Consider the following 56,592-nt stretch of genomic DNA (forward strand, 5'->3'; position numbering starts at 1 on the left):
CGGCGTTCTCGTGCCCCAAGGTGTAGGGCAGCCGCGGGTTCATCGCCGCGGCCCACTGCCCCTCGATGATGTGCAGGTCGGTGCGGCAGACACCGGCACCGCCGACGCGCACGATCACATCCAGCGGTCCGGACAGGCGAGGCTCCGGCACCTCCTCGACGACGGGCTGCTTGTGGTAATCGTGCAGGCGTACGGCCTTCATTGGCTCTCCTCGCGGGTGACGATGGTGGAAGGATCAGGGCAGCGGAACGGGTTTTCCGGTCGTCGTGACCGACCGCGACGACCGCCGGGACGTGGTGGCCGCGAAGACCGCGACCGCGGCCACGACCAGGGGAGCCACGAGCAGCCCGAACAGGGATCGTGGCGACCACGAGTGGTCGAGCAGCAAACCGGCCAGCGCCGGCGCCGTCAGGGCACCGACCCGGCCCACGGCCATCGCCCACCCGACGCCCGTGGCACGCACGGAAGTGGGGTACATGCCGGGCGCGAGCGCGTTGAGCCCGTTGCCGCTGGCGTTGATGAACATCCCGACCGCGACCGCGGCGGCCAGCGCGGCGGCGATCGCACTGAGGAACAGGCTCATCGCGAGGAACGACACTCCCGCGGCCAGGAAGCACAACACGGTCAGCACGCGCAGCGACACCTTGAGCGCGAGCGCACTGAACAGCAGGGTGCCCGCTATACCACCGAGATTGAGCAGGAGACCCGCATTGGTGCCTTCACCCGCCGAAAAACCGCTCTGCTGCAACAGAAGTGGTGTCCAGCTCGCGGCGAAGTAGAACCCGGCCATCATGACGAAGTAGGACAGCCAAAGCAGGACGGTGCGCACCGCGTCGCTGGTCAGCAACCGCGTCACCCGCACCCGGACTTCGCCGGGATCCGGCTCGGGCAGGATGTCGACACCCTGCAACCGCATCCGGGCCAGCAGCGCGTTGACCCTGCTCAGCGCCCCCTGCGGCCGGCGGGTGATCAGGTAGTCCAGCGATTCCGGCATTGCCACGGCCACCGCGAGCACCATGATCAATGTGAGCGCCGCGCCGACGAAGAAGGTGCCGCGCCAGCCGTATTGGGCGAGCACGAGTGTCGCGACCGCGCCGCCCAGCACCCCGCCGATCGGCAGTCCCGTGCCGTAGAGCGCGATCATCGTGCCACGCAGGCGCCGCGGCGAGTACTCGGTGATGACCACGGGCAGGCCCGCCACCATTCCCCCGATCCCGAGGCCGGTCCAGGCGCGAGCTCCGGCGAGCATCGCGAAACCGTTGCTGAAGCCGGCCACCGTCATCCCGATGGTGCACATGATCAGGCAGATCAAGGTGAGCGGCCGCCTGCCGATGCGGTCGGCCAACGGGGCCAGCACCGCCGAGCCGACCGCCATCCCCACGAGCCCGCTGCTGAGCAGCACGCCCACCTGCGAGTCCGACAGGGACCAGTCGTGCGCCACGCCCGGCGCCGCGAACGACATCACCAGGACGTCGAAGCCCTCGACGAGGTTGATGACGAGGCAGAGCACGACAACGGTGACCTGGAACCGGCTCATTCCGGAGCGGTCGATCGCATCACGAACCGACATGGCTGTCCTCCTTATTGGCGATACGCGGTGGCATCGATCTCGACCAGCAGGTCCGCACGCACGAGGCCCGCGACGATCAGCAGCGTGTTCGGCGGGTATCCCCCGCCGGGGTAGTGCGCGGCGAAGTATTCGTCGCGAGCGGCATAGAAATCGCTGACGTCGTCGCGGGTGGTCAGGTAGCTGACGAACCGGACGACGTCGCCCAATGAGGCACCCTGCGATTCGAGGATGATACGGATGTTCTCGTAGGCACGAATCGTCTGAGTCGCCACGTCCGGCCCCGCGACGGAATTGTCTTCGACGATTCCACATTGGCCCGCGACGCAAATCATCTCTCCCGCGCGTGCCACATGTGAATAAGCGCTGAATGGCGTCCCGATCCCAGCCGGGTTTTCATAGGTGGGCAAGGGTGCCCCCGGCGAGTACTCGATCGAAGGCCAGCGACAGTTCGCCGCTCTCCCCGGCTTGCCGGGACCGCCAGGCGACGTGTCCGTCGGGGCGCACGAGGGCGGTGCCCTCCCGGCCGATGGACACTGGCCCGAGCAGGTGCGGCAGTCGTTTGACCTGCAGGGGAAAGGCGGCCGCCGCAGCCAGATCCTTGCCGGCCTGCTCCCACGCCTCCGCCTCCGGTCCGCAGACGAGCACGAAGGCGGTGTCGAACCAGTCGATGCTCGACTCGGTCTTCTCGACGTCGATCCAGAAATGCGGGAACCGCGCCCCGGGGCGGTCGGTCGGCCAGTAGTGCTCCGAATCGTACGGCGGTATCAGGGATCCGTCGTCGACAATGGCGCCGTTCGCGTAGATGTATCCCAGGGTGTGGCCGTCGCTGTGCAGCTGCTTGTTCTGCTCGACGAGCAGTTCTCGCCAGCGCTCCGGTTCTTTTTCGCGATTGCGGAACGCGACGGTCATTTTGTCCAGCCGCTGCTGGTTGCGCACGGCGAAGTCCGTATTGGACTGTGCGACCGGGCGACGTTCCGACTCGTAGGTGTCGAGCAGGGCGTCATCGGCCGCGCCGGAGAGCACCGACACGATCTTCCAGGCGAGATTGTGCACGTCCTGGACCCCGGAGTTCAGGCCATTGCCGCCGGCCGTGGGAAACCGGTGGGCGGCGTCCCCGGCGAGGAACACCCTTCCCGCCCGGAACCGCTGCGCGACCTGGGCGCTCATCCGCCACGTCATCACATTGATCCGCTCGACCTCCAGATCGGGCAGCTCCCACTGCTCGCGCACCATTTCGATCAGGCGCTCCTCCGACAGCGGCTCCTCGCCCTCCCGCAGCTTCTGCACCGCGAGCCACCGGTCCCCGTCCGGGCCGGTGGTCAGCACGTTCACCTCGGGCAGGCTGGGGTCGGGCGGCCGGACCAGGAACCCGATCGCGCTCCGCACGTGCGGCAGGTGCCCCAGGTCGGCGCGGTAGTAGTGGTTCGCCATCAGCTCCAGGGTTTCCGGGCCGTCCATCACGATCCCGACTGCGTCGCGCACCGCGCTGTTCGCCCCATCGCACCCGACCAGGTACTGCGCGCGGACCTCGAACTCCTCCCCGCCGGACACCCACCGCACCCGCGCCGTCACGCCACCGGCGTCCTGGGCGATCGACACGAGTTCGGCGGACCGGCGCACCTGTGCCCGTGGCCGGGTCGCCAGCGCGTCGTCGAGGGCTTCCTCCACCGCGTCCTGAGGGACGATCGACCGGGGCGCCGGGGTGTGCAGGCTCGGCGCGGGATCGGTGTACGCCACGAGGGGTCCATTGAGGCTCTCGCACCAGCAGGCCACGTCCGCCTCCTGCGCCAGGCCGGCCCGGCGCACCCGGTCTTCGATTCCCCACAGCCGGAACAGCTCCATCGTCCGGGGGTGGCACCCTCGCGCCTTCGGATGCGTGGTCGTGGCGGGCCGCCGTTCGACGAGCAGGCTTTCCACGCCGAACCGGTCCAGCAGCACGGCCAGGCTCATGCCGACCGGGCCGCCGCCCACAATGAGCACGGGAACCTCGACCATCAGGACCTTCCTTTCAGCACAGGTGGCGGCCGAAACCGTGGTGGCGCAAGGGAAGTCGCCGGGTCCGTGACCGCAGCAAGAACGGTGCGGCACAACCACCCCGGCGGTCGAGAGGGGTGTGCAAAATTTACACAGCGAAAAGGGGTTTCCAGCGGGTCTGTGGTTACGATGAGCGCTCGGCGGCGATGCGGAGGTGCGATGGAGCCGACGAAGACCCGGCTCGCGTGGGAGCGGTTCCAATCCGGCGCGCACGCCCCGATCCGGCCGGAGATCGGCGCTTCGTGGCGCCGCTCCCGCAGCAGCGGCGTCGATCCGGACCGGCTCGACCTGACGCACAGCGAGGTCGACCTCAAGTCACCGTTCGTCCGCACCGCCGCGCCGGTGCTGCTGGGCATGGCCGACCTGCTGACCGGCAGTTCCACCTCGCTGGCGCTCTCCGCGACGGACGGCACCGTGACCTGGCGCTGGGAGTCCGAACGCACCCTCACCCGCGACCTGGACCGGATCGAGTTCGAGCCCGGTTCCCAGGTCGCGGAGCAGAGCGCCGGCACCAACGGCATCGGGATCGCCGCGACGACGCACCGGCCCTCGCTCGTGATCGGCGCCGAACACTACAAACAGCTCTGGCACCCGTGGGCCTGCGTCGCCGCACCGGTCATCCATCCGATCACCCGGCGCGTCGCGGGAATGGTGAACGTCGCGTGCCGCGCCGAGGACGCGAACAGCCTGCTGCTCGTCGCCGTCCGGGCCCTGGTCGACGGAGTGGCCGGCGCGTTGCGCGACGCCGCGACCGCACGCCAGCGGCGGATGCTCGACGCGCACCTGTCGTTCCGGTCGGCGTCGACGGCGCCGGTCGTCACCATCGACCGCCGGACGATGATCATCGAAGACGACGCCGCGGAACTGGGCCTGGACAGGGCGGCCCTGTGGGCCGCGGTGGTGGAGGCGGGCCCGTCGGCCACCGAGATCGTGCTGGCCGGCAGTCTGCGGGCGCGCTTCTATCCGGTCACTCGTGGCCGGCTCGACGATGGTGTCGTGCTCGTGCTCACACGCGGTTCGACCTCCGAATCGGGGACGAGCGCGCCAGGTCCCGGTTTCGCCGGCGGACTCGGCCCGCTGGAGCAGGCCGAGCTGCGGGTGATCACCGACACGCTCGCCCAATGTGATGGGAACAAGTCGGAAGCCGCCGCTCGCCTCGGTATTTCCCGCGGCACGCTCTATCAGCGACTACGCCGCTACCACCAGGTATGACCACCCGATGGCCCCGCGGCGTCACGTCATCGCGGCGATGACCTGATCGGCCGCGACCCGGAGGGCCGCTACGTGCTTTTTTTCGATCGCGGCGCTCCAGCGTGCCTCCGGGGCGGCCACGCTGAGGCCGCCGACCAGACCGCGGACAGGGTGGACCAGGGCGATGCCGACCGAGCACACTCCGGGCTCCGTCTCGCCACGGTTGCGACCATGGCCGCGGGCCCGGGCGCCGGCGAGTTCGGCGAGCAGCGCGTCAAGATTCGTCACGGTGCGAGAGGTTTGCGCGGCGAGTTCCCCGCCGGGATAGAGCTTGCGGATCTGCTGATCGGTGGCCGTGGCGAGCATGGCCTTGCCGATACTGGTGGCGTGCGCGGGCCGGGTTTGGCCGACCCGGCCGGTCACCCGAAGTGTGGAGGCGCTCTCGATCACGTCGAGATAGTGAACGTCGGTGCGCACGAGCTTTCCGAGGTGCACGGTCTCGCCGCACTCCTGCGCGAGCAGGGTGAGCACGGGGCGGACGACGCGCATCAGGTCCAGGCTCTGGCCGGCGGCGCGGCCGATCTCGGCGAACGTCGGTCCCGGGTGGTAGCTGCGGGTGGCCGGGTCCTGCACCGCGAAGCCCCGGTAGACGAGCATCGCGAGGAGCCGGTGTGCGGTCGACTGTCCGATCTCCAAGTGGGCCCGCACATCGGACAGCTTCACTTCGCGTCGCTCGGCGAGTAAACGGATCAGCTGAAGTGTCCGGTCGACCGACTCGATGGGGTATCGCGGCACCGGCCCAGCGCCATCGTCTGTCCGCACTTGCCGAGCCTAGCCCACGGACTGCCACTCCTTGGCGATCCGCTCGGCGGTGGAGGTGATCTGGGCGACCCATTCGGGCAGGTGATCGCGCCGGTAGCGCACCGTGGGCATAGCGATGGAGATCGCGGCGGTGACCGCTCCCGGCCGGCCGCGCACCGCACAGCCGATGGCCGTCACCCCGACCTCGGTCTTCTGATCGTTCACCGCGAAACCCTGCCGGCGCACCCGTCTCAGGTCTCGCACCAGTGCATCAAGATCGATCGAGTCATCCGGATCCGGATAGAGCGCAAGGACGTCCTCTTCGTCCATTGTGGCCAGTACGCTTCGACCGCCGGACGCGAGATGCGCTGGGAGTAGCCGCCCCTCACGGTCTCCCACCCGCAGGACCTGATCGCATTCCACCGATGCCGCGAACCTGACCTGATCTCCCACGACCACCTGCAGGTTGCTGGTCTCGCCGGTGCGCGCGGTGAGACTTTGCAGGTGTGGCAACGCGATCCGGCGCAGATCGGCGAGCGGCTCCCCGAAAACCGGTCGCCGGAGGATGGGCCCGGCGCAGTACCTGCGGTCGGCGTCCTGTTCGGCGAAGTCGCGGTACACCAGCATCGCCAGCAGCCGGTGCGCCGTCGACCGGGCGACACCGAGCCGCTGCGCCGCCTCGGTGACCCGGAGTGGCCCCTCCTGCTGCAGGAGTGTCGCCAAATGCAGCGCGTGGTCGACGGAGTCGATGCCATACGCCGGCTTGTTCTTCATAGCAGAACTATATCTGCCGACTGGCAGAAATAGCCGTAGCGTTCCGCACTGACCTTCACCGGAGAAGGAGGAGCCTCGATGTCGAGCCCGTCCCCCGTGCATTCATTGGCCGCGCCGCCCGCCCGGGCCCGAGCACGATCAGCCGTGCTCGGCACGCTGGGCAATGTGATGGAGTGGTACGACTTCACCGTTTATGGATTCCTGGCGGCGGCTATCGGCGCCAATTTCTTCCCCGGGCACGACCCGGCCGCTGCTCTTCTCGCCAGTTTCGCGGTTTTCGCGGTCGGTTTCGTCGCGAGGCCTGTCGGTGCACTGGTGCTCGGGCCCGTGGCCGATCGCCGTGGCCGGAAATTCGTCATGCTGCTGTCAATGCTGTTGATGGCAGCCGGATCGCTCGTCATCGGGCTGAGTCCGACCCACGCGGCCATCGGCACCGCCGCACCCGCGCTCATCCTGGTCGGACGCCTGCTGCAGGGGTTCTCGGCCGGCGGAGAGTTCGGGAGCGCGGCGGTCTTTCTGACGGAGTGGGCGAGCCCCGGCCGCCGCGGGTTCTTCGGCAGCTTCCATCAGGTCGGCACGTACGGTGGTCTGCTGCTCGGCCTGTTCGTCGTAGCGACCCTGACGTCCGTGGCGGGACCCGCCGACGTCAAGGCCTGGGCCTGGCGCGTGCCGTTCCTGCTCGGCGCGCTGCTCGCCATCGTAGTCCTGATTCTGCGCCGCAGGGTCGGCGAGACGCCGGAGTTCGAGCGCCTCGGGGGTGCCGGGGAGGCGCCGGCCGGGAGCCGGACGAGGCCGGTCAAGGGTTTCTTCCTCGCGATGGGCATCGTCGCCCTCTGGGCGGTGACCTCGTTCGTCACCATCAACTACATGCCGACGTTCGCGACCACGTTCGCCCATATCTCCCCGACCACGGCGCTGTGGGCGACCGCCGTCGGCTGCATCGTCGCCGTCGCGCTGATCCCGGTCGCCGGTCACCTGTCGGACAGGATCGGCCGCAAGCCGCTCATTGTGGGCGCCGCGCTGAGCTTCATCGTGCTCCCTGTCCCGCTGCTGTGGCTGGTGGTCACCGCGCCGTCGTTCGGGACGCTCGTCCTGGCGCAGATCGTCTTCGCCCTTCCCACCAGTGCCATCGCCGGCGCCGGGACGGCGACGATCAGCGAACTGTTCGGCACCCGCAATAGGGGCGCGCTGGTGTCGATCGCCTCGGCGATCTCGGTAGCGGCCTTCGGTGGTTCCGGCGGCTATGCGGCCACCCTTCTGGTCCAGACCACCGGGCTCACGATCTCGCCCGCGTTCTACATCGCCGCCGTCGCGATCATCACCCTGATCGCGGGTCTGGCGCTGCCACGCATCGGTACCCGCACGGACCGGTAGCCGGAGTGATTGTCCGGCGCTCCCTGGGGAGCGCCGGACAATCAGCTCACCAAGGCTTGGCGTCCGCGTCCGGTCGGGTCCATACGCCCGCCTCGGCGAGGAGGTCCAGGACCGCGGAGAAGCCGCGTAGCTCGGCCGGGCTCCAGAGTGGGAAGTTGATCAGGATGTTCCGCGTGCCGATGTCCCCGGTGAGCCGGATCAGTCGCTCGGCGACCTGCTCCGGGGTCCCGACGAGCTGGAGCATGGCCTCCCCACTTCCAAGCGCCCGAACTGCCTTGTCCTCGCCCAGTTTGTCGAACATCGCCCGAGCGGTCTCGATCGAACCGAGGATGTCCCCGGCGATCTCCCAGGCCGCCTGCGGATTGAGCGACTCCAGCAGCCGGGCGTACTCCTCCTCCGCCTCACCCTCACCGTCCCGGACCAGGGCGATCGCGAACGGGGTGACCGACACATCGCGCCCGTTGCCCGCGGTGAGAGCGCCCAGCCGGTCACCAACCGAACGGAGCGCGTCCTCGTCCTTGGCGAGCGTCACGAGCTCGTCACACCAGGTCGCCGCGAACGCGGTGCCGGCCTCGGAAGCGCCCGCGCTGACCAGCCGCGGGCGCGGCGTGCTGGCCGGGCGAGGCGCCTTGATCCGGCCCTTCGCACGGTAGTAGCGCCCATCGTGGTCGATCGGCTCGTGCTCGGCCCACAGCCGCTGGACCACGTCCACGAACTCGGCGGCCATGGCGTAGCGCTCGTCGTGCTCGACGAACTCCTCGCCGAACAACGCCGCTTCCGCGTCGCTGAACCCGGTCACGACGTTCCACCCCCAGCGTCCGGAACTGAACGCGTCGAGCGTCGCGCCCATCCGGGCGACGTGGGCGGGCTTGTGGTGCGTCGTGTGGAACGTGGAGATCACCCCGATCCGCTGGGTCACCGCGAAGATGCCCATCGCGAGCAGCGGAGCGTGGAAGGCCGGCGATTGGTGTCCGGCGAGCTCGGCGGCCCGCTGGTGACCGGACCAGTTGTCGGCGATGAACAGCGAGTCGAAGCCGACCTCCTCCGCGGTCGTGGCCAGCTCGAGCAGGTTGTCCCGGTTGAGCCGCGGTGTGCGCCGGGCGGCCTCGTCGGACCAGACGTGATTGGTCTGGCCCGCGGGGAAGAAGTAGCCGATCGATAGCCGGTCGGCAGCCGGTTGTGCCATGGGGGTGGCTCCTCTCCAGAGCGGGTCGTCAGTCGGACGACTGGGTGAAGACGCGGGAGAACTCGTGGGCGTCCTCGGGCGAGTTCATGACCTCGATGAGGGTCGGCTTCGGGCTCACGAAGGCCTTGTCGAGCGCCTTGCGGAGTTCGGCCGGGGTGGCGACCCGGTGGCTGTCGAGTCCGAGGCTGGCGGCGAAGCCGGCGTGGTCGATGGCGGGCTGGTCGAAGGTCCAGCCCATCACCGACTCCGCGTCGACCAGCGGTGACTTCACCACCGTGGCCAGCGCGCCGATGTCGCGCCAGCCGCCGTTGTTGAGGATGACGAACACGACCGGGACCTCGAATTGCGCCGCGGCGTAGATCGCGGTGGACGAGAACATGAAGCCGCCGTCGCCGAGTACGGCCACCACCCGGCGGTCCGGGCGGGCCAGCTGGATGCCGATGGACGCGGGACCGCCCCAGCCCTGGGCGCTGGCCTTGCCGGAGATACCGAAGAACGTGCTGGTGTCGGCGATAGGGAGCAGGTCTTCGACGAACGGCTCGCCCGAGGCGCAATGGTTGACCACGATCGTGCCCTCGGGCATGGACTCCTGGATCTCGGTGACGATCCGCCCGATGGCCAGCTCGTCGTCGTCGAACCGGATGGCGCGTACCTCGGCGTTGTGGGCGTCCCGCGCGCGGTGGAGTTCCTGAGCCGTGGCAAGCCGGGCATCGCGACGGGCGGCGGGCACCGGGCCGAGTTCGCGCAGGACCGCTTCGAGCGTGGGCCGTGGTGTGCCGAGCACAGCCAGATCGGGCCGGATCTGCCGGGTCAGCATCATCGGGTCGGGGCTGAGCACGACGACGGTCGCGTCGCCGAAGCCGACGGGCCGGGTCAGCCCCGACTCGGTCAGCTCCACCCCGAGGAGCAGCACGAGATCGGATTCGTCGACGAGGGCACGGTTCGCGCTCAGCTTGCCCGCGAACTGCGGGTGCACCGTGGGGAAGCCGAGGTCGGCGATCTTGTCCTCACTGACGACGGTGGCGCCGAGCGTTTCGGCCAGCGCCACCGCCGCGCCCACTGCGCCGTAGCGCTCGACCTCGCTGCCTGCCACGAGCAGCGGGCGCTCGCTCGTGCGCAGGAGCTCGGCCAGCCGGGCGAGCGCCTCGGGTGCGGCGGTGAAGTCCGCGAGCACCTCGGTCCGACGGACTGGCGCGGTGTCCATTGTGTGCTCCAGCCACACGTCCATCGGGAACGCGAGGTGGACCGGGCCGTACGGCGGGGTGTTGGCGATCTGGAAGGCCCGCTCGACCAGTTCCGGGATCCGCTCGGCCGACGGGATTTCGCAGCTCCACTTGGTGAACTGCTCGCTCATCTCGGTCACCGCGCGCGGCACGGCGGCGTACTGGTCACGCCCGGCGAGGCCGCGGCTGGACGTGGTGCTGGTGAACACCAGCGGCACGCTGTCCGCCCACGCCGTGGTCAGCGCCATCATCCCGAGCCCGGTGCCCGAGGCGTGGTACACGTTCACGAACGCGGCCGACCGGTTGGCCCGCGCGTACCCGGCGGCGATCAGCCCCAGGTTCGTCTCGTTGAGCGCGGAGATGTAGCGCACCTCGTCGCGATGCCGGTAGAAGGCCTCGGCCAGCGGGAACAGGCCGAGCCCGACGATGTTGAAGGCGTCCTTGACGCCCATCCGCACGAGCGTGCGGACCAGCAGCTCCGCCCCATCGACCTCGACTGGTTCCATGCCCGATCCTTCCTCGTTCACGTCTGTCGTCAAAGCTCGTCCGCCACCCCGTGGTAGCGGTCCCAGAAGGCCATCCGTGCCGGATCCGGCACGTGGTCCCCGACGTCCGGCTCCACGTCCCACGCCATGACCGGCAAGGCGCCATCGCCGAGTGCGGGCCAGGCGCCGGGGTCACCATCGCGAGCGAAGTCGACCCAGGCATGCATCAGCGCCGCGGAGAGCGCCCGATCCTCATCGGTCCAGTCCCATTTCCACGCGTCGAACGTGCCGAAGACATAGGGCACTTCCCCGCCGTGGAACGCGCCCGCGAAATCACGTTCGACGAGATCGGCATCGGACGGAATGGGTGGCCTGCGCAGGAATCGGTAGTACCAGGCGGGTGCGCTCAGCCGGCTGCTCTGGATCCGGGCGGCGGTCCACGTGGACCAGACGAAGACCTGGTCGGCGATCAGGTCCCAGCTCGCCTGGCGGGCCTGCTCGTCGGTGGCGGCCGGGTACAGCGCCAGGACCTCCGCGGCGCGCTCGCCGAACGTTTCCCCGACGTAGTCCCGGTAGGCGCCGAGCGTATCGAGATAGGGCAGCCCGGAGGCCTCGTTGCCCGCGTTGCCCGCGATCATCGGCACGTCCGCGACCTCGCCCGCGAGGAAGGCCGAAAGTGGGTCGCGGGGCAGCACGTGACCGTCGATCACCGGGTAGCCGGAGTCGAAGATGTGCAGACTGATGGTCGCACCGGGGAACAGGGCGAACGACCACGGCCCCTCGGTCCTGGGCAGCGGCGCGGCCATGATCTGCTCCGCGGGCAGCCCGCGCATCTCCTCGATCGACGACACTCCGAGCAGCCGGGCAACCTCGACCCCGGCCTGCTCCCCCGCCGCCAACGTAGACGGGTTCGCCGGATGACCGAAGCCGTCGAGCGCGGGCGCGACCCCGGGTGCGCTCTGCGCGATCACCTTGTGGAAAAGCCCGGCGCTGAGCGGGGAACAGCGCAGATTGTGCACGCTGTGCCCGCCGGCCGAAACCCCGAACAGGGTCACGTTCTCAGCGTCACCACCGAACGCGGCGACGTTGCGCTGAACCCATTGCAGGGCCGCGATCTGGTCCATCAGACCGTAGTTGCCGGACCCCCCGTAACCGGACTCCGCGGTGAGATCGGGATGGGCCAGAAAACCGAGACGGCCGAGACGGTGGTTGACCGAGACGACGGTGACGCCCTCCGCCGCGAGCGCCGCGCCGTCGTACATCGGGTTGCCGGCTGAGCCGAGCTGGTAGGCGCCGAAGTGCAGCCATACCATCACCGGCCGGCCGGTCTGTCCCTCCGGACCGGTCCAGACGTTGAGGTACAAGCAATCCTCGCTGAACCGGGTCTCGCCGCCGTAGTAGAGCGAGTTGGCCGGCGGCGGGAACTGCTGGCTCGCGGGTCCGAACTCCTGCGCGGCGCGGCGGCCCGTCCAGGGCTCGGCCGGTTGCGGCGGGCGCCAGCGCAGCGCGCCGACCGGCGGCGCCGCGTACGGGACGCCGAGAAACGCGCGCACACCGCTGGGCTTGGGGAGACCTTCAAGGTCACCGGTCTCGACCGTGACTACAGGGGTGGTCTCGATGTTCACCACGAGAAGCTCCGCTCGCTCGGCGGGACCCAGATCCCGGCGTCCCGGCAGTGGTCGAGCACGGAGCGGAAGCGACGGACCTCGCCGGGGTTCCAGAGCGGGAAGTTGATCAGGATGTTGGCGGTCGAGGTCTGCTTCTTCAGCTCGACCAGCTGTCCGGCGACCTGCTCGGCGTCGCCGAACAGCTTGAGGATGCCGCGGCCGCTCCCCCACGCCTTCGCGGCCTCCTGGGGCTCCTCACCCGCGAGCGCCTCTTTGATCGATTCGACTCCGCCGAGGATGTCGGCGGCGAGTTCCATCGTGGCGTGCACGTTCAGGGTCCGGGTGAGTCGCTCGTACTCCTCCTCGGCCTCGCCCTCGCCGTCGCGGACGATCGCGATGGCGAACGGCGCGGTGGTCACGGTCCGGCCGCTCGCCGCCAGCAGGTTCTCCAGCCGGTCATCGACGGCCCGGATCTTCTCGACCGTGTTTCCGGCGACGACCAACTGGTCGCAGTGGTTCGCGGCGAAGGCCATGCCCGCGGCCGAGGCACCGGCGCTGACCAGCAGCGGGGTCGGCTGCTGCACCGGCCGCGGCGCCTTGATCCGGCCCTCGGCGGTGAAGTACCGCCCGCGATGCTCGATCGGGTCGTCCTCGGTCCAGAACCGCTTGACCACGTCGACGAACTCCGCGGCGACGGCGTAGCGGTCGTCATGGGCGGCCATCCCCGCTTCGCCGAAGAGCCGGGCCTCGGCGTCGCCGAAGCCGGTGACGACGTTCCAGCCCCACCGGCCCCCGCTGAACGCGTCCAAGGTGGCGCCCATCCGGGCGACGTGGGCGGGCTTGTGATGGCTCGTGTGCACCGTCGTGATCACCCCGAGGTGCTCGGTGACGGCGAAGAGTCCCATGGCCAAGAGCGGTGCCTGGAACTTCGGCGACTGATGGCCGTACCGCTCGGCGACCCGCTGGTGCCCCGACCACGTGTCGGCGATGAACACCGAGTCGAAGCCGGCGTCCTCGGCCGCCCGGGCCATCTCGAGGAACACGTTCCGGTCCAGCTTCGGGGTGGCCGCGGCCGCCTCGTCGGACCAGATGTGGTCGGTCTGGCCGGTCGGGAAGAAGTAGGAGAAGCTCAGCAGGTTCGGGTCGGGCACGCGTGTTTTCACATGAACGTCCTTGTTCAGCGGGGTGGAGGTGAAGCCCCGGTCAGGGCAACTGCCGGACCAGGTAGTCCCAAGCGGTGTGCACCGCGGCGTCGTTGTAGATGTGCTCGCGCTTGATCAGCGCCTCGTCGTCATTGGTCCAGACCGGCTCACCGCGATAGGCGATGGTCCGGAGCATCTGTTCGGCGGCGGTCTCCAGCAGCAACGCCGCGAAGGTCGCCGTCTGCAGATCCGGCCCCACCGTCACGAGCCCGTGGTTCACCAGGAACACCGCGGACCCGTCGCCGAGCGTCTTGGCCACGGACCGGCCGAGCTCCGGGGTGATGATCAGGTCCGTGGTCTCGGTGAAGCGCGGCACGCTGGGCGGGACGAAGTACGTCGCCGCGTGGCTGACCGGGCGCAGCTCGACGCCCGCCGCGGCGAGCGCGACCGCGTGCGGGGAATGGGCGTGCACGACGCCGCCGACGTCCGGCCGCGCGAGCATGATCTCGGTGTGGATCGGGAACTCCAGGTGTCGCGGTCCCTCGCCTGCCAGCACCTCCCCCTCGGGCGAGACGAGGTGCACGCGGTCCGGGGTGACCTCGGCGAGGCCGAGGCCGCTCTGCTTGATCCACACCCCGCGGCCGTCGGAGTCGCGGGCGGAGGCGTGGCCCCAGATGAAGTCGCCCTGATCGGCCTGGCCGAGGATGCGCGACGCGAGCGAAACGAGCCCGCGGATGTCTTCTGTAATCGGCATGCTGTCCCTCAGTACGAGATGTTGATCGATTTGAGCTCGGTGTAGCTGAGGAGTTCTTCGAGACTCTCCTCGCGCCCCAATCCGGAGGCCTTGACGCCGCCATAGGGGACGTTGGGGAAGTGCTTGGACGAGTCGTTCACCCAGGTGAAACCGGCTTCGAGCTCCCGGGCCATGCGCAGCGCCCTGCTGATGTCGCGGGTCCACACGGCCGCGGTCAGGCCGTAGGTGGAGTCGTTGGCGATCCGGACCGCGTCCTCCTCCGTCTCGAACGGCAGGACGGAGAGCACCGGTCCGAAGATCTCCTCGCGAGCGACGGTGTGGTCCTCGCGCACGCCGGTCAGGACGGTGGGGGCGATGAAGAGGCCGCGCGCGAACTCCGGACCTTCGGGGTGCCCGCCACCGGTGACCACGTGGGCTCCCTCGCGGCGAGCGGTGTCGAGGTAGCCCAGCACCTTGTCGTACTGCGCCCGGCTGATCATCGTGCCCTGCGCCGAGGCCGGGTCCAGGGGATCGCCGAGGCGGTGGTCTCGCAGGCGCGCCGCGATCCGCTCGACGAGCTCGTCGTGCACGGACCGCTGCACCAGCAACCGGGAGTTCGACCCGCAGGACTGGCCGGACCAGGTGAAGTTCATGCCGCGGATCGCGGCGTCGGCCGCCTGGTCGAGATCGGCGTCGGCGAACACGACCATGGCGTTCTTGCCGCCGAGTTCGAGGCTGACCTGCTTGATCCCGGACTCGGCCGCGGCGCGCTGGATCGCCATGCCGGTGCGCTCGGAGCCGATGAAGCCGATCCGGCGCACGTCCGGATGGCGAACCAGGCGGTCCGGGACGGCCGGACCGTCCCCGACGACGACGCCCAGCACGCCGGGCGGGAAGACATCCCGCAGCAGCTCGCCGAGGCGCAGCGCCGAGAGCGGCGCCACCTCGGGCGGCTTGAGGATCGTCGGGTTCCCCGCCACCAGCGGCGCGAAGATCTTGCCGGCGAACATCAGCGGGTGGTTGAACGGCACGATGCGCACCACCACCCCGACCGGCTCGCGCACGGTGAGGTGCAGCCCGGCGCTGGCCGGGATGGTGTCGCCCTTCATCTCCAGTGCGAGACCCGCGAACAACCGGGCCTGCGCCAGCGTGATCTGGACGTCGAGCTTCGAGTTGGCCAGCGGCGATCCCGCGTCGATCGTGTCGAGGACGGCTAGTTCGTCACCGTGTTCCTCGATGATCTGGGCCGCTTTCGACACGGCGGCCGCGCGTTGTGGCGCGGGTGTGAGCCGCCACTCCCGGCGTGCCCGTGCGGCGGCGGCCACGGCGGCGTCGGCATCGGACACGGTGGCGTCGGGGACCGTGGCGATCGGCTCGCCGAGGTACGGGCTGATCCGCTGGTAGGTCCGGCCGCCCTCGGCCGCCCGCAACTCACCGTCGATCAGGAGATGCCAGGGCCGATCGCGGACCGCGAGATGCCCCGCGTGCGTTCCCGTGTCCGGCAAGGCCTCCGTTGGCACTCCCGCGGCGTTCATCGCCTGGCTCCTTCGTCGTGGGTCGGTTCGGCCTGGTAGACGGGCGGAACCGCTTGCTTGAGACTCATGGCTCCGGAGACGAACCGACAAGATGATTCTTCACAGAAGAACGTTTCCGTCTGCTGGGCGGACTGTGCTTAGACATAACTTCCGCCGCCCCAAAGGAGCAGACCGTGCCCCAGATCGAACCCCCGGTCGACCCGGACATCCCGGTCATCGACGCCCACCACCACTTGTTCGACTGGGCCGACGACGCGCTGGCCGCCCTCTGGGCTCGACGCAGTCTCCTCGCCGGCGACTACGCCGGCCTTGTCACCGATGGGCACAACGTGATCGCGTCCGTGGCGGTCGAGTCACACGCCGGGTACCGGGCGTCCGGCCCCGAGCACCTGCGCCCGGTCGGGCAGACGGAGTTCATGAACGGCCAGGCGGCGACGGCCGGCGCGGTGCGGGTCGCGGCCGGGATCATCGGTTGGGCCGACCTCAGACTCGGCGCGGCCGTGCGCGAGGTCCTCGAAGCTCATCTCGTGGCGGCCCCGCGGCGCTTCAAAGGCATCCGCTACAACGCTTTGTGGGACGAGGACCCGTCCGTCGTCGGCGCACTGTTCGATCACCCGCCGCACCTATATGGCGACAAAACCTTCCGCGCCGGGTTCGCCGAGATCGCCCCATTCGGCCTGGTCTTCGACGCCTTCGTCCTGGCCCCGCAACTGCCCGACGTCACCGCGCTCGCTCGCGCCTTCCCCGAGACACCGATCGTCCTCAACCACCTCGGCAATCCGCTCGGGGTCGGGCGCCACGCGGGGCGGATGACCGAGGAGTTCCCGGCCTGGCGCAAGGCCATGACCGATCTCGCCACCTGCCCGAACGTCGTCGTCAAGATGGGCGGCCTCGGCACGTTTCTGTCCGGCTCCCCGTCCTTCCGTGCCGATCCCCCGGTCGGGTCCGAAGTCCTCGCTGGGGAGTGGCGGCCCTATACCGAGGAGACCATCGCCCTCTTCGGCGCCGACAGGGTGATGTTCGAGAGCAACCTGCCCACAGATGGGTGCGGTTCCTTCCGCATTGTCTGCAATGCCTATCAGCGCATCGTCGAACATTGCTCCGACGACGAGCGGCGAGCCATTTTCGCCGGCACCGCGACCGCGGTCTATCGGCTGGACCTCGAAGAGGTCTGAGATAGCTCGATGCCGACCGAGTCCAGCGGAATTGGTTCGAACATTGGGGGTTCGTCCCCGGGAACCAGCGCGGTCGGACCGTAAAGCCAGTCGATGAACGACATGTCATCGGCGTCGCGTGCACGCAGGATCACATTGCGCTGGCGCCGGGGCAAACCGTCGAGATGCCACAGCTTCCCCCAGGAGCGGGCCGTGAACACCACCCGGCGGCAATGCTCGGGGCGCACGTTTTGATAGGCGCTCAATGCGCCGTCCCAGTCGACTCCGCCGGTCTGTCGTGACCGGGCGACGTGCTGAGCGAGCACCCAGCCGTCCTCGATCGCCATGACCGCGCCCTGCGCCAGGTACTGCAGAGGCGGGTGTGCGGCGTCGCCGAGCAGCGCGATGCGGCCGTCGACCCAGGTCATGATCGGGTCCCGGTCGAACATCCGCCACCAGCGATCGCGCCACATCAGCGGGATGCCCGCCTGGACCTCGTCGCAGGTGGCGAGGAACGCGGCGTCGAGCTCGTCGGGGGTACCCCAGTTCTCATCGCCGGCAAGCGCTTTCGGTGACTCGAAAACCGCGACCTGGTTGAGGATTTCGCCGCCGCGCAACCCGTATCGCACGAAATGGCAACGTGGTCCTATGTGGACGGACACCTCGTCCAGGTTCACCTCCCGATCGACCTCCGCGATCGGGATCGCGCCCCGGTAGGCGACGTAGGCGGAGTTGACCGGTTCATCCCGGACCAGCCACTGCCGGGCGACCGAGTGCAGGCCATCGGCGGCGACGACCACCTCCGCCTCCTCGACCCGGCCGTCGGCAAGCGTCACCCGCGCGCCGTTCGCCGTGTTCTCGTAGCTCGTGACCCGCTGCTCGGTGCGGAGGTCGACGCCGAGATCCCGGCAGGCGCGCAGGAAGATCGCATGCAGGTCGCTGCGGTGGATCACGACATAGGGAGCGCCGTAGCGGCGCGCGAGGTCGCGGAGGTCGAGCCGGGTCAGCTCGGTGCCGTCGACGGCGTCGCGCATCACCATGCTGGCGGGCAGCACGCCGTTGGCCTTCACCTCGTCCAGCAGGCCGTACTCGTGGAGGATCCGGGTGCCGTTCGGGGCGATCTGCAGACCGGCGCCCACTTCGCCGAACTCCGATGCCTGCTCCAGCACGCGCACCCGCAGTCCCTGGCGCGCCAACGCGTAGGCGGCGCTCAACCCTCCGATGCCGCCTCCGACGACGAGCACGTGCACCGTGCCCGCGCCGGAGCTGCTCGGTTCACTCATTTTCGTGCTCCTCGTGTCGATACCGGCTCACAGCCACGCCGCCAGTCGTGGGGCGGGCGAGCCGTCGGCGGCCGTGACCCCGTGCGGGCGACCGGTGAGGTAGGCCGTGATGCCGGCGAGTGGGCCGCTGACCGCGATCGGTGTTCCCTCGCCCGCAAGGTGCCAGCGGTCGCCCGTGTCGGTGGCGGTGAGGGTGAGTGCCTGGCCGGGCACGGTGCCGCGTTTGCCGACCACGTCGTCGGAGAGTGCGGTCAGAAACCCGGCAGGCAGGTCGGTGAAGCCGATGCCGGCGGCCAGGTCGACGGCGTGCACGCAGACCTCCCTGGCGCGCAGCCACGGCACCTCGGTCGCCGGTACCGTCCGGCCCTGGGCCGTCACCACCTCGGTGCGCCATTGGGATGCCCGCAGGCCGGCCATGGCGGTGGCGAGCCGCTCGGCGGACTCGCGCAGCCAGCCACTCAATGCGTGCGCGGGGCGGTGCGCTCCCGCCTCGATATCGGCTGCCCGCTGGTCCGGGGAGGAGTACATCGGCGTCCGCTCCCCGGTGGCCGCCCAATGCGTGAGGTTGCCCAGCGCGTCGGCATTCCCCGCGATGTGCGCGATCAGGTTCTTGCGCGTCCAGCCGGGCAACCCGGACGGCAACCCCATTTCCGGCTCTCCCCAGCCGGCCACGGCTTTCAGCGTCAACTCGGTCCCGAAGTCGACCCATCGCCGCGCATCGTCGACGGTGCGGCGCATCAGTCGCCGCTCGTCTTGACGACCCGGTTCTCGAGCCGGCCGATGCCGTCGATTTCCGCGACGACGGTTTCTCCGCCGAGGAGAAAGCGTTTCGGGTCGCGGGCGTGGCCGACTCCGCCGGGGGTGCCGGTGGCGATGATGTCGCCCGGGTTGAGCCGCACGATGGTCGAGACATATTCGACCAGCGCGACCGGGTCGAAGAGCAGGTCCCCGGTGTGGTCGTTTTGCATCACTTCGCCGTCGACACTGAGGCGGATGTCCAGGGCAGGCCGGGTGCCTCCGGGCAGTTCGTCTGGGGTGACCAGCCAGGGTCCGACCGGGGTGGAGGAGTCCCACATCTTGCCCTGCAACCATTCCCGGGTACGGAACTGCCAGTCCCGGCAGGTGATGTCGTTGAGAACGGTGAACCCCGCGATCGCGGCTTCCGCCTCGGTGCCGCGGGCGCGGCGCACCGGTCGGCCGATAACCACCGCCAACTCGACTTCCCAGTCGAATTCTTCTGTCTCCTCGGGCCGGGCGATCGGATCAGTCGCACCGATCAGGCAGTCCGCGAACTTCGCAAACAAAGTCGGGTATTCGGGCAGGGCGCGACCCATTTCCTGAATGTGGGTGCGGTAGTTCAACCCGACACACACAATCTTCGACGGGACCGGCACCACCGGCGCGAAATCCGCCCCCTCACATGGATACGTGGTGGCGGGGTCGACGGTCGCGGCGTAGTCCGCCCAATCGGCGCGGGCGAGGAACGTCCCGACATCCGTGGCACCGAGGTCGACCAGCCGCTGTTCATCGACCCGGACCGCGCGGGTGGCTCCATCAACCCGGAGTGTGGCCAGCTTCATCGCGATCCCCCTTCGGTGCGGGCGAGTCCGAGTGCCTCGAACACCGGGGCATCACTGAACCGGAACACGTCCAAACCTCCCGAATCCGAATCACTGCTACCGGCCTCGGACCTGATCGAGAAGGGTTCCCACGAGGGCACCACGAACAGATCACCCCGAGCCACCGACCACCTCGTCTCCCCCACCGTCACCACACCCGAGCCGTCGAACACCTGATACACCGAGGACCCCGTCTCCCGCACCGGCGCTGTCTCCGTGCCGCGAGTAATCCGGTGGAACTCCGCGCGGATCGTCGCCAGCACATCCCCACCCGTCGCCGGATTCACGTACCGAACCACGGCGTGACCCGGCTCGACCGTCCCGCCGTAGCCCTCCTTCTCCAATGCCAACTGATCAGCCAGCGCACGATCGGTGAACTCCCATTTATAGGCCAGCAACGGCGAACCGCGGCCCACCTCGCCCACCCCCACCGGGCGCAACCCCGGATACCCCCACAACCGCTCCGACCGCGACCGCGACGGCGTGCCCCGCTCGGCCTCGGAAACCCGGTCCCTGCCGAACTCGAAAAACTGTGCCTCGGTCACATACTGGAACGGGATATCCAACCCATCGATCCACGCCATCGGCTCCGCCGCGGCGTTGTGGTGCGCATGCCAGTTCCAGCCTGCCTGCGGCAGGAAATCGCCACGCCTCATCGGCACCGGATCCCCACCGACCACGGTCCACACGCCCGATCCCTCGACCACGAACCGGAACGCGTGTTGGGTATGCCGATGCTCCGGGGCGTCCTCCCCCGGCATCAAATACTGGATCGCCGCCCACAACGTCGGCGTCGCGAACGGCCGCCCACCCAGACTCGGGTTGGCCAGCGCGATCGCGCGCCGCTCACCCCCACGACCCACCGGCACCAGATCACCGGCCTGCGCCGCCAGGGCCCGCAACCGGTCCCACCGCCACAGATGCGGCATCGCCCGCGAACGCGGGTGCACCGGCATCAGGTCACCGATCTCGGTCCACAACGGAACCAGAAGCTCCTGCTCGAAATCGTGGTACAGCTGCTCGAGTTCGGGGGTCACCTTCGGCTGGCCCGGCTCATCCACTGCCCGTAACCGCACAACAGACCCATCACCGCTCGTTATCGGCACGCCCATGAAGCCAGCATCGACCACACCGCCGCCACAGAACGCGAGATTCTGTAGAACAGAACGCTCAGCCTCGAGAACGCCGACGGGGCTTGGCCGCGGAGGCGCGCTCTGTTCGGAGCCCATCGATCAGCGCCTCGGCCGCTTCGTGGAGCTCACTAGCCTCGACACCGTCCAGCAGCTCCGTCGAGATCCCGAGCAGAAAGGCATGGACCAGCGCACCGATGACCTCGGGCCTCGTCCGGTCGCCGAGTTCGCCAGTGTGTTGACCGCGCCGGACGCATTCGACGATACGGCTGCGATCGGCTTCCCTGCGGCGAGCCGCCGCTTCACGCGCGGCGACGGACTCCTCCGAGGCCGCACCGACCGTCGCGGACAAAGTGACGAGGCACCCGAGCGGGTGCCGAGGGTCACTTTGCATGGTGATGGAGGCGTGCAGCATCTGCGAGAGCGCCTCCGCCGCGCTCAACCGCGTATCCGCCACCAGGTCGGTGACCTGCCCCGGGCCCATCACGTAGTGCGTCACCGCGCGCTCGAACAGCCCGCTCTTCGAGCCGAACGCGCCATAGAGGCTCGCCGACGACAGCCCCGTAGCCGCTCGTAACTGCGCGAGCGTCGCCGCCTCGAAGCCGCGTTCCCAGAACACGGCCATCGCCGCGTCCAGCGCCTGGTCCTCGACGAACTTCCTCGGTCGTCCCGCCATGCGTCCAGCGAAAGAAGATCATGTCCTCCCACGCACCCGTGTCCCCGCCGAGATCCGCCGCACCCCGAACCCTGCCCGTCCCCGCGCTGACATTGATGGCGCTGACCGGTTTCATCGTCATCATGACCGAGACGCTGCCTGCCGGGCTGCTGCCCCAATTCAGCAGTGACTTCGGCGTCAGCGAGGGGGGCGCGGGCCAGCTGGTGAGTGCTTACGCGCTGGGGACCGTGGTCGCGGCGATCCCGGCAATCGCGCTCACACAGCACGTCTCGCGCAAGAAGTTGCTGGTCGCCGGGCTGCTGGGGTTCCTGGTCGCGAACGGCGCGACGGCTCTCGCACCTGGGCTGACGGTCGCGCTCGTGGCCCGGTTCGTCGGTGGCGCGTTTTCCGGCCTGCTGTGGGGAATGCTGGCCGGGTACGCCCGCCGCATCGTCGCCCCCGCACAGGCGGGACGGGCCTTGGCGATCGCGATGACGGGCGCGCCGGTCGCGCTGTCGATCGGCACCCCGGTCGGATCATGGCTCGGTTCCGTGACCGGCTGGCGGTGGGCGTTCGCCTGCGTATCCGCGCTGACGCTCGTTGTCGCCGCCGCGGTCGTCATCGTGGTTCCGGATGTCGCGGGTATCCGGGCCACGTCACGTCCTCGCCTGACGCGCGTCGCCGCGCTGCCCGGGGTCGCCGCCGTGCTCGTCGTGGTCTTCGTCTGGATGCTCGCCCACAACCTGCTCTACACCTATGTCGCGCCGTTCCTCACTTCCGCGCATCTCGGGCTGCGGCCGGACGTCGCGCTGTTCGTGTTCGGCGTCGCCGCTCTCGGGGGTATCTTCGCGACCGGAGTTCTCATCGATCGCGCGCTTCGGGCCTTGACGCTGGGGAGCATTGCGATGTTCGCGTTCGTCGCGCTCGCACTCACTCTCGCTCCGGGTTCGTTGCTCGTCACGGTCTGCGCCATCGTCGGCTGGGGCTTCGCGTTCGGCGGGGCAGCGACCCTATTGCAGACGGCCATAGCGAACGCCGCAGGCGAGGCGGCTGACGTCGCCAATGCGATGCTCACGACGGTCTTCAACCTGGCCATCTTCGCGGCCGGTGCCGCCGGGGCGCTTCTCGTCGACGGAGCCGGCGCTCAAACCGTGTCCGCCGCAATGGGAATCCTTTCAGCGATCGCATTCCTGATCGCCGCCCTCGCCCGAACCCACGCCTTCCCCAAACCAGCGCGATGACACCAAACCGCGACTACGCCGTCCAGCGGCGGCCGGTCTCCGCAGCCTGCGCGACGGCCGCGATCAGTTCCGAGTTGTGGACGCCGTGGTCGAAGCCGGGTGTGGTGAAGGTGCCATGCTCGATGTCGCGGGCAAGGCTGGCGTACATCTCGGCCACATTGAGCGCGGAGCCGGGCAGGGATCCCGCCACGGCCGGCTTCTCCGGGGCCTCGAAGGGCACGCTCGACGTCAGCGTCAGGTCGGCGCCCTGCACGCCGTAAATGGCACCGCCGGTGAGCTTCAACCACCCGTCGGAGCCGCGCAGCTCCAGGGTGAATAGTGCGTCCTCGGGCGAGACGCCGCCTTGGATGTCGGCGGTGACCACTGCGCCCGATGTCGTCCGAGCCAGCACGTCGACGTGATCGGGGACCTCACGACGGCTGGTCCCGCCGGTGTCGGCGACCGTGGGCTGAGGCCACAGGGTCGCGGTGCGCGCGTCGATCTCGACGAGATCGCCGAGCACCGCCTCCACGATGTCCAGGGTGTGGCCCGCGGTGATGGTCAGCAGGTTCGCACCGGCGGCCATTTCCTCGAAGTACTGGTAGTTCGAAAGGGTGGTGGGACCGAAGCCCAGCGAGGTCGACACCACACGGGCGTTGAGGGGCGTGCCAATGACACCGTCCGCGACCATCCGCGTCGCCCGGCGCACCGCGGGGTTGAGCCTGCCCTGCAGGCCGATGGCGTGATGCTGGGTCCGCACCGCGGAGGCGATTTCCTTTGCCTCGGTCAGTGATACCCCGAGCGGCGCTTCGCAGTACACCGCCTTACCGGCCTCGAGCGCCGCGAGGACGAGGTCGCGGTGCGCCGGAACCCGTACGGTAACGGTCACGATATCGACCGAACTGTCGGCGATCATCCGGAACGGGTCGGAAAACCATTGCGAGGCACCGAATGCCGCCGCGGCCTCGCGCGCGCTCTGCTCGTGGCGGGTGGCCACCGCGGCCAGGACCACCGAATCCAGACCCTGGATCGCCGGTATGTGGGACACCTGCGCCCAGCTCGCCTTGGTGTCGGCCCCGACGACCCCGACCCGGTAGCCGCGTCCTGACCTGCTTGTCTCCTGAGTTGTCACGATCTTCAGTCGACACCCCGCGCCGGGTCACAACCAGGTCGAGTGCTCCCTGGTCACGACATGACCAGGCACGGCGCCGAAACCCTTCGTAGTCTGGGGTGGTGTCCAGCAAGTCCAACACGGTGCTGGGGTCGTTCCTGCGCTCCCGGCGTGATCGGCTGACCCCCGCCCAAGCCGGGATCACCCCGTTCCCGGGACCGCGGCGGGTACCCGGTCTGCGGAAGGAAGAGCTCGCCGTGCTGGTCGGGATCAGCCCCGATCACTACAGCCGCCTCGAACAAGGCCGCCAGGCCACGCTGAGCGAGGACCTGTGCGACGCACTCGCCCGGGCCCTGCAGCTGGACGAACTGGAGAGCAAGCACCTGCGGACCCTCGCCGCCCGCTCACCGCGACGAGCGCGGTGGCAGTCCGCGCAGCACCCCGAGCCCGGCCTGCTACGGGTGATGACGGCGCTGGAAGAGCTGCCCGTCCTGCTGCTCGGGCGGCGCTCGGAAGTGCTGGCCCGCAACGCATTGCTGGAGGCCGTCCTGGGCACCACGTTCGAACCCGGGACTTCCTTCGTCCGCTGGCTCTTGCTGGATCCGGCGGCCCGCGAACGCATCACCAACTGGGACGAGTTCGCCGCTGCCGCCGTCGGCGGCCTGCGGTACGAGATCGGCAGGCATCCCGACGACGCCAAACTCAGGGAGCTGATCGACGAGCTTCGCGCGGACTCGCCCGCGGTGGCGCGGTGGTGGGACGAGCAGGGTGTCATCGACCGCACCTCACTGATCAAGCGGATCCGCCATCCCGCGGCGGGTCTCCTCGAGTTCGGCGTCGAGTCGGTCTCCGCCCCGCACTGCCCGGACCAGCGGCTGGTGATCTACACCGTCGAGCCCGATTCACCGACTGCCCGGACCATGCCCCTGTTGCACAGCTGGGCCTACGCCCAGACGGATCTTGCCGAACCCGCCAAGTAGACCGGCCTTGCCGGGACTCCCGCGGCTCACGCGCCCGGGCCGGCGACCACCCCTCGTGAGTGCAGGCCGCCGATCTCGGCCTCGCTCAGTCCGAGGCGGTCGGCGAGCACCTCGTCTGTCTCGCGTCCCAGTAGCGGCGCCACGCCCGCCTCGCCGTACGCCGCATTCCAGCGCAGCGGGGAACGAGCCGTGATCGCCGGCGCGCCGCCGGGCAGGGCCGTATCGGCGAGGACGGGGTGCCGTCCGGCCCGGTGATCGGCGACGACGTCGCGTGTGCCCTGGTACCGGCCCCACAGCACCTTCGCGGCGTCGAGCTCGTCGTGCACCTGCTTGAAATCCCGGGCCGCGAACCAGGGCCGGAGGATCGCGGCGATCGTCTCACGCAGCCGGTAGCGGTCGGCTTCGTTCGTCAGGTCCGCTCCCATCGCGGTCGCGAGAGCCGCGAACACCTCCCGGGTACCGGTAACGTCGCACAATGCCGACCATTGCCCCTCGGTCAGTGCGACGACCATGACGCGCCGTCCGTCCGAGCAGACGAAATCGACACCGAAGCTGCCGTAGACATGGTTACCGTGCCGCGGACGTTCCGTTCCCTTTTCGGCGGTCTCCGACAGCCAGCCCAGGTTCGCCACCCCGGCCAGCGCGACGTCGGCGAGCGCCAGCTCGATGTAGGCGCCACGACCGGTGTGGGACCGTTGGTACACCGCGGCGAGCACACCGGTCGACACTGTCAGGCCGGTCACCAGATCCCAGGCCGGCAGGACGTGGTTGACCGGCGCACCGCCGACCTCGGGCCCCGTGATGCCGGGGATGCCGACCTCCGCATTGACGGTGTAGTCCACCGCGGGACGGCCATCGGGATGTCCCTGCACGCGCAGGTGGACGAGGTCGGGCCGGTGCGCGACCAGCACATTGTTGGCCATCCAGCGCCGGCCCACCACGTTGTCCACCAGGATTCCCCGGTTCTGACCTGGCGCGGTGATCAGCGCCACGACGAGCTCGCGCCCTTCCGGCGAGCGCATGTCCACCGCGATCGACCGTTTGCCCTTGTTCAACGACGCCCAGTAGTAGGACTCCCCCTCGCCGGGCCCGGTCCCGTGACCGACAACCGGCCAGCGGTGGTGATCGCTGCCTCCGCCGATCGGGTCGATACGGATGACCTGCGCGCCGAGCTGGGCGAGCGTCATTCCTCCGGTGGGGCCGGCAACGAAGCTCGCGCATTCGACGATTTCCAGGCCGGTCAGCGGCTTCGGGGCGGAATCGGTCTCGGGCATGGGATCCTTCTCAGTGCACGGTCACGATCATCGGCTGGCCGCACGATATCGGGAACGAAGCGCGCCGCGTGGGACGAGGAGACGAAGATCGCACGAAGGGCGCCGGTGAGGAGATGGGCCCCAGACGGTGAACCTGGCGAGACGCTCGCCATCACGTCATGTCGGTGTTGGTCGCCGACAGCGCTAGCCGCGTCGCCTCACGGCTTGCGCGGTGGTTGGGCTTGAGGCTTCGCGAGCCTGCCAACTTGGCTGCGAGATGATCGGCGACGGTGACAGGTTCGTAGAGCCTCGGGGTGTCGATGTCCACACACGAGGGAAGACAATCAATGACGGCATCGGCGTTGCCGTCGTGGAAGTAGGCCGCGGAGCGCCGGAGCAACGGCCGGCCTTCAGCGTCGATCGGCGCGAGAACCCGGTGCATGGTCGAGATCCATCGGTCGTTCGTCCATCGAGCGAGCAGGTCGCCCAGATTGATCAACAGCGCTCCGGGAGCCGGCCGGACGTCGTGCCAAGTGCCTTCCGAGTCCAGGATCTGCAGGCCCGGCAGGACGTCATCCGCCCAGAGCACCGTCAATACACCGTAGTCGGTGTGGGGTCCCATCCCCAGTTGTCCCGGCTCGAGCCGTACCTCGCCGTCGGGCAGCTGGTATCGGTTCATCCGGAGGGTGTCCATCGAGTGGTCGGTATAGGACCGGAAGTAGTCGGCCGGCAGGTCAAGGGCGACGGCGAAGACGCGGGTCAAGGTGTTCGCCAGAGCGCCGGCCTGCCGCATCCATTCCTCGACGTCGCGCTCGAAAAGGGCCGGCCGGTCCGGCCACATGTTCGCCGGATAGTGCTCGCCGGCCAGGTCCAGACCGGGGAACTCGGCTGCCTCCGTGCCGACGTTGAAGGCCTCGAAGAGATCCGCCGGCGACGTGATGCCCAAGCTGTAGCTGAGTCGTTCGTCCCGCGGGGCGGTGTAGCCCCGGTTGACCTCGGGCGTCGCCGGCTTGAGGGCGGCCTTGTCCTCGAACGGGAGTGCGAAGAAGCCGTCCATGGCCTCGGCGAGGCCGTCGGCGGCGAGCTCGGGAATGCCGTGGCCCTTGATCTGCATGAAGCCCACGTCGCGCGCGGCGCGATCGACGAGGCCGGCGATCTCCGATCGATGATCGGCGTCGCCTTCTTCGAAGCCCTCGATGTTGACGACGGGGATCCGCAGCGATCCGCCGGTTGATTTCGCAGTGCTCACCTGTTCACTCCAGATTTTCGATGCGCGGCATGCTGGCGATCAGCTTGTGAATCGTGTGCGCGAGCGCTCCGCTCAGAGCCGGCTGTGGTCGGCGGCGAGGGATCGTGACCCCGACGGAAGATGCTGACACCAACACTGATTCCGGTCAACACTTTCCGGCGGTTCCGCGACTGGGGCGCTCAGAACCGGCACCGCTACTCTGGGTGCCATGGCCCGCACGCTTTCCTCGGTCAGCGACGGTGATCTCGCTCGCCGGCGGATCCTGGATGCCGCACACGCCGTATTCGCCGCCCGCGGATTTCGCGCCGCGACGGTGGACGCGATCGCCCGGCGTTCGGAACTGTCGCGCGCCGGCGTGCTGCACCATTTCGCCAACAAGCAGGCGATTCTCACCGCTCTGCTGGACCAACGCGACGTCGAGCTGGCGCTGTACGAGGATGCCGCCGCCGACTCCGTGGCAACCCTGATCGCCGGGGTGCGCGCGAGATTGCGCCGCATCCTCGACGGGCGCGATCTGATTCTCCTCGCTCATTCCCTCAGGGCTGAGGCCGTGGATCCGGAACATCCCGCGCACGATTGGCTGGTGCGCCGTTCGCGTCGCCTGCGGGCCGACATGACGACGGCTCTCGAGGCGTCCGTCGCTCGCGGAGAACTCAGGCCGGATGTCGATCCGCGGCTCCTGTCCGCGCTACTGCTGGCGGTCATAGAGGGCCTGGAGATGCAGTGGCTGGAGGACCCCGGCGAGGTCGACGTCGAGGCCGGGGTCGCACTGTTCGACGAGCTGCTTCGCGGCAACATCGCGGCTCGCCCGTAGTTCTCCGGCGCGTCCCGGGGGCGACTCCGAGAACAGACCTACCAACATGTCGGTCGGATATGGCATCATGACGCAACCGTCCGTTCACTCGCACCACCGGGGACGTCCAACGATCCGCGCCGGAGTCGCCGGGTGAGCTCGCGGTTTGTGAACAGTCAGTTAAGTCAAACTTCATTTGTTACAAGCCGAGGACATCGGCGTCTCCTCGCTCAACCACCCTTGATATCGACTATCGGCCTCCCTCAAGATCTTGTTTGAATCGTTTCATTGACAAGGAGATTCAGTGTCACCTAATCTCTCCGCATCTCAACGAGGAGGAGACGGCGTGCGCGCAGAGCCCAACCCGCCAGGATCGACCGTTCAGCGCGGCCTGAGCGCGGATTACCTCCGCGCGCTGCCGAAAGCCGAGGTCCACTGCCATCTCGAGGGGTGTGTCCCGCCGAAGACGGCGGTCCGGCTCGCAGCGCGACACGGCGTCACTCTTCCCGCCGGAGCCCGGGACGGGGGCGACCGCTATCGCTTCCGGAACTTCGACGAAGGCCTCGAGATCTACCTCGCCGTCTGCAGGTCGATACAGACAGCCGAGGACTTCGAGGCCGTCACGTACGAGAGCCTCATGACAGCGGCCGAGGGCGGTCTCCGCTACCGCGAGATCGCGTTCAACCCGCAGAATCATCCCGAGCTGAGCTACGACACGATGATGGGCGGGATCCTCGCGGGGGCGCGCGCCGCCGAGGAAGAGGCCGGCGTCGTCTCGCGGATCGTGGTCGCGATCAACCGTCAGTTCGGCGGCGAGGCCGCGCTGAACCTCGTCCGGGACGTCCTCGCACATCCCCACGATGAGGTCGTCGCGATCGGGCTCGACGGCGACGAAAAGGCCGCGCGGCCATCAGAATTCGTTGCGGCCTATGACCTCGCGCGCGCCGCGGGCCTCAAGCTCACCGCGCACGCGGGCGAGCACGGCGACTCCACCGAGATGGTCGAGTGCCTGGATCTCCTGCGGGTGGATCGCATCGACCACGGGTACGCGGCTTTGCTCGATCCCGCGCTGCTCGCCCGGACGGTGCGCTCGCAGATCCCGTATTCGGCGTGCTGGTTCATCGACTATCCCGAGCTCGAGGTCGAAGGCCGGCGGCTCGACGTCGCGGCCATGGCCGCGGCCGGGCTCAACATGTGCCTCAATTCCGACGACCCGGCCCTCATCGGCCCAGAGCTCCATGACGACTTCATCGATGCGGCCGCGCATCTCGAATGGACCGTCGAGGACGCCGAGAAGTACGCGCTGGCGGGGATCGATGCCAGCTTCGCGGACAATGCCACCGTCGAACGCCTCCGCGCCGAGTTCACCGCCGAGCTCGAGCGTCTCCGACCGGGCGCCTACAGCGCCGACATCCAGTGAGGACGAAGACCATGACTGATCAGCTGAACCCCTTCCAGGTCACGATGTCGCGTCGCGGCGTGCTGGGCCTCGGCCTCGCCACGACGGCCGGATTGGCGCTCGCCGCCTGTGGCGGCTCGTCGACGAACTCGGCTTCGGGCGACGCCGCGACCGGAAGCCTGGGAGAGCTCAAATACGGCTTCTCCTGGCTGTACGACGTCACGCAGGCGGGCTCATACATCGCCGATACGAAGGGGTACTACCAGAACGTCGGCTTCACGTCGGTCACGTTCATCCCCGGCGGCCCGTCGGCGGTCTCCGTGCTGACGCAACTGGCCAACGGGACAGCGCAGTTCGGGGTGTCGTCGCCGACGGAGATCGCCGGGGCCAACGCGAACGGTGCCTCGTTCCGGATCATCGGCGCGATGTACCAGGAGGATCCGCGCTGCATCGTCTCGCTGTCGGGCAAGCCGCTGAAGACACCCGCCGACCTGACCGGGAAGACGATCGCCGTCGCCGACGCCGACAAGCCGTTCATGCAGGCCTTCCTCGGCGTCAACGGGCTCAAGCCGAGCGACGTGACGATCGTCCCGTTCCAGTACGACCCGGCCCCGCTCGTCGCCGGTCAGGTGGACGGGATCCTGGACTACTCGACGAACTCGCCGATCAGTCTTCGCCAGTCCGGGCACGATCCGGTCGTGCTGATGTTCGCGGACTTCAACTGGTCCACCGTCACCCAGACCTACGTCGCGTCCACGGATCAGATCTCCGGGTCCGCGGGCCTGCTCAAAGCGGCGCTGCGGGCCGACATCATGGGCTGGCGCGACAACATCGCCAACCCGGAGGAGGGCGCGAGCCTGGCGGTGGACAAGTACGGGAAGTCCCTGAAGTTCACGCTGGACAACCAGTTGGCGTGCAATGAAGCCGAAATCGCCCTGATGAAGACGGCCGACACCGCGACGAACGGCATCTTCACCGTCAGCGACGCGCTGCAGCAGGCCACGGTCAAGACCCTGGCACTGAGCGGCGTCCACACGACGGCGGCCGATCTGTTCGACCTCTCCCTGCTGGCCGCAGTGTACCAGGAACACCCGGAGCTCAAGATGGTGTCGTGAACACCGAAGAATCGACGGATGATTTCGCCCGCGATGTGGGCGCCGCCGTGCGGCGCAGGCGGCGCGAATTGGGCATGACGGGCAAGGAACTCGCCCGCCTGATGGACGTCTCCGCCTCGTTCATCACGCAACTGGAGAAGGGCCAGTCCTCGATCAGTTTGCCGCGCCTCTACCGGCTCGCCGAAGTGCTGGGGACGACGCCAAACGGACTGCTCCCGGTGAGTTCCGCCTCGATCATGGTGACCCGCGCCGGGACGGGCCAGGAGATGCGTGCGGCACAGCGCGAGGACGCCCAGCGGCCGAGGCTCTTGACGCGAGGCGGCCCGGGCCTCTCGCTGAAGGCGCACCGCTATCTGATCGACCCGTCGGATCCACCGCAGGACTGGTTCAGGCACGACGGCGAGGACTTCGTCTTCGTCGTCAACGGCCGGATCCGGGTCGAGTTCGACCGGAGTGGCCCGATCGAACTGGGCCCGGGTGACGCGCTGAACCACGACGGCACCATCGCGCACCGCTGGCACCTGGTCGGAGACGAAACGGCCGAAGTTCTCATTGTCAACAACTTCGAGCACTGACCACGGAACACGAGGAGACCGAATGGCTGCGAACGCGGGGATTCAGCTCGACGACGTGACCAAGACCTTCACGACGAGGCGCCAGCGTGTCGACGCGCTGGGCGGTGTCAGCCTGAGGGTGGACGAGAGCCAGTTCGTGAGCTTGATCGGGCGCTCCGGGTGTGGGAAGTCGACCATTCTGCGGCTCCTCGCCGATCTCGATCGTCCGAGCAGTGGAACGGTCGCGATCAGGGGTGAGAACCCGTCCGTCGTGCGCAAACGGGGCCGGCTGGGCGTGGCGTTCCAGGACTCGGCGCTGCTGCCGTGGCGGACCGTGTCGGACAACATCCGGCTGCCGCTCGAAGTCGCCGGACGACGACCCGAGCCGGCCGCCATTCAGGAGATCGTCGATCTGGTGGGTCTCCGGGGGTTCGAAAAGGCTCGCCCCAGCCAGCTCTCGGGCGGTATGCGGCAACGCGTCTCGATCGCGCGCGCCCTGGCCTTCGAACCCGAGATCCTCCTGCTCGACGAGCCGTTCGGAGCGCTCGACGACATGACCCGGCAACGGCTGAACCTCGAGCTCCAGCGGATCTGGACCGAGAAGCCGGCGACGACCTTGCTCGTCACGCACGGGATCTCGGAGGCGATCTTCCTGTCCGACGTGGTCGTCGTCATGACGCCGCGTCCCGGTCGCATCCTGCGCGTCGTTCCCATCGACCTGCCGCGCCCCCGCGTGCCGGAAATGATGAGGAGCCCGGAGTTCCATCGCCTCACCGACGAACTCGGCCAGCTGCTGTTCGAGGACGATCCGGCTCAACCGGCCGCTGAGCGGAGCGCCTGACATGACACGCCTTGACACACAGGGAATCCAGGCCGTCGCGCCTCCGTTCGCGCGCGGCCGGGCGCGGCCGCCACGTCAGATCCCGGGTGTCGTGTGGACAGTCGGAGGGTTCGCGCTCGCCATCGCGTTGTGGTGGGTCGTGGCGGTGTCGGGCCTTCTCCCCGCCGGCTCCGTGCCGACGCCGGTGACCGTGATCGATGATCTGATCTCGAACTTCTCCTACTACCTCGGCAATGCCGCCCCGACCGTGGTGACGGCACTCGAGGGCTTCGCGATCGCCGTGGCGATCAGCCTCGTGTTCGGCGCGGTGGGGTCGCTGACCGGTCTCCTCGAACGCTCCGTGTCACGCGTCGCCCTGGCAATCTACTGCCTTCCCTTGCCCGCCCTGCTCCCGCTCATCGCCAGCCTCGAAGGCCCTGGGAAGCCGACCCGGATCACGATGGCGGTCCTCTTTTCGTTCTTCCCGATGCTCATCGGCGTATTGGCCGGGCTTCGCGCCACCCCGGCGGACACGGCCGCGATCGTGCACGTCGCGGGCGGCGGCCGCCTGCAGATCCTGCTGAAAGTCGGGCTCCGATCGGCCCTGCCCACCATCATCGCCGGGATGCGCATCGCCGGTCCCGGCGCGCTGCTGGGAGCGCTGGTGGCGGAGTTCAGCGGTGCTGACAACGGCCTGGGAGTCGTGCTCGTGGTGAGCCAGCAGAAGCTGCAGACCGCCCAGACCTGGGGCGTGGCCATCGTCGCCACCCTGATCGGAGGTCTGCTCTACGGGGTGATCACGGCGGCCGGCCGCTGGCTGCATGTGGATCCCGTGGAGGCCCAGGCATCCACCACGAGCGCGCGAGGCGCCGGTCCCCTTCGGCAGCTGGTCGAACTGCTCACACCGGCGGTCGCCCTGCTCGTCATCTGGGTGGGACTGGTGCTGTTCGGCGGCGCGAGCCCGCTCGTGTTCAAGTCTCCTGTGGCCGTGGTGAACTACCTGACCAGCCATCCCGCCGCGGCCGCGCACCGGGCGTCACTCGTCTCGGACTGGCTCCTCACCATGCGCGACACGGGCATGATCTTCGGGGTCGGGATGGCCGCCGCGTTCATCGCCGGCTGCGTGCTGGTGAGCTTCCCGGTCCTGCTGCGGCTGGGACTCCCGCTGCTCATCGCCTCGCAGTGTGTGCCGCAGATCGCGTTCATTCCGCTGCTCGTGGCCATCTGCGGCCGGGGGCCCGCGTTCATCATCGTCACCGGACTCCTGGTGGTCTTCTTCCCCGCGATGATCGTGATCGTCACCGCCCTCGAAGAGCGGTCACGCTCGACGATCGACGTCGTCAGCGTCTACAGCGGTGGCCGATGGGCGGTTCTGCGCTTCGTCAGAATCCCCGGAGCCGTGCCGGGAATCCTCAATGCGGCGCGGATCAGCATCCCGCTCGCGCTTTTCGGCGCGCTGGTGGCCGAGTGGCTCGTCACCGGAAACGGGATATCGGAAGCCATGACGACGGCCACCACGACCTTCGACTACACCCGGCTCTGGGCTGACGTGGTCGTCGTGACCGTGACGGTCATCGTGCTGTACGAGGTGGTCGCCGTTCTGCACGAACGCGCCCGCCGGAGGTTCTCAGCCTGACCGACTGCTCCATCTTTCCTGAAGCCCGACATCGCTCGGCACCAGCGCCGAGCCCTTTCTCATGGAGACCCACCGAAATGGTCCGCTTCATCGGTCCCGACAACGACGCATATATCGCGAGCCTCATCCGGCACGTCAGCGAATACGAGGAACTCACGGGAGAAATCGTGAACCTCGAAATCATCCCCGAAACCGACTACGTGACCAATTCCCTCGACGCTCTGCGTGCCCGGCTGCGCGGCAGTTCAGCGCCGGACGTGTTCGTGTCCGGTCCCGTCTCGATGTGGAAGCTCGCCGGCGAAGGCATCGTCGAACCCCTGGACGCGTACCTCGACACGTGCGGCAACGACTACCGGCCGGACGACTTCCTGCCGGCCTTGCTCTCGGCCAATCGCTGGACGGGTCTGCGGGGTGACGCCCTCGGTACCGGTCCGTTGCTGGAGATCCCGGTCAACTGGGAGACGTACAACCTGGCGTACCTGCCGGATGTGCTGGAACGGGCAGGTCTCAGCGAGCCGCCGTCGACCTGGGACGAGTACTTCGCCGCCGCGGCGAAGATCGCGGAGAACGTGCCCGGCGTCCGCGGCTTCGCGCAGCGTGGCACCGATACCTGGCACACGATGTACACCGGCTACGCGACCCAGGTCTGGTCATACGGCGCTACCGACTTCGACGACGCCGGGCGCAGCGCACTCACAAGCCCCGCGATACTCGCGGCGACCCGCGACTTCCTCACAGCCGCGCGCATGGCAGGCCCGGCAGCGTTTCCCGGCGGACATTGGCTCGACGTCGCCCGCGACTTCGCAGCGGGCCGCTACGGCATGATCGTCGACTCCGACCACTACGTCGCCTTCTTCGAGGGCGCCGATTCTGCCGTACGCGGGCGGGTCGCCTATACCCAGCCGCCGCTGGGGCCGGAGGGCCTGCGGGAGGCGAATATGTGGACCTGGTCGCTGGTCATGAACAGTGCCTCACACGACAAGCCCGGCGCGTGGCGATTCATCGAGTGGGCCAGCTCCCCGTCGTTCCTCGCACGGGCGGCGCTTGAGGGCAACATGAATCCGACGCGGCAAAGCACATGGGACGACGACGCGTTCCGGGCCGCGGCTTCCGGGTGGAGCGGCTTCGGTGACAACAGCCTGGCGATCCTCCAGACGACCGCGCGCGTGCTGCCGACTCCCATGCCGGAGTACCTCGATGTGGCAAGCCTGTGGTCGGCCGCGATCGTGGAGGCGTACCGGCAGCCCGATGCGCTGGAGCGCGTCTTCGGCGAGGCCGCGACTCACATCGATCATCTCCTGAGCGGCGATTGGACGAGTGCGTCGTGAGAATCGGTGTCGTGGGGGCCGGCCGCCACGCGAACAATGCCCTTTATCCGTCGATCATCGAATCGGGCCTTGAACTCGTCGCGGTCTGCGCACGCACTCGCGAACGGGCGGAGACCACAGCCAGGCGCTGGGGTGCGGCTGCGCACTACATCGCGGTCGACGACATGCTCGCGAGGGGTGATCTCGATGGGGTGGTGATCGCGGTCCCCGCCGGCGAATATCAGCCGATCATCGCCCGGTGCCTGGAGGCGGAACTCCCCGTCTTCTGCGAGAAGCCCGCCGGTCGAACGGCTTCGGATCTGCGTGAGCTCGCGGCTATCGCGGGGACGGCGAGGCGTGAGGTAGTCGTCGGCTACATGAAGCGATTCGCACCGGCCTATCGACGGGCTCGTGACATCATCCGTTCGGAGCGCTTCGGCGAGCCCACTCTTGCCCATTTCACTTTCGCGATGGGTCAGATCGACGACTACCTCGCCGATCCACGTCATTACCTCATCGACAATCCCGTTCACATGATCGACCTCGCGCGCTACCTCATTGGGGAACTCGACGAGATATCAGCGGTGCTCAATGTGGTGCCGGACTTCGGTCTCAGTGTGTGCCTGATCGCACGCACCGCCAACGGCGCAGCCTGCTCCTTCGATTTCTGCACGACGGGTTCTTTCGCCCACCGTGGAGAGTCCGCCGAGGTTTACGGGCGCGGTCACGCTGTCGCGGTCGACAACGTCGATACCTGCACGTTCCGCCCACTCGACGGGCCGGCTGAGACGTGGCGTCCGAACTACACCCTCCCGGTGCCGGCCAATTCAGGTTTCACAACGATGGGGTTCGTCCCCGCCCTCGAACACTTCCGCGAGGTTGCCGCCGGCCGCGTCGCCAACGAGTCAGATCTGGAGAGCGCCGCCCGAACCTTGGAAACCGTCGAACGGCTGTGGGACCAGGTCGAACCGACGTGGACCGCGACAGGTGGCACCTGATCGCACCGCGGCTCGTACCTCCGCAGGCTCTACGCTCGCGCGATAACCGCGCGCCCCGGCGCGGCCGGTGAGCCGGACCGCGCCGTCGAGGGCGTCGCAGGGCGAGCGCCATGCGGTCGAGGACGCACCGGACGATCTCCGGCAGCACCGGCCCGAGCACGGTGCCCGGTTCGTGCCGTGGCGCGAACATGTTGTCCAGACCAAGCTGGCCGAACAGGCCAACTGCCCCAGCAAACGGCCCCCGGCGTCGACCACGCCATAGTGACGAAAATTTGAACATGGTCAAGCAGATTCGGGACCTTGCCGAACTCAGCCGTCATATGCGCTCACCACCCCACCGGGGTACGCCATTCGCCGCCAAGGCACAACGTCTTGACGATGACCGAGAAACCTTTCAAGCCAAAGCTTGCAGTCGCATTATTCTCCGTCATCAGGATCGAATTTCCCGTGAGGCCAATCAAGCCTCCATCCCGACCCACTTTTCCACCCTCCACGAACCTTATCGACAATCCCCTGCGGAATACGTGCGATTTCAACGTCAAATCCCGGCTTACCTTCCATCAATATTGAAAACACGTAGAAATCTCCGATCTTTTCGTATGCGTGAGCACGCAGACGAACCACGCCACCCCCACGCAACGAAACTTCCCAATCCGAGAGCACGCCAAAAATATGTAAGCTTTGCTCGACTGGATCATACTGCAAAGTGCATCACTCGTTTGGAGACCAGAAGCGTCAGCGCTTCAGAAATTCAGACCGGAGACAGTTTGCTTGACTTTCAGCAAATCTTGCCCCTGGGCAATCATGACGAAACCTTCTCCATCAAAGGCGCCTATTATAGCAGCTCGAACCACGTCGCTCATATCATCAGCGACGTGCTCAAGACTTTTCAACAGCGGAATCCCAACAGGAGCCTGCAAGATGATCACATCATACGCAAAGGTCGGATCCGCGGATCGGATGACTGCCTCGATATCACTTGGCGCAGCGGACAGTCGACATGCGGCAAATACTTCTTCCCCGCGGGAGAATATGCTGGATGCACCATGGACACCACCCGGATCGGACCGGCGCCAAAGTGGCAATTCCAAGAGGAGTCACGAGCGATCAAACACTGTTTTGAGAACAACGGATAAATCTCGCAGATCGACTTGACCGATACCGCCTCTACTAAAATCGAGAGCTTGCTCGATATCCTTGTCGTCTGCGATCAAGCCAACCGCAGGAAATTCCGCAGTGGCAGCACTGGCCGACCGGGCGATTGTGAGCCCCTGAGCAAGACCTTGATGGGCGTACCTGCGACCCATTTCGCCGACTTCTTTGACATAGATAGCCACTTGTCCGCCCGTCCTCGCAAATTTGATATAAGCCGCCGTATGACACTCGTTAACCACAATGCGGGCCGATTTCACCCACTCGGATCGCCGCCTCACCTCCGAACTGGTCCGACATCTGGAAGGCTCCACATTCCCAACACCAGCATTACTCATGTAGACAACATACCCGCGCAATAGTCAATCTCCGAGATGCCGTCAACTTCACTCGCGATCATTCGACGGCCTCTACCCGCGTGACAACCTCGGCCCGAGCGTTCTCGAATCGGCGAAAGAAAATAAACTTTGCTTCTTGCCACGGAACAACTCGCGCCGGTCCGGCACTGAACGTTGTATGGTCTACATCTACAACCTGGACGGTATCGAACGGCTCAGACATACTCAGGAAGCGTACAACGGCAACGTGGTTTCCTGGCTCGCTATCCAATGCAATCCAGCTGGACCTCAGGTAGTCAGCTTGATCAATATCGTATCGCGCGAGGCTGAACTCTGCACTGTTTCGCGATCGATCTGCCTCGATCGGATCTCTCACAAAAACGTCGAACAAACATTCGGCGAGATGCTCCCACGAACGATACATATCATGGTCACGGTAGCTGATCATCGCACGATCAGCAAACGGAATCATGGCCAGAAGCGCGTTCCGAAAGTTGGAAAACAGCTCGTCTACCGTCGCCCTCAAGATGTCGTCACTGCTCACGGCTGCTAACCCCATAGATTGTCGATCCACCCGAGTTGCTCACGTGTGATGCCCAGGACGACTCTACCTTGGTCGTCAGTAACAAATACACAGCCCTTGGCTAGCGCCCCGAACCACGGCATTCTTGGGACCGACGAAGTTCTTTATTCCAGCGCCGCTCCTGCCCGCTCCCGGAAATTGGAAAGATTTATCGAGCTGAGGCTCTGCACAACTGTTGTGGACCAGGACCGGTGTGGATGCCGGCGTAGTGGGTGTGGATGCCGTCGATCTGGAGGTTGCCGACGGTGAAGGTGCGTTGGTAGGCGCGTGGCGTGGTGATGGTGGCGGTGAGGACTTTGTCGCCGACTTTGACTTGGTCGATGGGCTTGTCGCGGCCGTCGGCCATCGTGACCGGGTGCCCGTGGAGAAGCTGTTCAGACATGACGAGGCGGGTAAGGTCTGCGCCGGGAATGAACCACATGACTGTTCCCCGGCCGCCTGTCATGTAAGCCGAACTCAGGCGGCGGGGGCGGGATCCAGGAACACCGCGTGCACCGGCACGAACTCCGAATGCCACCCAGCCAAGCCGGCCCGAATTGTCGCCTCGTCGTCTTCGATGTAGTCAGGGATCTGATCGAGGCCCGGAACATTGCCCGTCAAGAAGGCTGCGCTCTCCGCAACCAGTTTGAGCCGCGCGCCAGGAGCCGGCCACATTCCCAATTCCAAACCGAACAGCCGGTCCTCGTTGCGCGGAGTGGATCCGCCCACGGTCCAGGCTGTCCTGGCCGTTGACCTGGGGCTGGCTGTCCACGACAGTTCGCGCACCCCTTGAGCGACAAGCACGCCCGTATTGCCCTCCCGAAGTTGCAGCGCCAGCCGCAGCTCGAACAGCAGACCGACCGTGGAGCGCAGCGCGTCAAACCTCACGTCAAGCAGCTGCGCCTCCTGCAGCGCGTCGTCCTCGGTCAGCGGATCCATCTCCGGCTTCGACCCGAATCGCCGCAGCCGCGGGTCGGGCCAAAGCAAGTCCCCGATAGTGATCATGACAGCGGGACTCGAGCGTATGGATCTGACAGATCCCGAACTTTTCCCTGGTATTCCTGGCGGGACCTCATAATCGATTCCCCTCTACTGCCGCGAGGATCTGGCGCGGGTCGGCAGATTGCAGGACACACGAGTTACGGCTCCCACAGTCGACGTGGCGTGTGGTTCTGCTTCTTGCCGTACAGCGCAACCAGCTCGTCATGTATCGGCCCCTTACCGGGAGACCGGCGCCACCACCAGTCGCGATCCGCAACATTTCTCTCGCTCACTCGCGGAACAGCTCCATCGGAGTCGACTTCCGTAACTTCTCGGAACTCCTGATCAATTTCATCCGTAAACTTGCGAACTCGTCGACGGAGCTCTCCGCACAATTGCAAAATTCCGTTTTCGACATGATCGCGAGCGACGAGAGCAGCAATCAAATCGTGTGCGCCCCAAACAGAATGATCATCATCAGACTTGTCAAGATCAGCGATGATCTTCGTGACATGCGCGCTCCAGGACTCGAGTAAATTCCTCAAGGAAAACTCGACCGTTGGGGCGACTAAGATTTGAACACGGTCGAGCAGATTCAAATCTTCGTCTCTGAATTGATCTGAGAGTTTACCAAATTCAGCCGCCATATGTGCTCACCGCCAGGGAAGTATGCCGTGCTTCGCCAAGGCACATCGTAGTTGACGATGCCCCGGACACCCATCGACTCGAACATAGTTGCGTTCTTCCCCTCCAGGCGCGCTGGGCCGTACCGCGATCGGGTTTGCTGTGTCTGCGTGCCCCACAATGAACTCCACGATCTCATCCAAAGAATACTGGGAACCGTGAAACTCATGGCCACCAGACCTACCCTTGCCGAACGGCTCTCCACAACTGTTGTGGCCAAGATCGGTGTGGTGCCGGTGTAGTAGGTGTGGATGCCGTCGGTCTGGAGGTTGCAGGTGTGAGGGTGCGTTAGCAGACGCCTAGCGTGGTGATGGTGAAGGCGGTTTCGGTGACCAGCCACCGCACGATGAATAGGGTCTGTTCAGGAAACATCCCCAGCAGGGGTGGTTCGGTGTTCGCCATGACGGTTACCGACGGTGTGCTGCCACGCCATTCGAGCGGCGTCACACCATGCGGGAGCGGGCCGCGCGATGACGACGCGCCGTGCGAAGTCCGCAGCAAGTGACGGCGGGGTGGTGCGAACGCGCAAATCATGCCCACTTCGAGTGGCGTGCTCCGCCGCGCCGGCACCTGGGGTGCGAAGTTGCGTCCCCGGCGCGGCTGTGATCCCGTGTGCCGGATCGTGGTGATCCGCCCCATCGGACGACGACTGTGGAGCCGTGGCAGAACCGCCCAGGTGCGAGGAGGAGACGAACGTGAGAGTGAACGACCGGCCGTGCTACTACCTCGTCAGCCCGGCCGGCTACCCGAACTACGGCGACGAGCTCGTCGCCGCGACGTGGCTGCGGTATCTGGCGAAGGTCGCGCCGGAGGCGGACGTCTGGCTGGACTGCCAGGCCCCGGGCAACGCGCGCCTGCTGCTCGGCGAAGCGCATCCCCGCGTCCGGTATGTCGACACCCTGTGGCGGCTGTGCTGGGCGGCCCCGTCCCCCCAACCCTGGGAGATCGCCGCCTGGATGCAACACGCCGCGCACAATCCCGGCATCGAGCCACGCTTGGCGGCCGGGATCGAGTTGCTCGCGCACCTCGACGTCGTCCACGTGCTCGGCGGCGGATACCTCGCCGGATTGTGGCCGAACCACATCGGGCTGCTCGCCGGTGCGGCGGCCGCCGCCCGCCGGTCGGGCGCTCGCGCCGCCCTGACGGGCCAGGGACTGTGGCCGGCCGCGCCCGGCGCCGCACCGATCCTGCGCGCATTGGCGAGCCGGTTCGACATCGTCGATGTCCGCGACGAAAAATCCGCGGACCTCCTGTGCGGCGACGGCACTCCCACCCAGGTCACCATGACCTGCGACGACGCCTTCCTCGGCATCGACGAGGTACCAATCGACCCGCGGCCAGCGCCGAAATACGTGGTATGCCTGCAATCCGACGCCAGCGAATGCGGCAACCAGCAACTCGCCGCGCTCGCACTCTCCTGCCTACGTTCATGGGGCGCCCACGGCGACGAAATCGGCATCGTCGAAGGCATTCCCGGACTCGACCGCGTGATCTTCGCACTGTTCGAGCACGAGATACCCGGTGCGCGCTTCTACCCGTTCAGCGGGGTCTGGGCGGACGGCCTGCCCGTCGCCGCCGACCAGACCTGGATCTCCACGCGGTTTCATCCGCATCTCCTCGCCGCCGCCCACGGCGCCGGCGGACTCGCGATCAGCGTCCACGCCGACTACTACCACAGCAAACACGAATCATTGCTGAAACTCGGCTCCCCCTGGACGTTCGCCGGCGCGCCCGAACTGCCCGGCGCGGTGCCCATGCCCGTCCCGGCCGGGTTTTCCGCCGACGTGGTCCGCGACTGCCAAGCCCGGAAGCTCGCGATCGCACGCTCGGTGTACCCGGACAGCCCGCACTGACGCGTCCGACAGCTCACATCACTCCTCCGCGAGGGCCCCGTACCCGCGCTGCAGGTTCTGCCGGAACGGCGCGTGCTGCGCCGCCGGCACGGCGCCGAGCAGCTCCGCCTCGATCCCCTCGACCAACGGGTCGCAGCGTTCCAGGAGCGCGCGGCCCTCTTCGGTGAGGGTCAGCAGCAGGACACGGCGGTTGTCCGGGTCGCGGCGGCGCGCGATGTGTCCCTCGCGTTCGAGCCAGCGGACCATCTCGTTCATGGTCTGCGGGGTGACGAAGGAGCGCCGGGCGAGCTGCGCGGACGACAGCCCGTCCCGGGCGCGGAGCGCGGTGAGCGCCGTGAACTGCAGCGTGGAGAGGCCGTGCGGGCGCAGCACCTCGTCCATCCGGGCCCGGATCGCCAGTTCGAGGCGCTTGACCAGGTACAACGTCAGGGGTTCGGTGGCCACCACCTGATCGTCCCGCACCGCCGCCGCGGTCATGCGAAGTGCTCCCGCAACGCGGTCTTCCGCACCTTCCCGGACCCGGTCCGGGGCAGCTCGTCCCGGAAGTCGACGTGTTTGGGCACCTTGTACCCGGCCAGCCGCTCGCGCAGGAACGCGATCAGCTCGCCGGCGGTGACCGGGGACCGCGCCACGACGACCGCCCGCGGGACCTCTCCCCATTTGGCGTCCGGTGCGCCGATCACCGCGCACAGCTCGACGGCGGGGTGCTCGTAGAGCGCGGACTCCACCTCGGCCGGGTAGACGTTCTCCCCACCCGAGATGATCATGTCCTTGATCCGGTCGACCACGGTGACGAACCCGTCCGTGTCCACTGTGGCCACATCACCGGAATGCAGCCACCCGCCGGCGAGGGTCTCGTCGGTGGCGTCGGGGCGGTTCCAGTAGCCGCGCATCACGTTCGGCCCGCGGACCACGATCTCGCCCCGCTCCCCCGGCGCCACCGGATCGCCGGCCGGGTCCACGATCCGGACGTCGGTGAAGAACGACGGCACCCCCGCGCTGCCCGCTTTGGCGCGCACGGCCTCCGGGTCCAGGACCAGCACGCCGGGCGCGGCCTCGGTCATGCCGTAGCCCTGCACGAACGTCAGGCCCCGGTCCAGGTACCGGCGGATCGTCGCCTCCGGGACCGGGGAGCCACCGCACAGCAGGGTCCGCAGCGACGAGAGGTCGGCCTCGGCGAAGCCCGGGTGGGCGGCGATGGCGTCGTACATCGCGGGGACCCCGAACAGCGTCGTGACTCCGTGGCGCGGGATCAGCTCCAGCGTCCGGCCGGGATCGAAGGACTCCTCCAGCACACAGGTACCGCCCTTGAGCAGCGTCGGCAGGCAGGTCATGCCCAGCGCCGCCGCATGGAACAGCGGCGCCGAGACCAGCGCGACCTGATCGCCCGCGACATCGCTCTCCACCAGCACGTTCACGCAGTTCCAGGTGAGGTTGCCGTGGGTCAGCACAGCGCCCTTGGGCCGTCCGGTGGAGCCGGAGGTGTACATGATCAGGCAGGGGTCGTCGAGCGAAACGGGCTCGTCGACCGGGTCCGCCGCACCACCCGGCACCTCCCCGGCGATCAGCCGCTCCCGCAGCCCGGCGACCTCGGGCACCGCGACGCCCGGGGTGTGGACCAGCACGGACACCCCGGCGTCGGCGAGCACGAACGCCAATTCCGGTGCGGCGAGCCGGGCATTGAGCGGCACGAAGATCGCGCCCAGGGACGCGGTGGCGAAGAGGGTCTCCAGGTAGGCCGGGTGGTTCGGGCCGAGGTAGCCGACCCGGTCACCGCGCCGGATCCCCTTGTCCCGCAACACTTGCGCCATCGCCGACGCGCGTCGCGCCAGCTGCGCATAGGTGATCGACGTGTCGCCGTGGACCACCGCGGTCCGGCCCGGGGTCATCCGGGCGCGGCGCGCGGGCCACGAGCCCAATCCGCCGTCGCGCATCTCAGTCGTTCAAGTACGCGGTCAGGCCCGGGCGGAAGGTCTTTTCGTCGAGGAACTGCGACAAGCCCTTCTGCCGGCCGGTGTCGGCGTCGAGGAACTGGGACTGTTCGAGCTTGGCATAGAGGTAGTCCTCGGCCTGCTCCCACGGCATCTCCTGGGCGAGCTTGTAGCCCACCTTCGCCGCGCGCATGACGACCGGGTTCATCGACGCGAGCTTGAGCGCCAGCTCGCGGGTCCGCTCACGCAGCCGCGCCGCGGGCACGGCTTCGTTGACCAGCCGCATCTCGGCGGCCCGGCGGCCGTCGAAGGGCTCGCCGGTCATGATGAAGTACAGCGCGTCCCGCTGGCTGACGGTCGCCGCGAGCGCCCGGGAAACCACGCCGCCCGGCGGAATGCCCCAGTTGATCTCCGAGAGGCCGTACTGCGCCTCCTCGTCGGTGATCGCCAGGTCGCAGGCCACGAGCGGGGTGAACGCGCCGCCGAAGCACCAGCCGTTGACCATCGCGATGGTCGGCTTGGACCAGTTCGACAACCGCTTCCACTGCCATTCCGCGGACGCGCGGCGCACGCGGATCTGGAGGCCGGTGTCGCCGGACTCGTCGACCTCGCGGAAGTACTCCTTGAGGTCCATCCCGGCGGAGAACGAGTCCCCGGCGCCGGTCAGTACGAGCACTTTGCAGCGCGGGTCGCCCTCCAGGGCGTCGAGGGTGCGGACCATCTCGTCGTTCAGGGTGGGCGACATCGCGTTCCGCTTGCCGGGGCGGTTCAGCGTGACCCAGGCGATGCCCTCGTCGAACTCGACCAGGACGGTGTTGCCCCAGACCTCGGTCTTCTCGGTGATGGGTGCGGCCATGACGGTTCTCCTCAGAACGGGTAGCGCGCGGACTCGGCGCGGACGGTGACCCACTGGGTCTCGGTGAAGGCTTCGACGTTGGCGCGGGCGCCGCCCACGCGGCCGATGCCCGACGCCCCGACTCCGCCGAACGGGGCGGCCGGATCGTCGTTGACGGTCTGGTCGTTGATGTGCACGAGGCCGGACGGAATGCGGTCGGCCAGCGCGAGACCCGCGGCGGGGTCTGCGGTGAGCACGCCGAGAGCCAGGCCGTACTCGCCCTCTGCGGCGAGCGCGGCGGCCTCGTCGAGGGTGTCGAACGGGCGCACGCAGGCGACCGGGCCGAACACTTCCTCGGCGTACGCCGGGATGCGCAGGTCGCAGTCGGCCAGCACCGTCGGCCGGTAGAAGGGCCCGTCTGCGGTGCCGCCCTGGACGAGGCGAGCGCCGGCGGCGACGCTGCGGTCCACCAGGTCCCGGATCTTCGCGAGCTGGCCGGCGTCGATGATCGGGCCGATGGCGACGTCGGCGGTGAACGGGTCGCCGACAGGAAGCTGCTCGGCCTTCTTACCCAGGAGCTCGACGTAGCGGTCGTAGCGGGAGCGGTGCACGAGGTGCCGCCCGGTCGCCATGCAGATCTGGCCCTGGTGCAGGAACGAGCCGAACGCCCCGCACGACGCGGCGGCCTCGATGTCGGCGTCCTCGCACACGATCAGCGCGCTGTTCCCGCCCAGCTCCAGGTGCGCCCGCTTGAGCAGTTCACCGGCCTTCGCCCCGATCGCCCGCCCCGCCCGGGTAGACCCGGTGAACGACACGACCGGGATCGCCGGGTGCTCGACGAGCGCGGCGCCGGCCTCGGCGTCACCGGGCAGGACCTGCAGCACACCGGCCGGGACCCCGGCCTCCTCGAAGATCCGCGCGATCACGACGCCGCCGCAGACCGCGGTCCGCGGATCGGGCTTCACGATCACCGCGTTGCCCAGCGCCAGGGCGGGCGCGACCGAGCGCATCGACAGCAGCAGCGGGAAGTTGAACGGCGAGATCACCGCGACCGTGCCCGCCGGCACCCGGCGCTGCAGGCTGATCCGCCCGTCGGCGGGCAACAGCTCGCCGTACGGTGCCGACGCCAGGGCCGCAGCCTGGGTGCACTCGCCTGCCGAGCTCTCGATCTCGATCCCGGCCTTGAGCCGCACCGAGCCGGACTCGCGGACCAGCCACTCCGCGATCTCGTCCGCGTGCTCGGTGAGCAGCGCGGCCGCCTTCAGCAGGATCGCGGTGCGCTCGGTGTGCGGGCGGGCGGCCCACTCGCGCTGGGCCTCGGCGGCGCGGTCGGCGGCGGCTGCCACGTCGGCGGCGCTCGCCAGACCCACCGAGCCCAGCGCCGCACCGGTCGCGGGCTCGCGCACCTCACGGACTCCGCCGCCGGGGACCGTCCAGCCGCCCGCATAGACCCGGTCCTGCCATGTCGCGGGATCGAGGAAAGTCACTGAACCTCCCAAGGGTTTATTATCAGGAAACCTGATGATAGCCTACGGGATGTGAGTTCCTGTCGCGGGACCGTTCTCTGGCCGATCGCCGTTGGCGATCAAGGGATTCACGGGCGTGGACAAAGCCGGGCCACGGGCTGTGGGCCGACGTTTGACCACGACCGTCGGCTACCCTAAAGTCGAACTCGATTTACGTTCATCTTCGCGTTCCGGCTCATCGAGGAGTGGAAATGACGAGCACGATCGGGCAATCCCGGACACCGGGTGCACGCGCGGAGCAGCAGGCGCCGCGGCTCTCGGATGAGCAGGCCGGGCACATCCGGCACGTCGACAACCTCTCGCGGCTTCCCCGCGGGGACTGGCGTCACATGGCGGGCCCACTGCCCTTCCAAGAAGACTTCAATTCCTACCGTTACCAGCTCGGCTACATGAGTCTGGCGATGGCGCTGGCGCACTATCACCAGCTGCCGGCCGCGCCGGCGGTGTTCAAGGGACAGCTGGACCGGCTGATCCAGAAGATGCTCGAACCCGATGCGTGGTCGTACTGGCGCGACACCAGCACCCAGGGTGGCTACGGGCCCTTCACTTTGCCCCGGCTGCCCAGCCGTACCGATCCGGTCGCGGTGGACAACATCATGTACAGCGCCTACCTGCAGGTCATGACCCTGGCGTACACGATGTTGTTCGACGACCGGAAGTACGAGCAGTCGGGCTCGCTGAGCTTCAGCATGCGACCCGTCCTCTGGGGCAAAGACCGCCACGAGCGGTTCGAGTACGATCAGCGATCCCTCAACGAACGCATCTACTGGAACATGGTCGAGAACGGCTACCTCGGCGTCGCCTGCGAACCCTTCTGCGTCTTCCAGATCTGCAACCAGGTCCCCATCCTCGGTTTCCGCCTCCACGACCACCTCTACGGCGGCGAGATCGCCGAGGAGGTCACCCAGGGCTATGTCGCGGCGTGGGAGCGGTTCGGCGGGAGCGTCAATGCCAACGGTCATTTCAACAGCTACGTCATGCAGCGCAACGAGTTGCAGCCGGACGACATGTTGTTCGACCGCGACCTGGCCTGGACCGACGGCTGGCTCGGCATGCTGATGAACATGTGGCGTCCCGAGCTCGTCCGGACCGCCTACGACAACTCGATGGAGCGCTGGCTGGACCGGCGGGCCGACGGCCTGATCTCCATCCGCGACCTCTCCCGCATGCCCGGCAGTGAGGACCTGGTCTCGCCCGGCACCCTCGGCGAGATGGGCTGGCTCGCCGCGTGGGCATCGGAGATGGGCGACCGCGAAGTCGTCGATGGGCTCCTCGGTCACGCCGACAGGTACATGAACCCGCAGTGGGAAAACGGCGGGCTCTACTACCCGCGCCGTGACGAGTCCTACGACGAGGACGGCAACTTCGTCGCCGTGCCGCCCGTGGTCAGCAACGCCACGTTCCCCTATGCGCGGCTCAACGTCGCCGACGGGCTGCGCACACTGTTCGAACGGCCCTGGTCGGACCGGGAACGCTCACGTCCCGCGCTCACCGAGATCGGCGAGTCGGTCGACGTCCGGCGCGCCTGGTACCACAAGGAGGCCCGCCGCCTGCAGCTGGCCGTGAGTCCCATGCACGGCCTGTCGAGCGCGACGACGGACCTGGCGCTGTCGCGGGTGTGGGACCGGGGTGAGTGGACGCTCACCCTCGACGGGGTCGCCGTGGCGCGCGGTGACAACAGCACTGTGACCGCGACCGACGACGGGCGACGACTCCAGCTCAGGCGCACCGACGACGAGTTGCGGCTGTCGCTGGACGTCCGTGGCCACCTCGACGTCGAGATGTCCTGGAGCTGAGCACCGTGCTCGACGACCTCGGGCCGCTGGTCGACCACCACGGTCGCGATGTCACGGAGCAGGACTTCCTTGGCCGTTACCAGCTGGTCGACGCCGGTCGGGGCGCCGACCCGGAGGACCCGGACGGATACGCGGTGCCGCACACCGCCCGGATCCGGCAACTCTGCGAGACGCCGACCGCCTGACACGCAACGAATCCCGACGATCGATCCCCCAACACACAATGAGGTGTATGTGATGGCACGACGCGCCGTACTGGTTCACGGGGCATGGCACGGATCCTGGACCTGGCAGCCGGTGCTGTCGCTCCTGAGGGAACGGGACGTCGACCCGGTCACCGTGGATCTGCCCAGCGCGGGCAAGGGTGGTGACCTCCAGGACGACGTGGAGGTGGTCCGCCGGGCCGTGCTGGCCGACGATCGGGACACCGTGCTCGTCGCCCACTCCTACGGCGGGATGGTGATCACCGAGGCGGCATTGGAGCTGCCCACCGTCCGGCACCTGGTCTACGTCTGCGCCTTCATGCTCGACGCCGGAGACTCGGTTGTGGGCGCCGCCGATGGCGCGTTGCCGGACTGGCAGGACGTCGACAGCGAGCAGGGCGTGATCCGGGTGACCTCGCCAATGTCCGCGTTCTACGGTGATCTGCCCGCGGATCTGGCGGCCGAGTACTCCGGACGTCTGACGACGCAGAGCGTGGCTTCCTTCGCGCAGCCGCTGTCCGGGGCGGCGTGGCGGACGATCGACAGCACCTACCTGGTCTGTGAGCAGGATCAGGCGATTCCGGCCCCCGCACAACGAATGATGGCCGAGCGGGCCACCCACCGCATTGAGATCGCCAGCAGCCACACCCCGATGGCGTCCCGGCCTCAGGTCGTGGCAGACCTGATCACCGGCGTGACGGTGCCCTGACCGACCGGCAGCAGGCCCGCCTCGGCCATTGACGCGGCAGCACCCACGTGCCATCGTAACTCGAACACGGTTCTACTTTAAGGGGTGACGATGCTGTCTGCCGAGGACAACGAACTGGTGTGCCGGACCGGCCCCGGTACGCCGATGGGCAAGCTCATGCGCGAGTACTGGCTGCCCGCGTTGCTGAGCAGCGAACTGCCTGAAGCCGATTCCACGCCAGTACGTCTCCTGCTGCTGGGAGAGCGGTTCGTCGCGTTCCGCGACAGCAATGGCGAGGTCGGGATCATGGCCCACAACTGCCCGCACCGTGGCGCTTCGCTCTTCTTCGGGAGGGTCGAGGACGGTGGCCTGCGATGTGGTTACCACGGTTGGAAGTTCGACCGGGCCGGCACCTGCCTGGACATGCCCAATGAGCCGGCGGAGAGCAACTTCAAGAACAAGGTCCGTGCCCGGGCGCTCAGGGTCGAGGAGCGGGGCGGAATCATCTGGGCGTACCTGGGTGATCGGGAGACACCGCCGCCAATGCCGCACTTCGACTTCTTCGACGCGCCCTCGGATGAGCAGCAGGTCGTCGCCTACCAGGTCGAGTGCAATTGGCTCCAGCCGGTGGAAGGCGACATCGACACCAGTCACTTCGGCTTCCTGCACGTAGGACACCTCGACCCCGATGCGGCGCCGGAGGGCTCGTTCCTGCGCCATATGCTCGAGGACCGCGCACCCCGCTATCGAGTGATCGACACGCCATCCGGTACCAGTTACGGCGCCTACCGGCCCGCGGGCAATGATTCAGAGACGTATTGGCGCATCGCGCATTTCCTGATGCCCTTCTACACGATGATCCCCGTGGGACTCTTGGGCAGCGCGCGCAGCTTCGTCGCCCGGGTACCGATGGACGACACCCACACGATGGTCTTCCTGGCCCACGAGAGCGCCAAGCGCGTGAACAGTGATCTGGCGATCGACGACGATTCTTTTGCCGGTTTGAAGACACTTCCCAACACCACGGACTGGTACGGAAGATTCAAGTCAGCCCGGAACATCGGGAATGACTTCGACATCGATCGCGATGCCCAGAAGGCCCGCACCAGCTGGAGCGGTTTGCAGGGCGTCCCGCTCGAAGATCGAGCCATGTGCGAGAGCATGGGCGAGATCGTCGAGCGTCCCAATGAGCACCTCGGGAGCGCGGATCTGATGGTCATCCGCACCCGCCGCCGAATCATGAAAGTTGTGCGGGCGCACGAGAAGGACGGGACTGTCCCGCCCGGAGTGGATGACCCTGAGGCCTACCGGCAGCGGTCCGGGGGCGTCGTGTTGCCGAACGGCGCGGACTGGCTCGAAGGCACCAAGGAATTCCGTGAAGGACGGGCTCTTCCCGACCTCGACCCGGCTCTCTCGGCTGGTGTGTGAGTCGATGCCACACGACGCGTTCTCGATTCCGTACGACATGGACGTCTCTTCCTACCCGCATGACGACGGCGACTGGGTGTGTCGTCTCGAGTATGTCGAGATCCCCGGATGTGTGGCCGAGTCGCGCGATCCCCTGGTGGCGCTGGCGCAATTGGAAGCTCAGCGTGAGCAGTGGATCCGTGAGCGGATGGCGAACGGCGAGGAGGTGCGGGGCCCTCGTCCCCCGCTCACAGCATGATTGCCGATCACGTTCTGCCCGTCCCGTTGACGATTGTCGACGTGCGGGACTACGGGAAGAGAATCAAGGTATTCGATTTGGCCGCTCAGTCCGGGGAACGACTTCCCGCGTGGCAACCCGGTTCCCATGTCGACTTGAGTCTTCCTATCGGGATCCGGCGCAGCTACTCGCTCGTTCCGTCTTCGAGCGAGTCGGTCTGGCGGATCGGTGTGCTGAAGGAGGACGACTCACGCGGTGCGTCGCGATGGCTGCACGAGCAAGCCCTGGTCGGAGATCGCGTAGTCGCCGAAGACGTACGGAACAACTTCGACCTCCACCCGGCGGTCGATGAAGTCGTCTTCGTAGCCGGCGGCATCGGTTTGACTCCGTTCCTGTCCATGCTGCCGGCGGTGGATGCCGCCCGGGTTCCCTGGCAGTTGCACGTCGCCATGGCGCACACAGAGGAACTAGCGCTTCTGGGCGATTGGGGCCTGCGCCCCGAGGTCCACACCTACTGCGATGATCGCTCGCAGCGCATGGACATCCCGCGGCTGACGGCCGCTTTGCGTCCGGATCAGTTGCTGTATGTCTGTGGACCGGCCCGCATGCTGGAGGCGGTGCGAGGACTGCTTCCGGCGGATCCCCGGGTTCGTTTCGAGGCCTTCGGCGCTGAGGTCTCAGAGAGCGAGACGGACACGGTGATCCGCATCGATTGCGCGCGCAGCGGCGTGAGCGTGGACGTCCCCGCGGGACGCTCCGTGCTCGCGGCGCTCAGGGACATCGGCGTCGAGGTGCCGTCCTCCTGCGAGGAGGGCGTCTGTGGGTCCTGTGAGACTGCCGTTCTCGACGGCGTGCCTGACCATCGGGACGGCATTCTGAGCAGTGAGGAGCGCGAAGCTGGAGAGACAATGATGATCTGCGTCAGCAGAGCTCTGACGCCCTATCTGACCTTGGACCTCTAGGCCCGGGCGTCGAGCCGGCGCGCATAGAAGTCCTGGACGACCTCGTCGAGGCGAGCGATCACCCGCGGGTCGCCCTGCGGGTCGCGGCTGAAGGCGAGTTCGTAAAGCGCCCCGGCCATGGTGATCGCGATGACGCAGTCGTCGAGTGCCAATGGACTACGCGTCAGTTTACCGAGGCGGTCCCGGTGGCGCTGAGTCAACGTGTTCCGGAACTCGCGATGGATCAACCGCACGTACGGCGAGGCTTGGCTGTCGAACCAGAGCCCGCGAAGTCCTGGGTACCGCGCGAAGAAGTCGACGAACCGGCGGTGAGAATCCACAATGGACGTGCGCCAATCGCCGCCGTCTTGCGGCAACTGCGTCGCTTCCAACAGCCGCTGCCGGTACAAATCCGCCACCGCGGCGACGATCTCGTCGAGGTCGCGGAAGTAGTGATAGATGGTGCCGGTGGACGTGCCGGCCGTACGGCCGATCTCGCGGATCGACACCGAATCGCTCTTGTGCCCGTGGACATCGATCAGGTCCCAGGCGGCATCCACGATCTGCGCACGTCGCCTACGCCCCCGCTCCTGCGGCGGCAGCGGCGTGAACGAGACCTCCTCGTCGCCGGTCGATGATGTCACCACCGCACCGTATCGCGTCGATGCCGGAATACGGCGCGACGCCCGCGTTCTTCGGTGGCGTTTTCACGACGCGACGGTCGACCGTCCCACGACGACCGGGCCGAAACCGGCTAGTTGCCGGAGCAGGCCGACCGTGTCGGCCGGGGCCGCTGGCCCGCTCCAACCGATGAACAGGTCGGGGCGCACGAGTACGAGCGGCTGCGCATAGCTCGCCTCGACAGGCACCACCGAGAGCGGGATGTCGAATGTGGCCGCGGCTTCGGCGAAGGGGCCCGGATCTCCCCCGGCGCAGATCAGTGTGAATTCCCTGCCGAGCACATCGAAAACGGAGCGTCCGTCGGGCAGCCAGGCGTGCGGGAAGCGGGCGCCAGGGGCGAGGCTCGGCCGGTACTCGTCGATCCGGGTGATCGCGCCTTCCGCCGACTGCCCGTCCGCGGCGATCCCCGGCGAGTCCACATAACGGGACCCGAACTGCACACCCTGGCTGTGCCACTGCTGCCGATCGACCTTCGCGATGAGCTCCCCCGCCTCGGCGCGAAGCCGGGCCCCCTCGGCGTCGTCGATCTGGAGGGCGGGGTCGCGGGCGACCGTGGCCATGTCCCGGTCGATCTTCAGCGCGGCGCGCGATGTGGCGTCGCCGACCGAGCGGCGCTCCACCTCGTACGCCTCCATTAGGTCCGGTCCGCCCCAGCCGCCCTGCAGCGCCGCGAGGCGCCAGCCCAGTCCGACGGCGTCGGCGATGCCGGTGTTCATGCCGAAGCCACCCAGGGGCAGCCACAGGTGCGCGGCATCCCCGGCGAGCATGATCCGCCCGTCGACGAACCGGTCGGCCACGAGCCGGCGCGGCGTCCACCGCACAACCTGGATCTTCTCCAGCTCCATTTCGCGGCCGAGGGCGGCGCGCAGGACCTCGTCCTCGTCGAGGTCCTCGGGTGCGGTGCCCTCGGGAACCCGGGCATGGCACAGGAAAAGCCCATCGCCGTCGAGTTGCACGAACGAGCCCTTGAGAGATGGTCCATACCACCAGTACATCCAGCCGGGCCGCTCCGACGCGGCGAGTTCGCGCGCCAGCTCGGCCGAACGGAAGTAGACCGACAGCCGGTTCTCCGCGGCACGGGAGTCGCCCTGCAGCCGGGCGCCGATCGCCCGCCGGGTGGTGCTGGCCCCGCCGTCGCATCCCACGACGTAGTCGGCGGTCAGCACGCTCCCGGTGTCTCCGGCGTTGACCCGCACCTCGACGATCTCGCCGCGCTGCGCGACTCCGACGACCTCGTGTCCACGGGCGATCTCGACGGTGTCGTACCCGCGGGCGTGTTCTTCGAGGATCGGCTCGAGGAAGATCTGTGAGATCCGGTGCTGGGGCTCGGGAGTCGGCCACTCGTCGAGCTCGGGTGCCGTCCGGTCCAGGATCTCCCGCGCGGACGAAAACTGGAAGCGAGTGAGTTCCCAGCCGGTGAGGCTCGTGCAGTACACGACGTCCGTGGGGTGGTCGAGTGGCAGCCCGGCGCGGCGAATGCGGTCCGCCACACCGAGCCGGCGGAAGTACTCCATCGACCGGGCGTTGGTCGTGTTGCAGCGCGGGTTGTCCGTGGTGGTGTCCTGCTTCTCGAGCACGAGCGTGTCGATGCCGCGAGCGCCGAGCTCGGCGGCGAGGGTCAGGCCGACCGGTCCCGCGCCGACGACGATCACGGAGCGGTGTCCGGAGGGAGTGGGCATCAGTGGTTCTCCTCAGAGGTGTCGAGTGCCTGCAGGGCCTTGTCCGCGGCGGGAAACACCCGGCAAAAGGTTCGCCAGAAGACGTTTTCGAGATGCTCGGCGTCCATTTCGGACGCGAGCAGCTCTTCCAGCACGGCCGGCACGTTGTAGCTGACGGGATCGGCGTAGGAGTCGGTGCCGAACATCAGCCGCTCGGAACCGAACCGGCTGACGAAGGTGTCGAGCGGGCGCAGCAACGGGAAACAGATCGCGGTGTCGAACAGGATGTTGTCGAACCGATCGGCCAGATCCATCACGTACTGGATCTGGGTCGAGGCCGAGAACCCGTCGAGGGCGACGATGGTCGCGTCGGGATGGTTGCGGGCGAGGTCCGCGAACATCCACGGCGCTTCGAGGTTGGACTCGGCGAACATGTGGATATAGCAAGGAAGCCCGCGTGCAGTGGCCTCGTCCACGAGCGCGTGCATCCGCCGGTCCGAGACTGCGACGCCCTGATACCGGGTGTGCCAGACGACGCCGTCGAGACCCAGTTCGCCGGTCATCCGGTCGAGTTCCTCGCGGCAAAGCGCGAGCCCGTGCAATGGCTCCACCGTGCCGAGCGCGGCGAGGAAACGCGGCGATCGGTCCCGGTAGGCCGCGATCGCGTCGTTGACCTCGCGGGTGTTGACGATCCCGTATGGACGTTCGTACTGCAGGCCCGGCATCACCGCGCACGCCGTCATGCCGAAGCGATCGAGCATCGCGTGATGGGTATCGACGGGGTCACGCGGTGCCCCCGAGGTATTCCGTTCTTCGGCCGCGCCGATCGAGAGGGTGCCGACGTGGTGATGGGTGTCGACGATGTGCCGGACCGTTCGCCTCGTCATCACAACTCCTTGTGGCCGGCCGAGTTCGCGCGCCTGCGCAGCGCCGCGATGGACAGCAGGCTGATCACCCCGAGCACGGTCATGTAGGCGGCGACGGACCAGCTCGCCTTCGTCGAATCGAGCAGGGCGGCGGTGATCAGCGGCGCGAGCCCGCCACCGAACACGGACCCGACCTGATAGCCCAGCGACGCGCCGGAATAGCGGACGTCGGTGCTGAACAGTTCGGCGTAGAGCGCCACCTGCGGGCCGAACATCAGCGAGTGGATGGTGAAGCAGACGAACAACGCGACGAAGATCAGCCACAGATTGCGGGTGTCGATCATCGCGAACATCGGCCAGCCCCAGGCGGCGACGCCCACGGCCCCGAGGATGAACAGCTTCGGCCGGCCCACGCGGTCGGACAGGTGCGCGAAGTACGGCAGGAAGAACAACGGCGCCACGCAACCGGCCAGGATCACGCCGAGCAGCGGGCCTCGCGCCAGGTGCAACGACCGGACGCCGTAGTCGAGAATGCCGGACACCACGATGAACGCGACGGCGTTCGGGAGCACGAAAGCGCCGCCGGCGAGCAGGATCGTCCGCCAATGCTCGCGCAACACCTTCGTCAGCGGAGGCTGCTCGGCCGCGGTCGGCTCCGGGCGAGCCGCCTGCAGTTCCTTGAACTTGGGCGTGTCCTCCACCGCACGGTGGATGTAGAGCCCGACGCCGATCATGACCAGGCCGGACAGGAACGGAATCCGCCACCCCCACGCCATCATCTGCTGGTTCGAGAAGAGGAAGGACAGCACCAGGAACGCGCTGATCCCGCCCATCAGCCCCAGTTGCGAGCCGACCTGGACGAAACTGCCGAAGAACCCGCGCCGTCGGCTCGGCGTGCTCTCGGTCAGCAGCAGCGACGCACCGCCCCACTGCCCGCCGAGCGCGAAACCCTGCAGCAGGCGCAGCAGGACGAGCAGCACCGCGGCGGCCCAGCCGATCGTCGCCGCCGTGGGCAGCAGGCCCATCAGGAAGGTGGCCACGCCCATCACGACCGTCGACGCGACGAGCACCGGTTTGCGGCCGTACCGGTCGCCGAAGTGACCCGCGACCGCACCACCGACCGGGCGGGCGACGAACCCGACGGCGAAGGTCGAAAACGACGCCAGCGTGGCGGCGGTGTCGCCGAGCCCGGAGAAGAACAACGGGCCGAGGAAGATCGCGGACGCGGTGGCATAGACGAAGAAGTCGAAGTACTCGATGGCCTGCGCCAGCACGGCAACGGTGACCAGGCGGCGCAACCTGTGTGGTCGGGCGGCCGGTGAGTCACCCAGCCGGGCTGCGGTGGCCGGCGTGGAGGGTGTGAGCTCAGTCATGCAGAGAAAACTAAGCCGCCCGGAGAAATAGCACTATGACGATTTTCGGCTACTTGACTGAGCCAGAAAGCTATTGATGCTCGCTCAGCAGCTCGTGAATGCCTTCGCGGAGCACCTTTGTGAGCGTCGATTGGAACGCGGTGAGTCTCTTGCCGCGACGCTGCACGAGGTACAGCTTGTCGTGCAGTACGTGTCCCGTGATCCGCACCTCGCGCAGCAGACCGGCTTCCAGCTCGCGGCGCACGGATTCCCGCCAGAGCAGCGCCACCCCGAGTCCGCCCTGCACGGCCACCTTCATCGATTCGGCACTGCCGAGCTCGATTTCGACCCTCCGGTCCACGACCCCGATGGCAGCCAGCGCCGAGTCCTGGCTGCGGCGGATCGCCGCGCCGGCGGGCGGGCAGACGAAGGGCAGCCCGCTCAATTCGGCGACCGACGCCGAGTCGCCGACCTGGTCGTCGTCAGGCGCCGCGACCAGGCAGAACGGGGGCTGAGCGATCAGCTCGGCCTCGAAGGAGTTGGCGTCGAGCACGGCGTCGGTGGCGACGACCGCGAAGTCGGAGCGGCCGTCGAGCGTGCGCTCAAGCGCGATTTCCACAGTGGACTGGTTCAGCGAGATCGACGCGTGGCGATGCTCGCGACGGAAGTCCACCAGGATCCGCGGCAGTACGTAGTTGCCCACCGACATACTCGACCCGATCGACGCCCGCCCGGACACCCCGCGGGAGATGTCGCGCAGGCTGCGGTCCAGTTCGGTGCGCCCGCGCAGCACCTCGGTGGCCCACTGGTGCACTTCCGCGCCGGCCTCGGTGAGCTTCATGCCCCGCCCGTCGCGCTGGAAGAGCTTGACGTGCAACCGCTCCTCCAGTGAGCGCAGGTGGGCGCTGACCACCGGCTGGGAGACGAACAGATCCTCCGCCGCGAGGCGGACCCCGCCCCGCTCCACCA

The 56,592-nt window shown here is 67.8% G+C and carries 56 protein-coding genes (1 of these 56 only partly in view); 21 read left to right on the forward strand and 35 right to left on the reverse strand.

What is annotated here, in order from left to right; all coding sequences use genetic code 11:
• The 4 genes from LOZ83_RS00005 to LOZ83_RS00020 form a co-directional block, all read right to left on the reverse strand.
• Window positions 1-202 (reverse strand): alcohol dehydrogenase catalytic domain-containing protein (locus tag LOZ83_RS00005; protein WP_236787599.1); only part of this gene is annotated, 202 nt, incomplete at its 3' end.
• A 33-nt stretch (window positions 203-235) separates the two neighbouring features.
• Window positions 236-1,570, reverse strand: a complete 1,335-nt coding sequence (locus LOZ83_RS00010; protein ID WP_236787601.1) for an MFS transporter — start codon at window positions 1,568-1,570, stop codon at window positions 236-238.
• Between the two features lie 11 nt (window positions 1,571-1,581).
• Window positions 1,582-1,977, reverse strand: a complete 396-nt coding sequence (locus LOZ83_RS00015) for a RidA family protein (RefSeq protein ID WP_236787603.1) — start codon at window positions 1,975-1,977, stop codon at window positions 1,582-1,584.
• Window positions 1,964-3,565 carry an FAD-dependent monooxygenase gene (locus tag LOZ83_RS00020; RefSeq protein WP_236787605.1) on the reverse strand — a complete coding sequence of 534 codons (1,602 nt, stop codon included), beginning with the start codon at window positions 3,563-3,565 and terminating at the stop codon, window positions 1,964-1,966. The genes LOZ83_RS00015 and LOZ83_RS00020 overlap by 14 nt, the downstream gene beginning before the upstream one ends.
• Window positions 3,566-3,763: 198 nt before the next feature.
• Here LOZ83_RS00020 and LOZ83_RS00025 point away from each other — a divergent pair, with 198 nt between their 5' ends.
• Complete coding sequence (locus LOZ83_RS00025) at window positions 3,764-4,816, forward strand: helix-turn-helix domain-containing protein (protein WP_236787607.1); 1,053 nt, start codon at window positions 3,764-3,766, stop codon at window positions 4,814-4,816.
• Between the two features lie 21 nt (window positions 4,817-4,837).
• Here the strand turns inward: LOZ83_RS00025 and LOZ83_RS00030 are convergent, their stop codons facing one another.
• Entirely contained in the window at window positions 4,838-5,617 is a 780-nt protein-coding gene (locus tag LOZ83_RS00030; RefSeq protein WP_236787609.1) for an IclR family transcriptional regulator, read from the reverse strand.
• A gap of 9 nt (window positions 5,618-5,626) precedes the next feature.
• Window positions 5,627-6,370, reverse strand: coding sequence for an IclR family transcriptional regulator (locus tag LOZ83_RS00035; RefSeq protein ID WP_236787611.1), 744 nt, complete (start codon window positions 6,368-6,370; stop codon window positions 5,627-5,629).
• A gap of 78 nt (window positions 6,371-6,448) precedes the next feature.
• Here LOZ83_RS00035 and LOZ83_RS00040 point away from each other — a divergent pair, with 78 nt between their 5' ends.
• Entirely contained in the window at window positions 6,449-7,744 is a 1,296-nt protein-coding gene (locus LOZ83_RS00040) for an MFS transporter (RefSeq protein WP_236787613.1), read from the forward strand.
• Window positions 7,745-7,790: 46 nt separating this feature from the next.
• Here LOZ83_RS00040 and LOZ83_RS00045 read toward each other — a convergent pair whose 3' ends face one another.
• The 6 genes from LOZ83_RS00045 to LOZ83_RS00070 are packed head-to-tail and all read right to left on the reverse strand — an operon-like array spanning window position 7,791 to window position 15,655.
• Complete coding sequence (locus LOZ83_RS00045) at window positions 7,791-8,930, reverse strand: LLM class flavin-dependent oxidoreductase (protein WP_236787614.1); 1,140 nt, start codon at window positions 8,928-8,930, stop codon at window positions 7,791-7,793.
• Between the two features lie 28 nt (window positions 8,931-8,958).
• On the reverse strand, window positions 8,959-10,659 hold the full coding sequence (locus tag LOZ83_RS00050; RefSeq protein ID WP_236787615.1) for a thiamine pyrophosphate-binding protein: 1,701 nt from the start codon (window positions 10,657-10,659) through the stop codon (window positions 8,959-8,961).
• 29 nt (window positions 10,660-10,688) lie between these two features.
• Window positions 10,689-12,266, reverse strand: coding sequence for a carboxylesterase/lipase family protein (locus tag LOZ83_RS00055; protein ID WP_236787616.1), 1,578 nt, complete (start codon window positions 12,264-12,266; stop codon window positions 10,689-10,691).
• Window positions 12,260-13,408, reverse strand: coding sequence for an LLM class flavin-dependent oxidoreductase (locus LOZ83_RS00060; RefSeq protein ID WP_236787617.1), 1,149 nt, complete (start codon window positions 13,406-13,408; stop codon window positions 12,260-12,262). Before LOZ83_RS00060 ends, LOZ83_RS00055 begins: the two co-directional genes overlap by 7 nt.
• A 40-nt stretch (window positions 13,409-13,448) precedes the next feature.
• The gene (locus LOZ83_RS00065) at window positions 13,449-14,141 is read right to left on the reverse strand and encodes a class II aldolase/adducin family protein (protein WP_236787618.1); all 693 of its coding nucleotides are present in this window, start codon (window positions 14,139-14,141) and stop codon (window positions 13,449-13,451) included.
• An 8-nt stretch (window positions 14,142-14,149) separates the two neighbouring features.
• Window positions 14,150-15,655: an aldehyde dehydrogenase family protein gene (locus LOZ83_RS00070; protein ID WP_236787619.1), complete on the reverse strand. Its 1,506-nt coding sequence runs from the start codon at window positions 15,653-15,655 to the stop codon at window positions 14,150-14,152.
• A 173-nt stretch (window positions 15,656-15,828) separates the two neighbouring features.
• On the opposite strand from LOZ83_RS00070, the gene LOZ83_RS00075 reads away from it, so the two are divergent.
• On the forward strand, window positions 15,829-16,830 hold the full coding sequence (locus tag LOZ83_RS00075) for an amidohydrolase (RefSeq protein WP_236787620.1): 1,002 nt from the start codon (window positions 15,829-15,831) through the stop codon (window positions 16,828-16,830).
• Here the strand turns inward: LOZ83_RS00075 and LOZ83_RS00080 are convergent.
• Genes LOZ83_RS00080 through LOZ83_RS00100 form a run of 5 tightly spaced genes read right to left on the reverse strand, consistent with a single transcriptional unit; the run spans window position 16,803 to window position 21,517 of the window.
• Window positions 16,803-18,092: an FAD-dependent oxidoreductase gene (locus LOZ83_RS00080; RefSeq protein ID WP_236787622.1), complete on the reverse strand. Its 1,290-nt coding sequence runs from the start codon at window positions 18,090-18,092 to the stop codon at window positions 16,803-16,805. The genes LOZ83_RS00075 and LOZ83_RS00080 overlap by 28 nt on opposite strands.
• Before the next feature lie 27 nt (window positions 18,093-18,119).
• The gene (locus LOZ83_RS00085) at window positions 18,120-18,830 is read right to left on the reverse strand and encodes a maleylpyruvate isomerase family mycothiol-dependent enzyme (protein ID WP_236787624.1); all 711 of its coding nucleotides are present in this window, start codon (window positions 18,828-18,830) and stop codon (window positions 18,120-18,122) included.
• On the reverse strand, window positions 18,830-19,672 hold the full coding sequence (locus LOZ83_RS00090) for a fumarylacetoacetate hydrolase family protein (protein WP_236787626.1): 843 nt from the start codon (window positions 19,670-19,672) through the stop codon (window positions 18,830-18,832). Before LOZ83_RS00090 ends, LOZ83_RS00085 begins: the two co-directional genes overlap by 1 nt.
• Window positions 19,669-20,823, reverse strand: coding sequence for a cupin domain-containing protein (locus tag LOZ83_RS00095; RefSeq protein WP_236787628.1), 1,155 nt, complete (start codon window positions 20,821-20,823; stop codon window positions 19,669-19,671). Before LOZ83_RS00095 ends, LOZ83_RS00090 begins: the two co-directional genes overlap by 4 nt.
• A gap of 58 nt (window positions 20,824-20,881) precedes the next feature.
• Entirely contained in the window at window positions 20,882-21,517 is a 636-nt protein-coding gene (locus LOZ83_RS00100) for a TetR/AcrR family transcriptional regulator (protein ID WP_236787630.1), read from the reverse strand.
• Between the two features lie 95 nt (window positions 21,518-21,612).
• Here LOZ83_RS00100 and LOZ83_RS00105 point away from each other — a divergent pair, with 95 nt between their 5' ends.
• Window positions 21,613-22,737 carry an MFS transporter gene (locus tag LOZ83_RS00105; RefSeq protein ID WP_255822235.1) on the forward strand — a complete coding sequence of 375 codons (1,125 nt, stop codon included), beginning with the start codon at window positions 21,613-21,615 and terminating at the stop codon, window positions 22,735-22,737.
• Window positions 22,738-22,750: 13 nt separating this feature from the next.
• Here the strand turns inward: LOZ83_RS00105 and LOZ83_RS00110 are convergent, their stop codons facing one another.
• On the reverse strand, window positions 22,751-23,848 hold the full coding sequence (locus tag LOZ83_RS00110; RefSeq protein WP_236787634.1) for a Gfo/Idh/MocA family protein: 1,098 nt from the start codon (window positions 23,846-23,848) through the stop codon (window positions 22,751-22,753).
• A 101-nt stretch (window positions 23,849-23,949) separates the two neighbouring features.
• Between LOZ83_RS00110 and LOZ83_RS00115 the strand changes: the two genes are divergently transcribed.
• Entirely contained in the window at window positions 23,950-24,807 is an 858-nt protein-coding gene (locus LOZ83_RS00115) for a helix-turn-helix transcriptional regulator (RefSeq protein WP_236787636.1), read from the forward strand.
• A 26-nt stretch (window positions 24,808-24,833) separates the two neighbouring features.
• Here LOZ83_RS00115 and LOZ83_RS00120 read toward each other — a convergent pair whose 3' ends face one another.
• On the reverse strand, window positions 24,834-26,081 hold the full coding sequence (locus tag LOZ83_RS00120; protein WP_236787638.1) for a CoA transferase: 1,248 nt from the start codon (window positions 26,079-26,081) through the stop codon (window positions 24,834-24,836).
• Between the two features lie 151 nt (window positions 26,082-26,232).
• A complete protein-coding gene (locus LOZ83_RS00125) occupies window positions 26,233-27,309 on the reverse strand; it encodes an isopenicillin N synthase family oxygenase (RefSeq protein ID WP_236787639.1) in 1,077 nt (358 codons plus the stop codon).
• A gap of 208 nt (window positions 27,310-27,517) precedes the next feature.
• Here LOZ83_RS00125 and LOZ83_RS00130 point away from each other — a divergent pair, with 208 nt between their 5' ends.
• The 9 genes from LOZ83_RS00130 (at window position 27,518) to LOZ83_RS00170 (ending at window position 36,193) form a co-directional block, all read left to right on the forward strand.
• Window positions 27,518-28,123 (forward strand): TetR/AcrR family transcriptional regulator, encoded by a 606-nt coding sequence (locus LOZ83_RS00130; protein ID WP_236787640.1) that lies wholly within the window; start codon window positions 27,518-27,520, stop codon window positions 28,121-28,123.
• A 325-nt stretch (window positions 28,124-28,448) separates the two neighbouring features.
• Window positions 28,449-29,522, forward strand: a complete 1,074-nt coding sequence (gene add / locus LOZ83_RS00135) for an adenosine deaminase (RefSeq protein ID WP_236787641.1) — start codon at window positions 28,449-28,451, stop codon at window positions 29,520-29,522.
• Between the two features lie 11 nt (window positions 29,523-29,533).
• Complete coding sequence (locus LOZ83_RS00140) at window positions 29,534-30,616, forward strand: ABC transporter substrate-binding protein (RefSeq protein ID WP_236787642.1); 1,083 nt, start codon at window positions 29,534-29,536, stop codon at window positions 30,614-30,616.
• On the forward strand, window positions 30,613-31,191 hold the full coding sequence (locus LOZ83_RS40330; RefSeq protein ID WP_236787643.1) for a helix-turn-helix domain-containing protein: 579 nt from the start codon (window positions 30,613-30,615) through the stop codon (window positions 31,189-31,191). The genes LOZ83_RS00140 and LOZ83_RS40330 overlap by 4 nt, the downstream gene beginning before the upstream one ends.
• 22 nt (window positions 31,192-31,213) lie before the next feature.
• Complete coding sequence (locus LOZ83_RS00150; RefSeq protein WP_236787644.1) at window positions 31,214-32,011, forward strand: ABC transporter ATP-binding protein; 798 nt, start codon at window positions 31,214-31,216, stop codon at window positions 32,009-32,011.
• Window position 32,012: 1 nt separating this feature from the next.
• On the forward strand, window positions 32,013-33,626 hold the full coding sequence (locus LOZ83_RS00155) for an ABC transporter permease (RefSeq protein WP_236787646.1): 1,614 nt from the start codon (window positions 32,013-32,015) through the stop codon (window positions 33,624-33,626).
• A 77-nt stretch (window positions 33,627-33,703) separates the two neighbouring features.
• Window positions 33,704-34,954 (forward strand): ABC transporter substrate-binding protein, encoded by a 1,251-nt coding sequence (locus LOZ83_RS00160; protein ID WP_236787648.1) that lies wholly within the window; start codon window positions 33,704-33,706, stop codon window positions 34,952-34,954.
• A complete protein-coding gene (locus LOZ83_RS00165) occupies window positions 34,951-35,931 on the forward strand; it encodes a Gfo/Idh/MocA family protein (RefSeq protein ID WP_236787650.1) in 981 nt (326 codons plus the stop codon). The genes LOZ83_RS00160 and LOZ83_RS00165 overlap by 4 nt, the downstream gene beginning before the upstream one ends.
• A gap of 67 nt (window positions 35,932-35,998) precedes the next feature.
• Window positions 35,999-36,193: a hypothetical protein gene (locus tag LOZ83_RS00170; RefSeq protein WP_236787652.1), complete on the forward strand. Its 195-nt coding sequence runs from the start codon at window positions 35,999-36,001 to the stop codon at window positions 36,191-36,193.
• Window positions 36,194-36,674: 481 nt separating this feature from the next.
• On the opposite strand, the gene LOZ83_RS00175 is transcribed toward LOZ83_RS00170, so the two are convergent.
• The 6 genes from LOZ83_RS00175 to LOZ83_RS00200 all read right to left on the reverse strand — a co-directional run bounded on the left by LOZ83_RS00175 (window position 36,675) and on the right by LOZ83_RS00200 (window position 39,611).
• Window positions 36,675-36,860 (reverse strand): hypothetical protein, encoded by a 186-nt coding sequence (locus tag LOZ83_RS00175; RefSeq protein WP_236787654.1) that lies wholly within the window; start codon window positions 36,858-36,860, stop codon window positions 36,675-36,677.
• 168 nt (window positions 36,861-37,028) lie between these two features.
• Window positions 37,029-37,268: a hypothetical protein gene (locus LOZ83_RS00180; RefSeq protein ID WP_236787656.1), complete on the reverse strand. Its 240-nt coding sequence runs from the start codon at window positions 37,266-37,268 to the stop codon at window positions 37,029-37,031.
• Window positions 37,269-37,479: 211 nt separating this feature from the next.
• Window positions 37,480-37,965, reverse strand: coding sequence for a hypothetical protein (locus LOZ83_RS00185; RefSeq protein ID WP_236787658.1), 486 nt, complete (start codon window positions 37,963-37,965; stop codon window positions 37,480-37,482).
• A gap of 187 nt (window positions 37,966-38,152) precedes the next feature.
• Complete coding sequence (locus tag LOZ83_RS00190; protein ID WP_236787660.1) at window positions 38,153-38,425, reverse strand: hypothetical protein; 273 nt, start codon at window positions 38,423-38,425, stop codon at window positions 38,153-38,155.
• A 35-nt stretch (window positions 38,426-38,460) separates the two neighbouring features.
• Window positions 38,461-38,988 (reverse strand): hypothetical protein, encoded by a 528-nt coding sequence (locus LOZ83_RS00195; RefSeq protein WP_236787662.1) that lies wholly within the window; start codon window positions 38,986-38,988, stop codon window positions 38,461-38,463.
• Between the two features lie 134 nt (window positions 38,989-39,122).
• Window positions 39,123-39,611 carry a hypothetical protein gene (locus LOZ83_RS00200; protein WP_236787664.1) on the reverse strand — a complete coding sequence of 163 codons (489 nt, stop codon included), beginning with the start codon at window positions 39,609-39,611 and terminating at the stop codon, window positions 39,123-39,125.
• A gap of 732 nt (window positions 39,612-40,343) precedes the next feature.
• Here LOZ83_RS00200 and LOZ83_RS00205 point away from each other — a divergent pair.
• Window positions 40,344-41,501: a polysaccharide pyruvyl transferase family protein gene (locus tag LOZ83_RS00205; protein ID WP_236787666.1), complete on the forward strand. Its 1,158-nt coding sequence runs from the start codon at window positions 40,344-40,346 to the stop codon at window positions 41,499-41,501.
• Window positions 41,502-41,519: 18 nt separating this feature from the next.
• Here LOZ83_RS00205 and LOZ83_RS00210 read toward each other — a convergent pair whose 3' ends face one another.
• From LOZ83_RS00210 to LOZ83_RS00225, 4 genes are read right to left on the reverse strand one after another with little or no spacing between them, the layout of a single operon-like run.
• Window positions 41,520-41,978, reverse strand: coding sequence for a MarR family winged helix-turn-helix transcriptional regulator (locus LOZ83_RS00210; RefSeq protein WP_236787668.1), 459 nt, complete (start codon window positions 41,976-41,978; stop codon window positions 41,520-41,522).
• Complete coding sequence (locus tag LOZ83_RS00215; protein ID WP_236787670.1) at window positions 41,975-43,435, reverse strand: long-chain fatty acid--CoA ligase; 1,461 nt, start codon at window positions 43,433-43,435, stop codon at window positions 41,975-41,977. The genes LOZ83_RS00210 and LOZ83_RS00215 overlap by 4 nt, the downstream gene beginning before the upstream one ends.
• A 1-nt stretch (window position 43,436) precedes the next feature.
• Window positions 43,437-44,288, reverse strand: a complete 852-nt coding sequence (locus LOZ83_RS00220) for a p-hydroxycinnamoyl CoA hydratase/lyase (protein WP_236787672.1) — start codon at window positions 44,286-44,288, stop codon at window positions 43,437-43,439.
• Between the two features lie 11 nt (window positions 44,289-44,299).
• Window positions 44,300-45,754, reverse strand: a complete 1,455-nt coding sequence (locus LOZ83_RS00225) for an aldehyde dehydrogenase family protein (RefSeq protein WP_236787674.1) — start codon at window positions 45,752-45,754, stop codon at window positions 44,300-44,302.
• A gap of 230 nt (window positions 45,755-45,984) precedes the next feature.
• On the opposite strand from LOZ83_RS00225, the gene LOZ83_RS00230 reads away from it, so the two are divergent.
• The 6 genes from LOZ83_RS00230 to LOZ83_RS00255 all read left to right on the forward strand — a co-directional run bounded on the left by LOZ83_RS00230 (window position 45,985) and on the right by LOZ83_RS00255 (window position 51,087).
• Complete coding sequence (locus LOZ83_RS00230; RefSeq protein ID WP_236787676.1) at window positions 45,985-47,589, forward strand: hypothetical protein; 1,605 nt, start codon at window positions 45,985-45,987, stop codon at window positions 47,587-47,589.
• A 5-nt stretch (window positions 47,590-47,594) separates the two neighbouring features.
• Window positions 47,595-47,774, forward strand: a complete 180-nt coding sequence (locus LOZ83_RS00235; RefSeq protein WP_236787678.1) for an SCO family protein — start codon at window positions 47,595-47,597, stop codon at window positions 47,772-47,774.
• Between the two features lie 52 nt (window positions 47,775-47,826).
• Window positions 47,827-48,501 (forward strand): alpha/beta hydrolase, encoded by a 675-nt coding sequence (locus LOZ83_RS00240; protein ID WP_236787680.1) that lies wholly within the window; start codon window positions 47,827-47,829, stop codon window positions 48,499-48,501.
• Window positions 48,502-48,591: 90 nt separating this feature from the next.
• Entirely contained in the window at window positions 48,592-49,908 is a 1,317-nt protein-coding gene (locus LOZ83_RS00245; RefSeq protein ID WP_236787681.1) for a Rieske 2Fe-2S domain-containing protein, read from the forward strand.
• A gap of 4 nt (window positions 49,909-49,912) precedes the next feature.
• Window positions 49,913-50,146, forward strand: a complete 234-nt coding sequence (locus LOZ83_RS00250) for a hypothetical protein (RefSeq protein ID WP_236787683.1) — start codon at window positions 49,913-49,915, stop codon at window positions 50,144-50,146.
• Window positions 50,143-51,087 (forward strand): PDR/VanB family oxidoreductase, encoded by a 945-nt coding sequence (locus LOZ83_RS00255; protein WP_236787685.1) that lies wholly within the window; start codon window positions 50,143-50,145, stop codon window positions 51,085-51,087. Before LOZ83_RS00250 ends, LOZ83_RS00255 begins: the two co-directional genes overlap by 4 nt.
• On the opposite strand, the gene LOZ83_RS00260 is transcribed toward LOZ83_RS00255, so the two are convergent.
• From LOZ83_RS00260 to LOZ83_RS00280, 5 genes are all read right to left on the reverse strand, one after another.
• The gene (locus tag LOZ83_RS00260; protein ID WP_236787687.1) at window positions 51,084-51,710 is read right to left on the reverse strand and encodes a TetR/AcrR family transcriptional regulator; all 627 of its coding nucleotides are present in this window, start codon (window positions 51,708-51,710) and stop codon (window positions 51,084-51,086) included. The two genes, LOZ83_RS00255 and LOZ83_RS00260, sit on opposite strands and share 4 nt — an antisense overlap.
• 63 nt (window positions 51,711-51,773) lie before the next feature.
• Window positions 51,774-53,426, reverse strand: coding sequence for an FAD-dependent monooxygenase (locus LOZ83_RS00265; protein WP_236787689.1), 1,653 nt, complete (start codon window positions 53,424-53,426; stop codon window positions 51,774-51,776).
• Window positions 53,426-54,292 (reverse strand): amidohydrolase family protein, encoded by an 867-nt coding sequence (locus tag LOZ83_RS00270; protein ID WP_236787691.1) that lies wholly within the window; start codon window positions 54,290-54,292, stop codon window positions 53,426-53,428. The genes LOZ83_RS00265 and LOZ83_RS00270 overlap by 1 nt, the downstream gene beginning before the upstream one ends.
• Entirely contained in the window at window positions 54,292-55,644 is a 1,353-nt protein-coding gene (locus tag LOZ83_RS00275) for an MFS transporter (protein ID WP_236787693.1), read from the reverse strand. Before LOZ83_RS00275 ends, LOZ83_RS00270 begins: the two co-directional genes overlap by 1 nt.
• 70 nt (window positions 55,645-55,714) lie before the next feature.
• A protein-coding gene (locus LOZ83_RS00280; RefSeq protein WP_236787695.1) for a LysR family transcriptional regulator crosses the window boundary here: on the reverse strand, window positions 55,715-56,592 show its 3' portion. The gene runs 64 nt beyond the window's last position; only the last 878 of its 942 coding nucleotides appear in the window; its start codon lies beyond the right edge, outside the window — the gene reads right to left on this strand; the stop codon is at window positions 55,715-55,717.

The sequence above is a fragment of the Amycolatopsis sp. GM8 genome, from assembly GCF_021653975.1.
Classification (GTDB): domain Bacteria; phylum Actinomycetota; class Actinomycetes; order Mycobacteriales; family Pseudonocardiaceae; genus Amycolatopsis_E.

What these genes read in the sequence shown, in the direction of transcription:
- LOZ83_RS00240 (WP_236787680.1), top strand. Translation starts at nt 47,827, where the DNA reads ATGGCACGACGCGCCGTACTGGTTCACGGGGCATGGCACGGATCCTGG.
- LOZ83_RS00255 (WP_236787685.1), top strand. Translation starts at nt 50,143, where the DNA reads ATGATTGCCGATCACGTTCTGCCCGTCCCGTTGACGATTGTCGACGTG.
- LOZ83_RS00155 (WP_236787646.1), top strand. Translation starts at nt 32,013, where the DNA reads ATGACACGCCTTGACACACAGGGAATCCAGGCCGTCGCGCCTCCGTTC.
- LOZ83_RS00085 (WP_236787624.1), bottom strand. Translation starts at nt 18,830, where the DNA reads ATGCGCCGCACCGTCGACGATGCGCGGCGATGGGTCGACTTCGGGACC.
- LOZ83_RS00080 (WP_236787622.1), bottom strand. Translation starts at nt 18,092, where the DNA reads ATGAGTGAACCGAGCAGCTCCGGCGCGGGCACGGTGCACGTGCTCGTC.
- LOZ83_RS00095 (WP_236787628.1), bottom strand. Translation starts at nt 20,823, where the DNA reads ATGGGCGTGCCGATAACGAGCGGTGATGGGTCTGTTGTGCGGTTACGG.
- LOZ83_RS00035 (WP_236787611.1), bottom strand. Translation starts at nt 6,370, where the DNA reads ATGAAGAACAAGCCGGCGTATGGCATCGACTCCGTCGACCACGCGCTG.
- LOZ83_RS00245 (WP_236787681.1), top strand. Translation starts at nt 48,592, where the DNA reads ATGCTGTCTGCCGAGGACAACGAACTGGTGTGCCGGACCGGCCCCGGT.
- LOZ83_RS00270 (WP_236787691.1), bottom strand. Translation starts at nt 54,292, where the DNA reads ATGACGAGGCGAACGGTCCGGCACATCGTCGACACCCATCACCACGTC.
- LOZ83_RS00130 (WP_236787640.1), top strand. Translation starts at nt 27,518, where the DNA reads ATGGCCCGCACGCTTTCCTCGGTCAGCGACGGTGATCTCGCTCGCCGG.
- LOZ83_RS00275 (WP_236787693.1), bottom strand. Translation starts at nt 55,644, where the DNA reads ATGACTGAGCTCACACCCTCCACGCCGGCCACCGCAGCCCGGCTGGGT.
- LOZ83_RS00010 (WP_236787601.1), bottom strand. Translation starts at nt 1,570, where the DNA reads ATGTCGGTTCGTGATGCGATCGACCGCTCCGGAATGAGCCGGTTCCAG.
- LOZ83_RS00200 (WP_236787664.1), bottom strand. Translation starts at nt 39,611, where the DNA reads ATGGCGGCTGAATTTGGTAAACTCTCAGATCAATTCAGAGACGAAGAT.
- LOZ83_RS00025 (WP_236787607.1), top strand. Translation starts at nt 3,764, where the DNA reads ATGGAGCCGACGAAGACCCGGCTCGCGTGGGAGCGGTTCCAATCCGGC.
- LOZ83_RS00050 (WP_236787615.1), bottom strand. Translation starts at nt 10,659, where the DNA reads ATGGAACCAGTCGAGGTCGATGGGGCGGAGCTGCTGGTCCGCACGCTC.
- LOZ83_RS00150 (WP_236787644.1), top strand. Translation starts at nt 31,214, where the DNA reads ATGGCTGCGAACGCGGGGATTCAGCTCGACGACGTGACCAAGACCTTC.
- LOZ83_RS00120 (WP_236787638.1), bottom strand. Translation starts at nt 26,081, where the DNA reads ATGCCCGAGACCGATTCCGCCCCGAAGCCGCTGACCGGCCTGGAAATC.
- LOZ83_RS00070 (WP_236787619.1), bottom strand. Translation starts at nt 15,655, where the DNA reads ATGAACGCCGCGGGAGTGCCAACGGAGGCCTTGCCGGACACGGGAACG.
- LOZ83_RS00250 (WP_236787683.1), top strand. Translation starts at nt 49,913, where the DNA reads ATGCCACACGACGCGTTCTCGATTCCGTACGACATGGACGTCTCTTCC.
- LOZ83_RS00230 (WP_236787676.1), top strand. Translation starts at nt 45,985, where the DNA reads ATGACGAGCACGATCGGGCAATCCCGGACACCGGGTGCACGCGCGGAG.
- LOZ83_RS00190 (WP_236787660.1), bottom strand. Translation starts at nt 38,425, where the DNA reads ATGTGGTTCATTCCCGGCGCAGACCTTACCCGCCTCGTCATGTCTGAA.
- LOZ83_RS00105 (WP_255822235.1), top strand. Translation starts at nt 21,613, where the DNA reads ATGGCGCTGACCGGTTTCATCGTCATCATGACCGAGACGCTGCCTGCC.
- LOZ83_RS00040 (WP_236787613.1), top strand. Translation starts at nt 6,449, where the DNA reads ATGTCGAGCCCGTCCCCCGTGCATTCATTGGCCGCGCCGCCCGCCCGG.
- LOZ83_RS00195 (WP_236787662.1), bottom strand. Translation starts at nt 38,988, where the DNA reads ATGATCACTATCGGGGACTTGCTTTGGCCCGACCCGCGGCTGCGGCGA.
- LOZ83_RS00020 (WP_236787605.1), bottom strand. Translation starts at nt 3,565, where the DNA reads ATGGTCGAGGTTCCCGTGCTCATTGTGGGCGGCGGCCCGGTCGGCATG.
- LOZ83_RS00140 (WP_236787642.1), top strand. Translation starts at nt 29,534, where the DNA reads ATGACTGATCAGCTGAACCCCTTCCAGGTCACGATGTCGCGTCGCGGC.
- LOZ83_RS00265 (WP_236787689.1), bottom strand. Translation starts at nt 53,426, where the DNA reads ATGCCCACTCCCTCCGGACACCGCTCCGTGATCGTCGTCGGCGCGGGA.
- LOZ83_RS00065 (WP_236787618.1), bottom strand. Translation starts at nt 14,141, where the DNA reads ATGCCGATTACAGAAGACATCCGCGGGCTCGTTTCGCTCGCGTCGCGC.
- LOZ83_RS00045 (WP_236787614.1), bottom strand. Translation starts at nt 8,930, where the DNA reads ATGGCACAACCGGCTGCCGACCGGCTATCGATCGGCTACTTCTTCCCC.
- LOZ83_RS00090 (WP_236787626.1), bottom strand. Translation starts at nt 19,672, where the DNA reads ATGAAGCTGGCCACACTCCGGGTTGATGGAGCCACCCGCGCGGTCCGG.
- LOZ83_RS00160 (WP_236787648.1), top strand. Translation starts at nt 33,704, where the DNA reads ATGGTCCGCTTCATCGGTCCCGACAACGACGCATATATCGCGAGCCTC.
- LOZ83_RS00210 (WP_236787668.1), bottom strand. Translation starts at nt 41,978, where the DNA reads ATGACCGCGGCGGCGGTGCGGGACGATCAGGTGGTGGCCACCGAACCC.
- LOZ83_RS00100 (WP_236787630.1), bottom strand. Translation starts at nt 21,517, where the DNA reads ATGGCGGGACGACCGAGGAAGTTCGTCGAGGACCAGGCGCTGGACGCG.
- LOZ83_RS00220 (WP_236787672.1), bottom strand. Translation starts at nt 44,288, where the DNA reads ATGGCCGCACCCATCACCGAGAAGACCGAGGTCTGGGGCAACACCGTC.
- LOZ83_RS00215 (WP_236787670.1), bottom strand. Translation starts at nt 43,435, where the DNA reads ATGCGCGACGGCGGATTGGGCTCGTGGCCCGCGCGCCGCGCCCGGATG.